Origin of the sequence: Bacillus sp. EB106-08-02-XG196, from assembly GCF_013396335.1 — a bacterium.
Lineage (GTDB): Bacteria > Bacillota > Bacilli > Bacillales > Cytobacillaceae > Neobacillus.
Genome location: NZ_JABWSY010000020.1, coordinates 57,672 through 106,963 on the forward strand (window position 1 = coordinate 57,672; position 49,292 = coordinate 106,963).

At 38.0% G+C, this 49,292-nt stretch carries 46 protein-coding genes, 2 other RNA genes and 1 pseudogene (1 of these 49 only partly in view); 15 read left to right on the forward strand and 34 right to left on the reverse strand.

What is annotated here, in order from left to right:
• Positions 1–432: the 5' portion of a DUF917 domain-containing protein gene (locus tag MLOOGBEN_RS25100; RefSeq protein ID WP_179161014.1), read on the reverse strand. Its footprint begins 675 nt before the window's first position; only the first 432 of its 1,107 coding nucleotides appear in the window; the start codon lies at positions 430–432; its stop codon lies beyond the left edge, outside the window.
• 205 nt (positions 433–637) lie between these two features.
• Positions 638–2,356, reverse strand: a complete 1,719-nt coding sequence (locus MLOOGBEN_RS29635) for a sigma-54 interaction domain-containing protein (protein WP_179161015.1) — start codon at positions 2,354–2,356, stop codon at positions 638–640.
• 201 nt (positions 2,357–2,557) lie between these two features.
• Between MLOOGBEN_RS29635 and MLOOGBEN_RS25110 the strand changes: the two genes are divergently transcribed.
• On the forward strand, positions 2,558–3,646 hold the full coding sequence (locus MLOOGBEN_RS25110) for a hypothetical protein (RefSeq protein WP_179161016.1): 1,089 nt from the start codon (positions 2,558–2,560) through the stop codon (positions 3,644–3,646).
• A 6-nt stretch (positions 3,647–3,652) separates the two neighbouring features.
• Positions 3,653–4,867, forward strand: coding sequence for an amidohydrolase family protein (locus MLOOGBEN_RS25115; protein WP_179161017.1), 1,215 nt, complete (start codon positions 3,653–3,655; stop codon positions 4,865–4,867).
• A 175-nt stretch (positions 4,868–5,042) separates the two neighbouring features.
• On the opposite strand, the gene MLOOGBEN_RS25120 is transcribed toward MLOOGBEN_RS25115, so the two are convergent.
• The 13 genes and pseudogenes from MLOOGBEN_RS25120 to MLOOGBEN_RS25180 all read right to left on the reverse strand — a co-directional run bounded on the left by MLOOGBEN_RS25120 (position 5,043) and on the right by MLOOGBEN_RS25180 (position 21,750).
• On the reverse strand, positions 5,043–6,017 hold the full coding sequence (locus tag MLOOGBEN_RS25120) for an NAD(P)H-dependent flavin oxidoreductase (RefSeq protein WP_179161018.1): 975 nt from the start codon (positions 6,015–6,017) through the stop codon (positions 5,043–5,045).
• 178 nt (positions 6,018–6,195) lie between these two features.
• Positions 6,196–7,214, reverse strand: a pseudogene (gene nadR, locus MLOOGBEN_RS25125) (multifunctional transcriptional regulator/nicotinamide-nucleotide adenylyltransferase/ribosylnicotinamide kinase NadR).
• Positions 7,215–7,910 (reverse strand): nicotinamide riboside transporter PnuC, encoded by a 696-nt coding sequence (gene pnuC / locus MLOOGBEN_RS25130; protein ID WP_179161019.1) that lies wholly within the window; start codon positions 7,908–7,910, stop codon positions 7,215–7,217.
• A 30-nt stretch (positions 7,911–7,940) separates the two neighbouring features.
• Positions 7,941–8,705: an NUDIX domain-containing protein gene (locus tag MLOOGBEN_RS25135; RefSeq protein WP_179161020.1), complete on the reverse strand. Its 765-nt coding sequence runs from the start codon at positions 8,703–8,705 to the stop codon at positions 7,941–7,943.
• A gap of 313 nt (positions 8,706–9,018) precedes the next feature.
• The gene (locus MLOOGBEN_RS25140) at positions 9,019–10,275 is read right to left on the reverse strand and encodes an anaerobic sulfatase maturase (protein ID WP_179161021.1); all 1,257 of its coding nucleotides are present in this window, start codon (positions 10,273–10,275) and stop codon (positions 9,019–9,021) included.
• 82 nt (positions 10,276–10,357) lie between these two features.
• Positions 10,358–12,679 carry an arylsulfatase gene (locus tag MLOOGBEN_RS25145; protein WP_179161022.1) on the reverse strand — a complete coding sequence of 774 codons (2,322 nt, stop codon included), beginning with the start codon at positions 12,677–12,679 and terminating at the stop codon, positions 10,358–10,360.
• Positions 12,680–12,772: 93 nt separating this feature from the next.
• Positions 12,773–14,773 (reverse strand): acetoacetate--CoA ligase, encoded by a 2,001-nt coding sequence (locus MLOOGBEN_RS25150; protein WP_179161023.1) that lies wholly within the window; start codon positions 14,771–14,773, stop codon positions 12,773–12,775.
• Positions 14,774–14,859: 86 nt separating this feature from the next.
• Positions 14,860–15,663, reverse strand: a complete 804-nt coding sequence (locus tag MLOOGBEN_RS25155; RefSeq protein ID WP_179161024.1) for an enoyl-CoA hydratase/isomerase family protein — start codon at positions 15,661–15,663, stop codon at positions 14,860–14,862.
• A 317-nt stretch (positions 15,664–15,980) separates the two neighbouring features.
• Positions 15,981–17,159, reverse strand: a complete 1,179-nt coding sequence (locus MLOOGBEN_RS25160; RefSeq protein WP_179161025.1) for an acetyl-CoA C-acetyltransferase — start codon at positions 17,157–17,159, stop codon at positions 15,981–15,983.
• 142 nt (positions 17,160–17,301) lie between these two features.
• A complete protein-coding gene (locus MLOOGBEN_RS25165; protein WP_179161026.1) occupies positions 17,302–18,186 on the reverse strand; it encodes a VOC family protein in 885 nt (294 codons plus the stop codon).
• 60 nt (positions 18,187–18,246) lie between these two features.
• Positions 18,247–19,836 (reverse strand): bifunctional 3-(3-hydroxy-phenyl)propionate/3-hydroxycinnamic acid hydroxylase MhpA, encoded by a 1,590-nt coding sequence (gene mhpA / locus MLOOGBEN_RS25170; RefSeq protein WP_179161027.1) that lies wholly within the window; start codon positions 19,834–19,836, stop codon positions 18,247–18,249.
• 177 nt (positions 19,837–20,013) lie between these two features.
• Complete coding sequence (locus MLOOGBEN_RS25175; RefSeq protein ID WP_179161028.1) at positions 20,014–20,991, reverse strand: fumarylacetoacetate hydrolase family protein; 978 nt, start codon at positions 20,989–20,991, stop codon at positions 20,014–20,016.
• A 45-nt stretch (positions 20,992–21,036) separates the two neighbouring features.
• Positions 21,037–21,750, reverse strand: coding sequence for a FadR/GntR family transcriptional regulator (locus tag MLOOGBEN_RS25180; protein ID WP_179161029.1), 714 nt, complete (start codon positions 21,748–21,750; stop codon positions 21,037–21,039).
• Between the two features lie 388 nt (positions 21,751–22,138).
• Here MLOOGBEN_RS25180 and MLOOGBEN_RS25185 point away from each other — a divergent pair, with 388 nt between their 5' ends.
• The gene (locus MLOOGBEN_RS25185; RefSeq protein ID WP_179161030.1) at positions 22,139–22,519 is read left to right on the forward strand and encodes a GntR family transcriptional regulator; all 381 of its coding nucleotides are present in this window, start codon (positions 22,139–22,141) and stop codon (positions 22,517–22,519) included.
• 17 nt (positions 22,520–22,536) lie between these two features.
• Positions 22,537–23,628: a DUF1648 domain-containing protein gene (locus tag MLOOGBEN_RS25190; protein WP_179161031.1), complete on the forward strand. Its 1,092-nt coding sequence runs from the start codon at positions 22,537–22,539 to the stop codon at positions 23,626–23,628.
• Positions 23,629–23,954: 326 nt separating this feature from the next.
• Here MLOOGBEN_RS25190 and MLOOGBEN_RS25195 read toward each other — a convergent pair whose 3' ends face one another.
• From MLOOGBEN_RS25195 to MLOOGBEN_RS25205, 3 genes are all read right to left on the reverse strand, one after another.
• The gene (locus MLOOGBEN_RS25195) at positions 23,955–24,614 is read right to left on the reverse strand and encodes an HAD family hydrolase (protein WP_179161032.1); all 660 of its coding nucleotides are present in this window, start codon (positions 24,612–24,614) and stop codon (positions 23,955–23,957) included.
• A 136-nt stretch (positions 24,615–24,750) separates the two neighbouring features.
• Positions 24,751–25,455, reverse strand: coding sequence for a YwaF family protein (locus MLOOGBEN_RS25200; protein ID WP_179161033.1), 705 nt, complete (start codon positions 25,453–25,455; stop codon positions 24,751–24,753).
• Between the two features lie 241 nt (positions 25,456–25,696).
• On the reverse strand, positions 25,697–26,071 hold the full coding sequence (locus MLOOGBEN_RS25205) for a DoxX family protein (protein ID WP_179161034.1): 375 nt from the start codon (positions 26,069–26,071) through the stop codon (positions 25,697–25,699).
• A 197-nt stretch (positions 26,072–26,268) separates the two neighbouring features.
• On the opposite strand from MLOOGBEN_RS25205, the gene rnpB reads away from it, so the two are divergent.
• Together rnpB and ffs are read left to right on the forward strand one after the other, a co-directional pair.
• Positions 26,269–26,651: RNase P RNA component class B (gene rnpB, locus MLOOGBEN_RS25210), an RNA gene on the forward strand.
• Positions 26,652–26,707: 56 nt separating this feature from the next.
• An RNA gene (ffs, locus tag MLOOGBEN_RS25215) (signal recognition particle sRNA large type) lies at positions 26,708–26,973 on the forward strand.
• 131 nt (positions 26,974–27,104) lie between these two features.
• Here ffs and helD read toward each other — a convergent pair.
• Both helD and MLOOGBEN_RS25225 read right to left on the reverse strand, forming a co-directional pair.
• Positions 27,105–29,414: an RNA polymerase recycling motor HelD gene (helD, locus tag MLOOGBEN_RS25220; protein WP_179161035.1), complete on the reverse strand. Its 2,310-nt coding sequence runs from the start codon at positions 29,412–29,414 to the stop codon at positions 27,105–27,107.
• Positions 29,415–29,589: 175 nt separating this feature from the next.
• Entirely contained in the window at positions 29,590–29,775 is a 186-nt protein-coding gene (locus MLOOGBEN_RS25225) for a hypothetical protein (protein WP_179161036.1), read from the reverse strand.
• 222 nt (positions 29,776–29,997) lie between these two features.
• Here MLOOGBEN_RS25225 and MLOOGBEN_RS25230 point away from each other — a divergent pair, with 222 nt between their 5' ends.
• From MLOOGBEN_RS25230 to MLOOGBEN_RS25245, 4 genes are all read left to right on the forward strand, one after another.
• The gene (locus MLOOGBEN_RS25230) at positions 29,998–30,816 is read left to right on the forward strand and encodes an EcsC family protein (RefSeq protein WP_179161062.1); all 819 of its coding nucleotides are present in this window, start codon (positions 29,998–30,000) and stop codon (positions 30,814–30,816) included.
• 131 nt (positions 30,817–30,947) lie between these two features.
• Positions 30,948–32,165, forward strand: coding sequence for an MBL fold metallo-hydrolase (locus tag MLOOGBEN_RS25235; protein WP_179161037.1), 1,218 nt, complete (start codon positions 30,948–30,950; stop codon positions 32,163–32,165).
• 4 nt (positions 32,166–32,169) lie between these two features.
• The gene (locus tag MLOOGBEN_RS25240) at positions 32,170–32,436 is read left to right on the forward strand and encodes a DUF3006 domain-containing protein (RefSeq protein WP_179161038.1); all 267 of its coding nucleotides are present in this window, start codon (positions 32,170–32,172) and stop codon (positions 32,434–32,436) included.
• 166 nt (positions 32,437–32,602) lie between these two features.
• Positions 32,603–33,268, forward strand: a complete 666-nt coding sequence (locus MLOOGBEN_RS25245; protein ID WP_179161039.1) for an HAD family hydrolase — start codon at positions 32,603–32,605, stop codon at positions 33,266–33,268.
• Between the two features lie 153 nt (positions 33,269–33,421).
• Here the strand turns inward: MLOOGBEN_RS25245 and MLOOGBEN_RS25250 are convergent, their stop codons facing one another.
• A complete protein-coding gene (locus MLOOGBEN_RS25250) occupies positions 33,422–33,721 on the reverse strand; it encodes a hypothetical protein (RefSeq protein ID WP_179161040.1) in 300 nt (99 codons plus the stop codon).
• Between the two features lie 205 nt (positions 33,722–33,926).
• Here MLOOGBEN_RS25250 and acpP point away from each other — a divergent pair, with 205 nt between their 5' ends.
• Positions 33,927–34,160, forward strand: a complete 234-nt coding sequence (acpP, locus tag MLOOGBEN_RS25255) for an acyl carrier protein (protein ID WP_179161041.1) — start codon at positions 33,927–33,929, stop codon at positions 34,158–34,160.
• Positions 34,161–34,225: 65 nt separating this feature from the next.
• Here acpP and MLOOGBEN_RS25260 read toward each other — a convergent pair whose 3' ends face one another.
• The gene (locus tag MLOOGBEN_RS25260) at positions 34,226–34,438 is read right to left on the reverse strand and encodes a hypothetical protein (RefSeq protein WP_179161042.1); all 213 of its coding nucleotides are present in this window, start codon (positions 34,436–34,438) and stop codon (positions 34,226–34,228) included.
• A gap of 205 nt (positions 34,439–34,643) precedes the next feature.
• Here MLOOGBEN_RS25260 and MLOOGBEN_RS25265 point away from each other — a divergent pair, with 205 nt between their 5' ends.
• Positions 34,644–35,354 (forward strand): sulfite exporter TauE/SafE family protein, encoded by a 711-nt coding sequence (locus tag MLOOGBEN_RS25265; protein ID WP_368737825.1) that lies wholly within the window; start codon positions 34,644–34,646, stop codon positions 35,352–35,354.
• A gap of 64 nt (positions 35,355–35,418) precedes the next feature.
• Here the strand turns inward: MLOOGBEN_RS25265 and MLOOGBEN_RS25270 are convergent, their stop codons facing one another.
• The 10 genes from MLOOGBEN_RS25270 to MLOOGBEN_RS25315 form a co-directional block, all read right to left on the reverse strand.
• Positions 35,419–35,706 (reverse strand): putative quinol monooxygenase, encoded by a 288-nt coding sequence (locus MLOOGBEN_RS25270; protein WP_179161043.1) that lies wholly within the window; start codon positions 35,704–35,706, stop codon positions 35,419–35,421.
• 386 nt (positions 35,707–36,092) lie between these two features.
• Positions 36,093–36,443 (reverse strand): 2Fe-2S iron-sulfur cluster-binding protein, encoded by a 351-nt coding sequence (locus MLOOGBEN_RS25275; RefSeq protein ID WP_179161044.1) that lies wholly within the window; start codon positions 36,441–36,443, stop codon positions 36,093–36,095.
• A 166-nt stretch (positions 36,444–36,609) separates the two neighbouring features.
• Positions 36,610–37,299: a GntR family transcriptional regulator gene (locus MLOOGBEN_RS25280; protein ID WP_179161045.1), complete on the reverse strand. Its 690-nt coding sequence runs from the start codon at positions 37,297–37,299 to the stop codon at positions 36,610–36,612.
• 38 nt (positions 37,300–37,337) lie between these two features.
• A complete protein-coding gene (locus MLOOGBEN_RS25285; protein ID WP_179161046.1) occupies positions 37,338–37,868 on the reverse strand; it encodes a chromate transporter in 531 nt (176 codons plus the stop codon).
• The gene (locus MLOOGBEN_RS25290; RefSeq protein WP_483296402.1) at positions 37,865–38,473 is read right to left on the reverse strand and encodes a chromate transporter; all 609 of its coding nucleotides are present in this window, start codon (positions 38,471–38,473) and stop codon (positions 37,865–37,867) included. The genes MLOOGBEN_RS25285 and MLOOGBEN_RS25290 overlap by 4 nt, the downstream gene beginning before the upstream one ends.
• A gap of 90 nt (positions 38,474–38,563) precedes the next feature.
• Entirely contained in the window at positions 38,564–39,043 is a 480-nt protein-coding gene (locus MLOOGBEN_RS25295; protein WP_179161048.1) for a GlcG/HbpS family heme-binding protein, read from the reverse strand.
• 27 nt (positions 39,044–39,070) lie between these two features.
• Entirely contained in the window at positions 39,071–40,534 is a 1,464-nt protein-coding gene (locus MLOOGBEN_RS25300) for an aldehyde dehydrogenase family protein (RefSeq protein ID WP_179161049.1), read from the reverse strand.
• Positions 40,535–40,870: 336 nt separating this feature from the next.
• Entirely contained in the window at positions 40,871–41,602 is a 732-nt protein-coding gene (locus tag MLOOGBEN_RS25305; protein ID WP_179161050.1) for an iron-containing redox enzyme family protein, read from the reverse strand.
• 231 nt (positions 41,603–41,833) lie between these two features.
• On the reverse strand, positions 41,834–42,580 hold the full coding sequence (locus tag MLOOGBEN_RS25310; RefSeq protein WP_306430770.1) for a creatininase family protein: 747 nt from the start codon (positions 42,578–42,580) through the stop codon (positions 41,834–41,836).
• Positions 42,581–42,675: 95 nt separating this feature from the next.
• Positions 42,676–43,005, reverse strand: coding sequence for a 2Fe-2S iron-sulfur cluster-binding protein (locus MLOOGBEN_RS25315; RefSeq protein ID WP_095251663.1), 330 nt, complete (start codon positions 43,003–43,005; stop codon positions 42,676–42,678).
• Positions 43,006–43,266: 261 nt separating this feature from the next.
• On the opposite strand from MLOOGBEN_RS25315, the gene MLOOGBEN_RS25320 reads away from it, so the two are divergent.
• Positions 43,267–43,599, forward strand: a complete 333-nt coding sequence (locus tag MLOOGBEN_RS25320; RefSeq protein WP_179161052.1) for a hypothetical protein — start codon at positions 43,267–43,269, stop codon at positions 43,597–43,599.
• A 423-nt stretch (positions 43,600–44,022) separates the two neighbouring features.
• A complete protein-coding gene (locus tag MLOOGBEN_RS25325; protein WP_179161053.1) occupies positions 44,023–45,405 on the forward strand; it encodes a hypothetical protein in 1,383 nt (460 codons plus the stop codon).
• A 56-nt stretch (positions 45,406–45,461) separates the two neighbouring features.
• Here MLOOGBEN_RS25325 and MLOOGBEN_RS25330 read toward each other — a convergent pair whose 3' ends face one another.
• A complete protein-coding gene (locus MLOOGBEN_RS25330; RefSeq protein ID WP_256989273.1) occupies positions 45,462–46,148 on the reverse strand; it encodes an NAD(P)-binding domain-containing protein in 687 nt (228 codons plus the stop codon).
• A 107-nt stretch (positions 46,149–46,255) separates the two neighbouring features.
• Positions 46,256–47,704, reverse strand: a complete 1,449-nt coding sequence (locus MLOOGBEN_RS25335) for a hypothetical protein (RefSeq protein ID WP_179161054.1) — start codon at positions 47,702–47,704, stop codon at positions 46,256–46,258.
• Positions 47,705–48,374: 670 nt separating this feature from the next.
• On the opposite strand from MLOOGBEN_RS25335, the gene nadX reads away from it, so the two are divergent.
• A complete protein-coding gene (nadX, locus tag MLOOGBEN_RS25340; RefSeq protein WP_179161055.1) occupies positions 48,375–49,181 on the forward strand; it encodes an aspartate dehydrogenase in 807 nt (268 codons plus the stop codon).
• Positions 49,182–49,292: the final 111 nt, after the last annotated feature.

Genomic DNA, 49,292 nt, shown 5'->3' on the forward strand with positions numbered 1-49,292 from the left:
CTTATTGAGATGATAGGTTGTCATTGATAATTCTGGAAATGCCTTTCCCATGCCATCTCCATCCACCACTGGCAAATTGTTCTGATAGGCCATCAGTAACGGTTCTAATCCGTTTACTCCCCCGATTTCGACGGGGATGATGGCACCAATCTTTTGTTTTATGATGGACTCATATACCTTTATCGCTCGACTTCCCTGTATACCAGTTGGAATGTTCTCATTATAAAAAATTGTTGAGCCCATCATCCCAGTTCCTACAACCCATTCATCCTCTAAATCAACAATTGTCTTTACTGTGATCGACTCTTCGTCTTTCATTATCGACATTAATAGATTCTGAATGGTTTTTGTATCGCCACCACCTCCACAAGCAATTAATTTTGCCCCCAATGCTACTAATGGAATATCCTGTTTTTTAATTTGCCATGACATATACTGCTCCCCTTTCTTTTTATATTGCAAGTACCGTGCCAAAAAAATAAAACCTCTGAAACCAGAGGATCGAAGGATTTTTAAAATTCAATATTAAAAATTATTAGAATAATCTCGATAATGATAATGGCTATCACAAGCACAAATCATAATTTTTCTCATCTTTACTCATTTTTTCTCATCTTTTCTCAACTTTTATCAATTTCTACTTTATTTTATATTTAGTAATCCTTCGATATAATGTTGGTAAACTTATTTTCAAATGGTTTGCAGCTTTCTTTTTCCCATTCGTATCTCTGCCATATTGATCTAATAGTTCGATAATCATTTCTTTTTCATCTATACGCTTGTTTGTTTTACGTGGCAGAACAGTCTCTGTTTCCATTATGTGATCTTTTTTAGCTGCTACTCCAAAATTATTTGGCATACTTTCAATTGTCACTAAGTCACCAATTTCTAATTGTACAAAATGATGTACAACATTTTGAAGCTCTCTTATATTTCCTGGCCATACATATCTAAGTAACTTTTCGATGACCACTTCTGATAACCTCTTCGGTGAACGCCCTAACTCTATAGAAATCTTATTTAAATAATAATCAATAAGTATGGGAATATCTTCTCGTCGTTCCCTCAAAGGTGGAATCATAATTGGAATAACATTTAGCCGGTAATACAAGTCCTCTCGAAATTCCCTGTTTGCGACAAGTTCTTCTAGATTACGATGAGTTGCCGTTATGATCCGAACATTCACCGACGTGCTCTTTGTATCCCCAACTCTTTCAATCTTTCTTTCCTGGACTACCCTTAGTAATTTAGCCTGTAAAGGAAGTGGAAGGTCACCGATTTCATCTAGAAAAATCGTTCCACCATCGGCAAGCTCAAACCGTCCCGCTTTATCACTGGTTGCACCAGTAAATGCACCTTTTACATGTCCAAATAACTCACTTTCAAGTAAGGATTCTGGAATGGCGGCACAATTAAGAGCAATAAAAGGAGCTTCCCTCCGAGGACTAGCAGAGTGAATAGCTTGGGCAAATACTTCTTTTCCCGTTCCACTCTCTCCTCTTAATAGAACTGTCGTATCACTTGGAGCAATTCTTTTTCCAATATCAATGACATTTTGAATCGACTCACTCGTCCCTTTGACATCATTAAAGTTATAGAGAACCCGTCGCTCATTCACCTTCTTTTTCGACTCCCTAATAGGAGTTAAATGGAGAAGAAAAGAGACAATCTCCCCATTCGCCATTAAAGGATTTACTCTTACTGAAAATTCCTTTTGTTTCCCGCTCGTTAATGGATAAGAAATCCTCCATTCTCGCTGCTTCGCCTTATTTCTCATTTCTAACCAATCAGCTTGAGGGATGATTTCATTTATATTCTCACCCATTAAAACGGTTCTAGCATTATTAAACTTCAAACTCACACTATTGCTGATATTATGAATTGTTCCATCTAAGCCAACGATTAGCAGTGGATCTTCGATTAATGAAAAGACCCCGTTCATTTCTTCTAGAATTGAATGGTTTTCTTTTCTTAATCCTACATTTTCTATTTTATTACTAATCCATTCCCTGCAAACATCTAGCTGCAGATCCATTTTGTTATAGTTATCAACTAACCATTCATCCTGCCCTTTCACTGCCACAGCCAAGAGAACTCCTATGACTTTTCTATCCTGAAATATGGCTTTAATCATAATGTTTTGGGCTTGACCAACTTCTGTTAATAAACATGTTTCACACGTATGCTCTATTCTTTTTGTAACGAAAACATCCATACCTGTCTTTTTAACTTTATTGAGAATAGGACATTTTAGATGTAATTGGTCAAAAAATACTACCTCAATTTTAATGGGATATGGCTCCATAATCTTGGAAATAGTCCATTTCATATCTTTTTTTTCAATTTCTTTATACATATGTACCACCTGATCATCCTAGCTTTTATTGATTTAAATAAAAAGTAATTCCTTCTATTCTAAACAATAAGAATATTAATTTCAAAACTAAAGTAAGATAACACCCTAGATAGATCGATTTACTTTATAAATTCTTTGCCTGACATTCACCTATTTTCCCTCTTAACATAGGATGATTTAAAAATGGCAGGAGGTCGTTTTATGGAGAAGGAACAAGCCTCAATCACAAAGTCCTCTAGGTCAAAATGGCAGACTTTTGAAGTGATTGGCATCTTGTTAGTTTTTGGATCATTGATTCTTCTTTTATTCGCTCCTAATTCATTGTCTAGCCTGTTTGATACGATTATTAAAGAAGTTAAACCAATTGTCGTAGATATATTTCTGACTAGTGAAGTTGGGATTGCGATTATTGTAAGTGTTATTGTCGGACGCCTTTTGGAGCGATTAGGCTTTACGGATGGGTTGATTCGATTATTTGTTCCGATTATGAAGTGGTTTAAAATCAATCCATCGGTGATCATTCCAAGCGTATACAACATCCTTGGTGATATTAACGCTGCTGGAAAAATCTCTGGACCTATACTTGTCAAAGCTAATGCAACCAAGGCTGAGCAAAAAATTGCGGTAGCGACGATGATTCAATCTCCACAATCCTTTGCAACCTTTGTGTTAGGACTCATCGCACTATCAGCGTTTAGTATTAATGCCTTTCCACTCGTAATCTTATCTATTTTTGTCCCAATCATTGTCGTCCCATTTCTGTTATCTAGAACCATTTACCGAGATACAAAAAAAGTGGAGCTTGAGGAACTGCCGCGTTTTACACCTGCTACAAAATTTTTGCAAACGATTTTCTCATCCGCTAAAGAAGGTGTGGAACTGCTGTTTTTAATTATTATTCCAGCCGTTGCAGCTGTCTTTTTCTTTATCGGAGCCTTAAAATTCATAGGTGTTTGGAGTTTTATAGAATCTAGCTTATCCTCAGTTCTTACATTCTTAAGTATCGAACCAGCTACCGGTATTGTGTCCATACTTGCTGCTCCGACACTCGCGGTTGCTCAGCTTGCGGAACTCTCGAGTACCATTGATCCACGTTTAATTGTAGGCTCATTTGTTATAGCTAATTCTGGACTGCCATTGTCGGTCATCTTTGGCCAGGTGCCTGTCACCTGGGCTGAAACATCTAGTTTAATTGAGAGAGAAACGTTAGAGGCAGCGATTATTGGCATGGTTTTAAGATTTATTACGGCATGTGTATTGGGATATTTTTTAACTCCATTTTTGGTGTGATGACTGATGAACTACTTGATCCGAAGTAAAAGGTTAGTAACTGTCAGTCAGTTAGGGACGTTGGAAGATGGCGCAATGGTTATTGAAAATGGAAAAATAGCTGAGATTGGCAGCTGGGATAGTTTGAAGGAGAAATTTCCGGATTCCGTTTTGATTGATTGTTCAAACTATGTAATTACACCTTCATTAGTAGATTGTCATACTCACTTACTAGAATTTGCTCCAACCTCTCTTTATCCGGTGACGCCTGAAACTCATTTTTTGGCTGGAAAAGCGATTCTCTTTCAAGCATTGTCAGCAGGGATCACGGCACTTGGGGAGCAAATCTGCGGTCATCCGCTATGCGATTTTTCAAAGGAAGATTATCAAAAAGCCGTTCAAGATTTACCACTTGATGTTTCCTTTGCAACAACTAGCATTTCGATTGGTTTCGAAAATTTGGCTCATTTTACTTCCATCTCACAATCGCGAGCTGTTACACAATACGATTTATCTGACCCGGTTTTAGTGCAGATGATTGCACTTGAAAGTGACTATCCTGGTGAAAATATCTTTATCAATGCCACACCAGCAAATTTCACCGAAAAAGAAGTACCGCGGGCTGGAGAGATCATCTACACACTCGAGGAGTTAAAAAATATTGTAAAAATCTATAATCGATTAGGAAAACGAATAGGCGCTCACGTTGCAGGTGAGCAAGGTATCAATCTAGCCTTAGAGGCAGGAATCGATGTTTTGCACCATGCACATGGAATAACAGATGAACAAATTGAAAAAGCTGCAAAACAAGGTGCAAAAATCGTTGCCACTCCAATGGGTGGTACACATCTACGGCCAAACTCTCCAGAGGAAATTCTCAAATTGATGCAAAAAGACATTCCGGTATCCATCTCAACTGATTCCTATCTGCCACCATACCCAGGAACTCCATGGCTCCCCTTTCATGACCAAACATTACAAGGCCCTGACGTTCTAATGCTAATCGCGCAGCCAGCGATGCAGCTGTTAAAGAAACATCATTATGATGAAAATATGATTCTAGCTCTATTAACTGACAATCCTGCTAGGCTATTAGGAAAAGATGATCGGTTCGGACGACTAGAAGTAGGTTTAGAAGCAAACTTTTTAGTATCTGAAGGTATTCCTGGACTAGAAATTACAGAGATTGATCAGATAAAAAACGTTTTTTATAAGGGTGTTAAGGTGATAGATCGAAAATAAAAAAACGTGCCAGTAACCTACCAACAAAATTTGATGGTGCCTGGCACGTTTTTCCGTTTGTTGAACCTGTATAGTTTTTTGTAGAAGCTGTACCCTTTTTTGTAGAAACTGTATGGTTTATTACAACAAAAAGTGTCAAGCACCAACCAAATTTGGTGGTACCTGACACTTTTTTTCAAGCAAAAACTTGGCTTGTTTTCATTACTCTCTCTCTTGCAGCAACATACTCTTGATGAAGCTTCACAATGTACTCCGCTGTACTCGTGACTTCATTTATTACTCCAATTCCCTGGCCGCTTCCCCAAATATCCTTCCATGCCTTCGCCGTACCACTACCCCCGAAGTTCATTTTCGATGGATCACTTTCTGGAAGTGCATGAGGATCCAAACCTGCAGACCGGATGGATGGCGCGAGATAATTGCCATGTACACCAGTGAAAAGAGAGCTATTTACAATATCATCTGAGGTACATTCCACAATTGCTTGCTTATATTCCTCCGCTGCCCTTGCTTCGTGGGTTGCAATGAATGGTGAGCCAATATAGGCAAAATCTGCTCCGATTGCCTGCGCTGCAAGAATGGCATTTCCATTTGCAATCGAACCCGACAAAGCTAACGGTCCGCTAAACCACTGGCGGATTTCCTGAATCAATGCGAACGGACTCTTATCACCCGCATGCCCGCCAGCACCTGCAGCAACTGCAATCAACCCATCTGCGCCTTTATTAATGGCTTTGTGTGCGAACTTGTTATTGATCACATCGTGGAACACGATTCCTCCATAGCTGTGTGCAGTTACATTGATTTCTTCACGGGCTCCTAGTGAGGTAATAATGATGGGAACTTTATACTTCACACATAGTTCCATGTCATGCTCAAGCCGGTCATTGGTTTTGTGGACAATTTGATTAATCGCAAATGGTGCAGCCGGACGCTCTGGATTTTGTGCATTATATGCTGCCAGCTCTTCTGTGATTTCCGCCAGCCACTCATCGAGCTGTGAGGCTGGTCTTGCATTTAAAGCTGGCATTGAACCAACGATTCCTGCCTTACATTGTTCAATAACGAGCTTCGGATTACTAATAATAAAAAGTGGTGAACCAATGACTGGAATCCTCAAATTTTTAAAGATTGACGGGATATTTGACATGGACTCTATTCCTCCATTCGAATCTACTAGTAGAATACAATTAATATTTCTATTATACAGAAAAACTGTAATAATATGGTTATATTATTTATAAAAAATCATTATTGATAGTAGCTTGTTCTAAATATATTAAGGGACTTCCTAAGGAGTCCCTTTTTCAAAAGATAGGTATTATCTATTAAGTTAGTAACTCGTCTATCAGTTTGATGGCACCATTAAGCCGATCCAGATAATCTCCGTTCAGGATTTTATAATCGATGTTATGACTTTTTAATAAAGTCTTTAGATGCTGATTATTTTTCACCCTTACCTCGCCCTCTCCATGAACCCGTAGCCCATCATTCACCCACTTCACATCGGGTTCAAGGTATAGCCAAAGATCGTAATCTTGGAGTTTAGCGATTTCATCTAGCACGGTCTGATGCTCATTATTGTAAAGGTTTGAGTAGAATTGGGTCACAATGGCTTCTGTATCAATAAATACTACCTTATTTGCTTTTTCGATTGCCTTTATTTCCTCTATCTTATGACCGTAGCAATTTGCAGGTAATCTTCTTTTACGATAATACCATCACATCCGCCTAATTCTTCGCATACAATCCGACCGTACTCTTCTACATAGGTGGTATTATATATTTTGGCTAGGTTTTTCGTTAAAGTCGATTTCCCACAGCTTTCTGTTCCAACCACCACAACTTTTTTTACAAAATAAGGCTTCACAATATCAGGAATGTACTCCCAATGACGAAAGACACCTTCTTTTCGAATAGCGCTTGCGGAGATGTTCACATGGGTGCGGATAGGATCGATTAGAAAATGCTTTGCTACTGGATATAGTTCCTTAAAGATTTCATTATACTCAGTCTCAGAACTAAACACATAATCTATCGGTTTTCCAATTACCTTTTTGATTAATTGAGCTCCTTCCTTCCAGTCGTAATCATCATTTCCTTGAAAGTCTTCAATCGATACTACTTTTACATGCGGCATATCCTTCGCTAGTTTGGATAGCCAGCGTAAACGTATTTGAGCTGGAATGTACTCCATTTTTGTATCACGACACAATTCTTTATCCCTTTTTTCACTGTTAGACAAAACTAGGTACAGTTCATCCACGATCGATGAAGCCTGAACAATGGCATACACATGACCAAGATGCAGAGGTAGAAACTTACCGCCAAAGAATCCAACACTCATTTAGACCACCTCCTGACTTTGTTTTAGGTAAAGTTTTCGCCAGTTGATATAGCCATAGAGGCTGTTAACGAGGAAGGCCGACCACATAACCAGCATGGAAAAATCATTTCCCCCTTGAGAGAGTAAAGCACTTAGCCAAAGGAAAATCGATAAGACATTTACTGAAATCCATAGAATCCACTGTTCCGCAAATCTTTTCAACATCAATATTTGTGCCGCTATCGATAATACATTTGTTGCTGAATCCGTCCAAACATTGTTCCCGCCTAGGTATTTCAAGAAGAACCCATAGCCGATTGTAAGGATTAAAATGGATACGATTGTATAGAACCAGCCTGTTTTTGTGAGGCTTTTAACTTTGACATCTTCGCCTTTAACATCCTGTTCTGTTTTGTTCTGTTTCCATAAATAGATACCGATAAATTGGACCGGAAAGTAAAACAGCGCGTTGAGCATGACCTCGCCATATAGACCATAACCGTAAGCAATATAGGCATACGTTAACGTTTGAACAATCCCAAAATAATAATTAGAAATTTTCCCTTTTGCAACTAGCACTACGCAAAGCATCCCGCTTATAGATGATATCAAGCCAAGAGTTGAGTCTGACCAAGCAAAGAATAGATATATGTTAACCAGTGTAAAGATGAACAACCACCCTATTTCAAAACGCGTCCAATTCCTAAATATCCCCATTCGTTCTCTCCCCTTCACCATTTTGTTTTTTTATCCTTGAAGTTTGTTTCTGTACACGGAAACTATCGGTTGAAAATCAGTAAACCGATAGAGCTGAGCAGGTGTTTTAGAATAGGCGTTTGATTTTTTTGGTTTTCCATTTTCTGTTACTGGTTCTATAAAAGGCAGTGTTGGTGCTTTTCTAAAAAAGGCTGCATCTGTCGATATCGATGGGTCATCCAAAACTGTCAATAAAACTCCTTGAAGCTCTGAAAGTACAAACTCTTCGGGTAGAAAATGCCTCGCAAGTGTGGTTAGCGCCATATCCTTTTTAATAAACCAAAGTGCATCATCGATGATGTTTCGGTGGTCAAAGGCAAGGTGTAAGGCTAGCGCTTCTTCAATGGTAAACAATTGGATATCTTGTGCGTCATAAGTCGTTTTACGATTCTTTAGGGCAATTTCATTCGCTATCACATAGTGAGCATTCGTAATAATCCATCCTCTTTTGTCTCTGCTGGGGGAATCATAAACGCCAAAATGCTTGATTCGCAGTCCTTCTACTCCTGTTTCCTCCACAAGTTTGCGTTCTGCGGCTTGAAAAGCTGTCTCGCTAGGACGAACAAATCCTCCCGGCAATGCCCACTTGCCTGCTTCTATATTCGGATTCCCTTCATGGTCGAGTTCACTTCGTTTGATCAACATGATTTTCAAGCTTTTTATTGGTGGTTTATACTCGCCACTACTCTCAGATGTGATGGTAAAGACAGCAATATCGCTTGTATATCCATCCGGTGTTGTAAAGTTTATTTTCATTTTAGTCACTCCTTTAATTAACAGTTTGTTAATTGTTAATTAAAATATATTCCAGTATTTGTTTTTAGTCAAGAAATTTCTGAAAAAGTCTTTTGATTATAATTGGTGCTGCGTTTTGGAATGTTGATAACGATTGTTGCTACTGTGGCAATCGTGGCTGAAGACATTAGCACAGTTAAATAAGTTGAACCACACATGAAAAAGCCTAGAGGCCGTTTCCTCTAGGCTATTCGTTGGATGGTGCCTGTCACTTCTTGAAAGGGATCCCCCGTTGAATAAAAGCAGCAATTCACCGAGGGACTGACCCTGTATCCTAGTTTCTTACAATCAAAGGCCCTTTGATGACCTGCATAATATCAGAGGCTGGGAGGCCATGTTCGAGTAATTGGACGATGACTTTCATGTAGCGATGGATATGAGAGAAATATTTTTTATAGCCCGCACATAAATAATTTAAACCTGGCTCTCCATCATCAGAGAGAAGGAATCGATGTTTCGGGCATTCACCATGACATGCAAAGCGTACTTCACAGCTCTGACATTGCTTTGGTAAGGTATCTCTTTTCACGTTTCCAAATTCCTTCTGTTGTGAAGAACTCATCATTTTCTTTAAGGATTCTTTGGAGATATTTCCGAGTTTATATTCTGGGTACATAAAATGATCACATGAGTAAACCTCCCCTGTGTGTTCAATGATCCCTGCATTTCCGCACGTTTCTGAAAATAAACAGATCGGCGAAGGTAGACCCAGCCAAGTAGCAAGTGCCCATTCAAAATTCATCACATGAACTTGCCCGACATCATTGCGAACCCATTCATCAAACACCTCAATCAGAAAATCTCCGTATTGCTCGGAGCCAATGGTCCAAGGTGAAACCGCCTTCTGTACCTCCGATTGAGTCAATGACGGCGGTGTCGCATGGCGAAGCCCTAATTTCAAGGCTTTTGCATCTGGCAATCGTTCCACAATCGGGATAAACTGAAGATATTGAACCCCTTTTTCTTTAAAATATCGATAGATTTCGAGTGCCCGTGGCGCAGATTCCTTTGTCACACAGGTGAGGACATTATAGCTGACATTGTATTTTTGCAAGAGTGATAGACCACGTATCACTTGGTCTGAAGTCGGTTGCCCCCCACGGTTTACCCTATAATAATCATGGATTTCAGGCGGTCCATCGATGCTTAGGCCAACAAGAAAATCATTAGCTGCGAGAAATTCACACCACTTATCATCTAGTAATGTGCCATTTGTCTGTAAAGAGTTGGATATTTTTTTGTCACCGGCATACTTTTTTTGGAATTGGATGACCTTTTTATAAAAATCAAGACCCATTAAGGTTGGTTCTCCCCCTTGCCAAACAAAAGGGATTTCCGGTGCTTTTTGCGATTTTATGTAATTTCGGACAAAATTTTCTAATGTAGCATCAGACATTTTATAGCTTGGTTGTCCCGGAAACAGGGCTTCCTTTTCTGTATAAAAACAATAATGGCAATCCAAATTACATAGTGGACCACTTGGTTTTGCGATTATATGAAAATTATCTTCTCTTTGTTTTAGTAGATTCATAATGTTCCCCCATTTCTTCTTTCCCTAATGGATAAGGTACAAAGACAATCGTCTTTGTACCCTTCAAATTCCTTCTTTGTTTTTATGGAATCGTAACCACGGCTGCTTCCTCAAATGAATAAACGACTTTCTCTATGATTCCAGTATAAGGGAATATCCCTAGGTTTTTGTATTCTGGGCTCACCGGGTACAGCAAATCTTCCCCAATATCTAACCCTTCAAAGGATACCTTGAATGGAAGCATTTTGATATGAGTCTTTCCTACATTTTCGTCGTTGACATAGAGGGTGCCAATACCTTCATTATTAGCTGTTTTATCAAATTGGAACCGCAGTGTCATCTTTCCGTCCGTTAGCTCTTTATCAGATACAATTTTATATCGAGCAAAGCCAGAATGATGTTCATAAATTAAATGATTGTCTTTAACGTAGAAAGTATATCCACTCTTATCATTTCCAAGGGCTAACAGAACCCCTTGATCACCTTGTTTATATTCAAACGGTATCGTAATCTCGTATGAACGATTGATTGTGAAAGGTGCTGCCGATTCACTTAAGTGTGTCATTTCTGGATAAAGAGTGAACGTTTTTCTTGCTCGCGGTGAATCTTCCGGCAGATTCGCTAATGAATTCAGAAAATTTTCGGTAAGTGGAAGGACATTATTTGCCTTCGCTTCCTTCTCCCATGTTTTAATTAGCTTTTCCAATTGCTTTGGTTCTTCGTCTGCAAGATTATTCAGTTCCGAAAAATCTTCATCCACATGATATAGTTCCCAAACATCGTCTTCAAATGGCTGACCTTTTTTATGGTAGGCAATTGCTTTCCATCCCTCATGATAGATCGTTCGATTGCCAGTAATTTCAAAATATTGCGTTTTCTTTTTAGACTTGGCATTGCCATCTTTGAAAGTATAAGCAAAGCTTGTCCCAGTGACCGGCATTTGTTCGACTCCTTTTAGGGTTTTAGGTGATTTGATTCCAAGCACATCATAAACCGTAGCCGTGATATCACTCACATGAGTAAACTGAGACCTTACTTTGCCTTCATCTTCATCTTCGATCACTGCAGGCCAGTGTACAATCATTGGTGTACGAATTCCACCTGCATATGTTGTACTTTTCACCATCTTAAATGGTGTATTGCTCACTTGTGCCCAGCCAGCAGGATAATCTGCATTCGTTGATTCCCCACCGATCTCATCAAGATTGGCTTGCACCGTTTCAAAATCTTCTTGCATCGCGTTGTACGCAATTGCTTGGTTTGTAGCACCATTTTGACCGCCAATTGAGCTGGCACCGTTATCCGATATTAACACAATCATGGTATCATCTATTTCCCCGGTTTTCTCTAATACATCCAACATTTTTCCAACTTGCTCATCTGTATGCGTTAAGAACCCAGCATACGTTTCCATGAAACGTGTATACACTTCCTTCTGATCCTTAGACAGTTCATCCCAAGGCTGAACTCCTTGATTTGGGGGAGCTAGTTCAGCATCCTTAGGAATAAGACCAATTTCCTTTTGTCTTTCAAAACGCTCATTACGTACCTCTTCCCAGCCTTTGTCATAAACCCCATCGTACTGGTCTATGTATTCTTGCGGTACCTGGTGCGGCATATGTTGTGCCCCAAATCCTAGGTACATAAAGAATGGCTTCTCTGGCTGAGTAGAGACATGGTCAATAATATACTGATTGCCCTTTTCTACAATCGCTTTAGAATAATGAAAATCATTATTGATAGGCGTTTCAATATGCGTATTGTCTTCTACGAGCTCTGGACGATATTGATCCGAGGAATCTTCTAGATTTCCATAATAGCGATGGAATCCCTTTCCCAATGGCCAGTTATGATATGGCCCTGCAGGCGTAACTTCTGCTGTTGGAAGGATATGCCACTTCCCAAGTGCGAAGTTCGTAAAGTTGTTTTCAGAGAGCACTTCGGCAACGGTTCCCGCTTCAGGGACAAGTTCTCCTCTTCGATTTGGAAAGCTTGGACCAAAGTCAAAGTTGGAAACATGTCCCATACCAACAGCATGACTGTTTCTTCCAGTTAACAACGAGGCCCTTGTTGGCGAACAAACTGGAGTCACATGGAAGTTATTGTACCGAAGTCCATTTTCAGCTAATCGATCAATGTTCGGAGTCTTAATTTCTGAACCGTAGGCACCTAAATCTGAATAACCCGAGTCATCCAAAACGATGTAGATTACATTTGGCTTTTCCCCTTGTGCCTCTTCCTTCACGCCCTTCTTATTATTGGCTGATTTATCTGAATTTGAATCCGCCTTTACCACACTTTCACCGCTAAAGTTCACCGAGCAGCCAGCCATCATCGATAAAGCAGAACCAAAAACGGTTGCTTTAAAGAGATTTGGAAATTTAGACTTAAAATCACCAATCATAAAATCAAACTCCCTCCCCATATATGCTTCTATCTCTTTTAATCGAACTAACCAGAAGATTATTTTAAAAACGATTACAAAATATGATGTTACTTATTTCAAAAAGACATCGCCTGATTCTATCAATTTCTGAAACTCAATAAAATATTGTAACGCTTGTGGATTTAACAGGGAATCGGAATTAACAGCCTGATTGACGGGTATTCCCATTAGTATTTTCTTAATGGGTACCTCAATTTTTTTACCATTCAATGTTTTAGGAAGTTCCTTAACACTAAAAATTTCATTCGGTACATGTCTAGGAGAAGAGTTTTGTCGAATTGTTTTGTTAATATGAGATTTCAATTCCTCTGAAAATGGGATACCCTCTTTTACAACGATAAATAATGGCATGTAGGATTGCTCACTAGTAATCGGTATGTCCACAATTAAACTATCGTTCACTTCTGGTATACTTTCTAAAGCACTGTATATTTCACTGGTCCCCATCCGAATTCCGCCCCGATTAATGGTCGCATCTGATCGACCATACATGATTCCAGATCCTCTAGGGGTTATCTTAATAAAATCACCATGCCTCCAAATATCAGGGAAAACATCAAAATAACTATTTTCGTAACGTTCCCCATTTTCATCATTCCAAAAATAAATCGGCATGGAGGGCATCGGTTTTGTCACCACAAGTTCCCCAATTTCATCTACTACTTCTTCTCCGGCATCATTATAGGAAGTTACAGCTACTCCTAAAGATCGAGCTTGTAGTTCTCCAGAGTAAACGGGCATTAACAGGCTTCCCCCCAGAAAACCAGAACAAATATCTGTTCCACCTGTAGTAGAATATAGCCAAATATCACTCTTTACTTCTTGATAAATCCATTCAAACCCGCTTTCAGGCAAGGGTGAACCAGTTGAGCCTATGCTTCTTAAGTGTGAAAGATTAAATTCTCTTGGTCTCACATTTGATTTCATATTGGCCACTATAAAGCTTGCACTTGTGCCCATCATGGTCATTTTGGTAGATTCCGCAAACCGCCACAGTGTTTCATCATTCGGATAGCTCGGATTTCCATCATATAAAAGAACCGTTGCACCAGTAAGCAAACTGCCAACACCAATGTTCCACATCATCCAGCCTGTTGTTGTGTACCAAAAGAATCGATCTTCACTTTGTAAATCCATTTGAAGTCCAAGGAATTTCAAGTGTTCAAGCAGAATTCCACCTTGACTTTGAACAATACCCTTTGGTTTTCCTGTGGTTCCGGATGAATATAAAATCCAAAGCGGATGGTCAAACGGAACAGCTGCAAAGGTTAATGGAACATGACTATATTCTTTTATAACCTGATTCCAAAGTACGGAATTCTTCAACCCTGTTATTTCAGGTTGATCTTGCAGGTTAGGTATAATGATGGTTTCTTCCAAAGTAGGTAATTCTGCTTGAATTCTTCCAACTAATTCAAGTCGGTCGTATTTCTTTCCACCGTATTGGTAGCCATCTGTTGTAAACATTACTTTTGGTTCGATTTGTTTAAACCTATCAATCACACTTTGAATGCCAAACTCCGGTGCACAGCTTGACCACACGGCACCAATACTGGCGCATGCCAAAAATGCAGTTACCGTTTCGTGAATATTAGGTGCATATGACACAACCCGGTCACCTGGCTTAACCCCTTTAGACTTTAGATAGCCTGCAATGGCAGCTGTATTATTTTTAAGTTCAGCCCATGAAAGTTCCTGTTGTGAACGTATTTCCGATTGATAAATGATCGCCGCTTTTTCTGCAGTTTCATTCCTAAATATATGTTCTGCGTAGTTTACTGTTGCTCCAGAAAACCAATCGATATTTGGCATTTTGCCTTCAGATAATACTTCATGATAATCACTTTTAGCCATAATCTTATAGTAATCCCAAATGGCAGACCAAAATCCCTCTACGTCTGTAACGGACCATTCCCATAACTGATTGTACTGTTCAACCTTTAGCCCTCGCGTTTCATCCAGCCATGTCATAAATTTCTTTATGTTTGATTTTTCTTGAATTTCACGCGAGGGTTCCCAGAGTAGTTTTCCACTAACATTTGCGGTTTTCAATCTTATCCCCCCTATCAAAATCGATTATAGCTTCCGTTAAGCATTATGGCCTAACTTTGCAGAATTCGTTATAGGTACTTGAAAAATTATTTTGATGTAATGGTCTCTTTTAAGTAATCAGCTTCACGTTTTTCAAGAAAAGCGGAAATCCCTTCTTTTCCCTCCAGGCTGCTAGCCCTCTCAGCAAGGATTAATGACTCCTTACTCATTTGAGACTCAAGTGTTTCTTGCAGCGAGTGATAAAAGAGCTTTTTTGTTTCTCCATATGCACTCATTGGTCCATTTGCAAGGTTCTCTGCTAACTCTATGACAACCTCTAATAATTTCTCATCGGCAACAACGTGGTTGATAATCCCCCACTCACTTGCCTCATTTGCATCCAATGGCCGATTGGTATACATTAACTCAAGTGCACGTTTCATCCCGACAAGACGCGGTAAGAAATAACTTCCTGAACCATCTGGGGTTAATCCAATCTTGTTATACGCCATGACAAATTTAGAATGGTCAGAAGCATAAGCCAAATCACAGGCACAAACGAGACTCATCCCGGCACCTGCTGCGACTCCATTTACAGCTCCGATAAAAGGTTTATTCATTCTAGTAAAATAGGAAATCGCTTGATGCAGGTAAGCGGTAACGTTTTTTAGATGAGAACTGATTTGTTCCCCTTCCTCGGCAAAGCTTCTTAAATCTCCACCGACTGAAAACTTATTTCCAGAACCAGTAATAACCACCGCTCTAATTTCTTTGCTCTCCGAACAAAATAGTGCAACATCCATAAGTTCCTTAGCCATTTCTAAATGAATAGAATTACCAGCTTCTGGACGGTTCAACCTGACAATTCCCACATGATTTTGGATCGTTAACTGAACAAATTTATTTTCCACTTTTAAACCTTCTTTCTTTTTTTATGCTTGATTTTTCTCACGAAGACCCGATGAAGGACTAATCTCACTGAGGAATCTTCTGATTTGTCTTTCATCACGCTTATGAAGGACTAATCTCACTGGGAATTCTCCTGATTTGTCTTTCATCATACTTATGAAGGACTAATCTCACTGGGAACTCTTCTGATTTGTCTTTCATAACACTTATAAAGGACTAATCTCACTGGGAATTCTCCTGATTTGTCTATCATCGACCTTTTATACTGTTGTACTAATAGTCAACAATAAAATTTAACAAAGCATTTTTAATAAAAGCTTTATACCCTTTCTAAAATCATGGCAATGCCTTGACCTCCGCCAATACATAGAGAGGCTAGTCCATACTTTACATTTCGTTTTTTCATTTCAAGTGCTAATGAATATGTAATTCTTGTACCGCTTGCACCAAGAGGATGCCCCAAAGCAATCGCTCCGCCATTGACATTCACTTTTCCCCTATCTACCCCTAACTCTTTTATAACGGCTAGAGATTGTGCAGCAAATGCCTCATTAAACTCAAACAAGTCAATATCACCTAAGGATAATCCAGCATTCTTTAGTGCTTTCATACTGGCTGGAACAGGTCCAATGCCCATAATTTTCGGATCAACCCCTGCTACTCCCCAAGAAACAATTTTAGCTAGTGGTTTTAATCCATGTTCAAGGACATAATCTTCTGAAGCTAGTAAAACGGCTGCTGCACCATCGTTTATACCACTTGCATTTCCAGGTGTTACTGTCCCGTCCTTCTTAAAAGCTGGCTTTAGCTTAGATAAGTTTTCAACGGTCACACCGTCTCTAATATATTCATCGACCTCAATGACTAATTCTTTTCCTTTTCTATCTTTCCTCACAATAGGTACAATCTCTTCCGCGAAACGTCCGTTATCTCTTGCTTTGATCGCCTTTTCCTGCGAATAAACCGAAAATTCATCCTGTTCTTTTCGAGATAAATCATATTTTACCGCAAGATTCTCTGCCGTCATTCCCATTCCACAGCCAACATATTGATCAATGAGTGATTCCCATAGCATATCCACTACTACAGGTGCCTTATTTGGTGAACCAAAGCGTGTACCCTTTAATATTTGAGGAGCTAAACTCATATTTTCAGTTCCACCAGCGGCAACGACTCTTGCCTCTCCTAATGCAATGGACTGTGCACCCGAAACAATCGACTGAAGTCCTGAACCGCATAAACGATTTAAGGTTAGGGCAGCAGATGACTCGAGCATTCCGCTTTTTAAACCAATATGTCTTGCCAAATAAGCAGAAGCCTCTCCCGTTTGGATAACATTTCCGAACACAATTTCATCAATATCTGAAGCTGGAATTCCACTTCTCTTAATCGCTTCCTTTGTTGCTGCGACGCCTAAATCAATGTCGCTTACATTCTTAAAGGATCCTCCAAATGTTCCAAAAGATGTTCTGGCACCATCAATCAAATACGTTGCCATGTTTATTCCCCCTTATAATTATTCAATCTTGCTTTACTATATTTCCATTTTAATATTCTTACTAACCTATAAAAAAAGGGGATTGAAAAGGCAGCATTTTACTACCTTTTTTCCCCTGTCTTCAAAAATTTATTTAAAAAATCTATACTTTAGCCAGATCTAATACAAATTCTGTTCCCCAAGCACTTAGTGATTCCCAAACTTTTGGTTTTAGCGGCAGCTCCTCGTGCCAAGGTCGCGGTTCGAAAATACCAAGTTCAGGAATGAAAATATCCATGTCTGTATACAATTCCACTACATTTTGATCAGGGTCATGATGGTAGGTCGCAATATTATGTCCAGCGGTATGGCGTGATGGGCCCCATAGAACGGGGTGACCTTGCTTAGCCAATACATCCGAACTTGCATATTGATGACTTGCATCCTTTAATTGGAAAGCAATGTGGTGTAACCGGGTCTCATCTGATGCCACAATATTTAGTACATGGTGCTCGGTATTACAAGTTAAGAAATTTGCAAAGCTCTCACCGATTTTATCGGTAAATGAAAAGCCTAATGCATCCCTGTAAAAATGAATGGTTTCATTAAAATTTTTCGCATAAAACGCAACATGTCCTAATTTATGAGGAACAATCCCTGAAGTGCCAAAGCCAACAGTTGTTTGTTCCATATCTGTAAATAATTCAATCGTGTTTCCTGCCGGATCCTGTAACTCTATCAATCGGGAAATACCAGGTTTAACATCAACTTTTATAGTAGAATTAATTCCTAGCACATGCAGCTGTTCCTGTACTTCTTCTAAGCTAAGATTGCCATCTAATTGGTATCCATAGCGGCGAATCCCTTTATTATCTGAAGGCGTAATGACGATATTATGGTGGTCAAGAGCATTGCTTAAATAAGTAACGCCATCCACTTCCTCAGAAATACGATAACCCATAGTATTTGTATAATACTCCACCATGCTATCCGCATTTTTTGAATAAAAATCAACATACGCTAATCTAAAAACTTTTACAGTAGACATATCCCATTCCCCCATTTGATTTAATAATAGATTTTGGAAACCCTAAAAAGAAATCTGATATCAATTATTCAATGCTGGAATCCTGAATCTATCGAATTGTTTAGATAGATCCTCAACTAGTAAAGGCAAATCGGCTAAACTCTCTGTACCACCAAATAGATAGAAATCTGGACGAACCACAACCACTTCAAGCCCAGTTTCTTTAAAATATTGTTTGTATTTTCCATGGATATCAACAGCTTTTTCAGAAAACGACTCATTATCCTCTGATAATTCTGAGATTTCAATAAATTTAACACCGATGTCCTCTAAAAACGCAATCTGTTCTTCATTTAAAACCTTCTTAGGATCATTCACAGGACTTATTATCGTCCACCCACTACCTACAACATCATCAAATAAACCTGATTTCCCTCTATACTCTACCTGACCTTGAAATGAAAGTTTCCCGGTGTATTTATTATTTTTCCCGTCAGCGGATTGGTAGAGTATGCCTTCAGTTAGAAATGGGAATTCCGGAAATTCAGGGACACCACCTGTAAAAAATGCCTCATCTCTTTTTCTAGCTTCTACCGGATCTGTTACGCAAATGACATTTCCTAAAAATAAGGCTGCTTCAACGACCTCTCGATTATGAGGTTTACGCTCAGCTGTATACGTCTCTAAAATAGACTCTGCAGCTTTTCCACTTAGAATAAGGTCTAGCTTCCAGGCTAAATTAATAGAATCTCGAAGACCAGAGCACATACCTTGACCCATGAATGGCGGCGTTAAGTGAGCTGCATCTCCTGCTATAATAAGCCGTCCTTTTTGCCATTCATCCGCCCATAACGCCTTAAATGTATAAACGGCATGCCGTTCTAATACAGCGTTACTAGGAGTTATATTCCAAGGTTCTAGCAAGCGCCAGGCTACATCTTCATTGTTAAGACCTTCTTTTGTCTCACCAGGAAGAGCCATGAATTCCCAGCGTCTTTTCCCAGGTCCGCCTGAGACAACCGTTGTTGGACGGGCAGGATCGCATAGCTGCAAATTCATCGGGTTCCATTCTCTTTCTTCTTTCGTAACGATATCAACAACGAGCCAATCTGCAGCAAATCCAAGGTCCGTAATCGCAGGATCCATATTTTTGCGAACAAAACTATTCGCACCGTCACACCCAACAACATACTTTGCATGAATGGTACGAATTTCCCCATGTAGGTCTTTAACAGTAAGCTCGACATGATTTTCGAATTCCTTTAACTCAATTGCATCATTTCCCATATTCACATTTACGCTAGGCTGATTACGGCAAGCAACATCCATTACTTTTTCAAGTTCAGGCTGATTGAAAAATAAATGTCCCGGCCACCCAGAAATGCCATCTTGAGAAAAATCGAGAGCCAATAGTAATTGCTGTTCAGCATTTCGCCATTCATATAAATCAGGGACTGGTTGTAAAATTCTTTCAATTTCACTTTTGGGAAGGATTGATTGCAGCATTCTCGCAATCTCATCATCCAAATGAACGGCGCGGGGAAGTGGATAGGGTTCAGAGAATCTTTCATATACCCCAACCCTCCATCCTTTTTGACCAAGTAATGCAGCTAAAAGCTTTGATACAGGTCCATAACCAACAATCGCCACGTCAACCATTTCTTGTTTCATTCTCCACACCCCTATACAAATATTCTCAAATTTAATTAAGATCCCGCTTTGTAAACGCATACATTCTTATGAAAAATTAAAACTAATTTTTTCATTTACATGGACTTTAAATATATTTATGTAAGAACTAGAGGTTGCTGGGATCGATAATCCCAGCGTATTGAACAAAATAAAATTTTAAGAAATTGCTACTTTACTAGAAACGACCTTATTTACTTGTTCACCTAGGTCAATTTTCCCGTCTTTACTCTTAATTTGACAACGAATAACATCTCCATCATTCAGATATTTACCGTTATTGATTTGACTTTCAATAAGCAAATCGACCTTCTCCGTGTAAGATACCAGGTGGCTTGATAGTTGTCCTAATATCTCTGGTGTAAGACTTAATGCTACTCCGCCTGTTGTACCTGTAATAACCAAATCACCTTTTGAAAGATCCATAATCTCCGATAGCTCTGTTAGAGTTTCAGCAGGTTTGTATAATAATTGATTCGTATTTGCTGATTGACGTAATTCATCATTTACCCATAAATTTAATTCTAAGTCATGAATGAGTGGAACCTCTTCTTTATCAAGTAAGTAGAAAAATGGTCCAGTAGGTCCAAAAGTACGGTAGCTCTTCCCTTTTAACCATTGCCCCTCAGAGAGTTGTACATCTCTTGCAGAAACATCATCCATAATAACAAGCCCTGCAATATACTGGTGAAGGTTTTCATCTGTGACTTCAACGGATGAAGAAATCTCTGTTCCAATGACCAGCCCCAGCTCAATTTCATAGTCTAATAGCTTAACATGTGACGGGCGAATAATCTCTGTATTAGGACCACAAAGTGTGCTATCTGCTTTACTAAAGAACATATTAAATGGCGGCCGAGCTGCTTCCATTCCAGATTCAGCACGATGAGAGGAGTAATTGGCACCCTGACAGACAATTCTTGCTGGTTTGGTAACAGGGCTTAAAATGGTCACTTCATTTAATGAAAGAAATTCACCTTGTCCTTGTTCTTTTAATTTTCTAGCTTCTTCAATACCCTCTTCTAAAAAATGAGCTAAAGATGAATAGTTTTCTCTTAATATGTAAATACGATTATTTGATACAACTCCCCACTGTTCTTTATTTTCCTTTTCAAATCTTACTACTTGAATTCCCACATTTAACTCCCCCTAATTTGTTTGGTTTGTGAAGGTTCAGAGAAACTAAGAATATATTTTTTCCAATATCCTCTTAACCCGCAGTATTAATTCGATCATTTTATCATGTGCCAATTTTTCATCACGTACCATGATTGCTTCATATATAGAACGGTGTCTTTCTAGTACTTCGTTTGTCGGAGTATCAAATGGAGATTCTGGATAATCCTTAGCTGCGTTTAACGTTTTTTCCCGGCTAAAGACGAGCGCTTTCCGGAGCGTTCTAACCGTATTGATGATTAAATCGTTGTAAGAAGCACATAATATTCTTTCATGAAAATCATAATCCGCAATGGCCCATGCCTTCTCATCACCGATTGATTGCTCGAGTCGATTGAAGGCATCCTTAATGCTTCCCAAATCCTTCTCGGTTGCTCTCTCTGCTGCTAAAGCTGCTGCCATGGGTTCTAGCCCCATTCTAACTTCGGTTAAATGCAGGAGAAAATCACGATTATTCTCATCCTCAAGCACCCAGTTAATGAGTTCTAAATTCCACCATTTCCATTCGGAACGTGGAAGCACGATTGTACCAGCCCTTTGATTCGATCTCACAAGCCCCAAAGTAGATAACGTTTTAAAGGATTCACGGACTACGGTTCGACTTACATTATATATTTCACCTAAATCCTCTACTTTTGGGAGGATTTCTCCTTGTTTTAACTCACCCGTTACTATTTTACGTCCAAGCACGCTAACTAATTGTTCACTTCTATTTTTCATAAAGCGTTAACACCCCTATCCTTACTATGTTTTAACCTTACCACAACAACAATGGTATTCCGACTTTTTGGGATAGAAGGTTAATAATTGGATTCCACTTCAACAATGGAAGCGCAATCATTTATTATTGAAAGTCATTAACACCTCCTTGTGATTAAGAGTCCATCTTGTTGTGAATAAATATTATTTATCTGATTATTATAATAAATAATATTTATTAATTCGTCAACCTATATTTTATAAATTTTCTAAAAACTTCTTGTCTATACTTTTTACTGCCATCGATCCTTCACTTATATGGTGTGAGCCAGGCACTTTTTTTCTATTGTTCTAGATAATGTAGAACAGATTTGTTATAATAAATGTAGAACAGATTGGAGGAAAGAGTATGATGATTAGAATTGAACCCGACTCTGACATACCCATTTATGAGCAAATATCCAATCAAATTGTCGAAGGCATCGCTAGAGGTTTGATTCAGCCAGGAGCTTCGCTTCCTTCTGTGAGGGCTTTTGCATCTGACCTCGGCGTTAATATGCATACCGTTAATAAAAGCTACCACCAATTAGAGTATAAGGGAATTATCACAATTGTTCCGAAGTCGGGAGCGATTATCTCTTCTCCCCAAGATTTCAATGAACTCTCTTTTGATCGACTAAAAGAGGAATATAAGCCACTTATTGCAGAATCCCTGGTGGTTGGAATGTCTAATGAGCAAATTCATGAACTTGTCTCATCTATTATTGAAGACTTTAAGAAAAGCAATTAATTATAGGGGGAACTCATATGACTTTAGCCATTTTTCTATTTATCTCGATTATCCTGCTTGGAATCCAAACAGCTATTCCTTTTTTAGTGAAACGCACCATCATCTTTGGAATTACCGTCCCTGAAAAGCACATAAAAAACGAACAACTAATATCCTACAAAAAAAGATATACCTTATTGGTTTCGCTCCTTTCCCTGGTGGCATTAGGGATTTATGCTTTTTGGGTCCTCGGTACGAACCCAGGCGAAGAACAAACCGTCTTGGTTGGAACGCTTATCCAATTTGGCATTATTCTTTTCAGCCTTTCCCTCTATTTTTTCTTTCATGGAAAAACGCTTCAATTAAAAAGGAAAAATAATTGGATGGAGAATCTAAAACAAATGAAGGTAACTGACTTATCCGTACGGTCTCAGGATGAAATGATTCCTTGGTATCTGTTTTTACTTCCAATGATTGTTACTGTCGGAGTTATCGGATATACCGTTTTCCAATATGACCTACTGCCTGAAAAGATTCCTACTCACTGGGGAATAAATGGTGAAGCCGATGCCTTTACAGAGAAAACACCAATGTCAGCGATCTTAATGCCACTAACGCTTTTAGCGATGCAGGTGATGTATTTAGGAATCCATATTGGAAAAAATAAATCTGGCATTAAATTAAGTGCAACTGGCACAAATGCTTCAAAGTTACGTCAGTTAACGCTACGGAAATATTCAAGCTGGCTGATGTTTTTAGTTAGTTTCTTACTAACAGGTTTGTTTTGTTACTTTCAATTAACCACGATTCACCCAGATTTGTTTGCGGGCACTGCCATGATCGCAGCACCGATGGTTTTCCTAGTTGTTATACTAGCCGCGACCATTGTTTTTGCTGTAAAAGTCGGTCGTTCAGATAAACACTCTGTGGTTGCGTCAGAGGAAGAAATAACGGATTACGATGAAGATTCCTACTGGAAAGGCGGACTCTTTTATTTCAACAGAAATGATCCCTCTATTTTTGTGGAAAAACGCGTCGGTGTTGGCTGGACCCTCAATTTTGCCAACCCACTTGGATACATTATTTTCTTAGTGCCGCTAGTGGTCGTAATCGTATTATCATTATTATAGAATTGATAAAAAAACGAGAGCGAATCCTTTGATTAGGATACACTCTCGTATTTTGTGGTCAACAAAATGCCGTTTTGGTATTGATTTGTAGAAACTGTATGGTTTTCTGTAGAACCTGTACGGTTTTTTGTAGAAACTGTATGCTTTTTTGTAGAAGCTGTACACTTTTTTGTAGAACCTATACGTTTTTTGTAGAACCTGTACACTTAATTGTAGAAGCTGTACACTTTTTTGTAGAACCTATACGTTTTTTTGTAGAAGCTGTACGCTTTTTTGTAGAAACTGTACAGTTTTACCGTATACACTGTACACTTTTACACCAATATTTAAATAATTTCCCATTTCTTATGATTAGCTACTTCTAATAGTCGAGGTTCTGGGTTAACAGCAACGGGATTTCCTACTAATTCAAGAACGTTTAAATCCGTGTAACTATCCCCATATGCAAAGCTATTTTGCCAATCTACTTCTGTATGAGACAGATGGGCATTGATGAAATCACTTTTACGTTCCCCGTATATATATTTTATAGAAGTGGTCTTTGACAATTTTTCATCATGATAGGGAATGCTGCTTCCACTAATACAATCAAAATTTACATTTTTCGTAACGGAGTGCAGGAGCGGCTCATAAGCTCCTGATACAAGCATAGTATAATAGCCTTCCCTTCTATGCTGTTCAAGTCTATGTAACACCGGTTCACTAAGGTTTTGACTCATACTCTCACCAATTTGCGAAAAAAACTGGTCAATCTCCGATTTTGGAGAAGTTCCAAATGCAGCGATATACGACCACATTGAATATTCTTTCATTTTTTGTTCGGGGTAAAGCTTACATTTGTATGCTAGGTATACCGGTAAAAGTCTAAGGAAGAAATTCCGATACTTCTGAAAATGCAGGGGATGATTCTTCAAATGTCCCATCAAAAGTGGAAAAGTCTCATTCGGAAATAAAGTTCCATCAAAATCAAATATTGCAACCTTCATCTCATCAGCAGCCTTTCATTTTAAAACATGTCTTCCATTTTATAACACATAAAGTGCATTATTTCCACACAAAAAAACCACACAGGCATCATGTGAATGCTGTGTGGTCTCTAGAGAAGTTTTCTCCAACTTTATATTAGAGTTTATTTTCCCTTATTTGCAAAATCCCCATTGGTATATATGTAATGATAAATACAATGAGTCCCACTATTTCAAGATTAATATAATACATAATCCCACTGCCGAAAAATGATAATAGGGTTTCTGTTTCCGATGGACTCGCTAAGAAGAAAAAGTTTGTGTCTATCCATAAATTCAGGAAAAATATTGGAACAGCTATGATATTCAAGGTAATAAATCCCGTTAAAATAGCTTTGCGAGGAACTCTGTACCCTTCGAAGAGGATAAAATACAACACGGCTAATGGAATAGCTGAATGATGCAGGAAATATTTTAAGAATCGAAAATGAGGAAATTGATAGACTATATCAGGAGTAACCATACTTAGGATGGGAGGAATTAGACCAATAAAAAATAACAAATTAAACACTTTTTGATTCTTTTTCAAAAATAGGTACAACGATAAAAACGTACTAAGTGAACAAAGCTGTAAAGGTAAATCACCCACTTCCCATTGGTTGGTAAGGATTAGCCACAAGTGGAAGGAAACTTCACAAAGTATCAAAGTGGTAAATAGTGTCCATTTCAAAATGTGCTGGTAGTTCTTAAGCTTCGATCTGAAATACACCAAAAGGAAACAGGTAAGAAAGAAGAGAAGTAACGTAACAACATGGGTCGTTGAAAAAAAGGTAAAAGTCTGCATTCCTGTAACAGAAAACATAATGACAACACCTCTTTTCGCAAGTATTCATTCATCACAAACTTAGAACTTCAAGGTACTAAGAATATATGACATATAGAGTTCGTATTAGACTATTGACCTCAGTGAATACATTATTTTACAAACACCTTAACATTCGTGCATGTCTTGCACTATAAACAAAAAAGTGCCAGGCACTGGACATTGAAATCAAGTGCTGGCACTCACAAAATCTATATTTAGTATAATTTTCAACCTTAATTTACCAAGTCCAATTCGTGATAGACAGTAACATTAATGCAGCTGCCGCTAATGCGATATTCTTTAGGAATTGATTCATTTCGCCAACTTTTGCATTCTGATCTGTTTCCTTCCAGAAATTATGCATGATGAAAGCTGAAAGAACGAGGAATATTACTAACAAATATAGGCCCCATTCAATCCAATATGCCGTAAGGATACTCAATCCCCCGGCTAGGAGCATTAACCCGGTTACCACTACAGATAGTCCTGGTGCTGGTACCCTCTTATAGGATGCATACTGCTTCAAACCTTGAAATTGGATGAAATGATTTAGACCAGAATAAGCAAAATAAAGACCAAATACTGCCCGACCAACCAGCCATAGCCAATCCATTCAGACATCATCCTTTCATTAGGTTAATTACTTTCTCTATACATATATACTCTTATTTGTTAAAATATTCCGTCTCGTTTAGGTTTATTGCATGAATCCACACTCCCTAAATATTCCACCTCTGGGACCATCCTCCTAATGACCATATTCCCTTATTCATGATATATTTTTAACGTAGCCAAGAAACACAAACATGAAATGGTGAGTAATCGCGGCTCATGTTTACATGAGTTGAGGAAAGTCCAGGCTCGCCCGGTGCTGAGATGCCCGGAGTGATCGTGCCATCTGCAAAGGTGGGCAGCAGTTTCTACTGCTGACGGCGGGGAAATTATGCTAAGTCCTTCATGGATATGCTTCGAGTACTCTGAAAGTGCCACAGCGACGAATTCTTCTGGAAACAGGAGAAATGGAACGGGTAAACCCCACGAGCGAGCAACCCAAACTTTGGTAGGGGCACCATCCTGCGGGAAATAAACCAAACGGATGGATCGGTCTTCGTGACTGATAGTCATATGATTACACCTGTTGTGCGAGATTGGCATCGTTTGGAGCACGCAGGAACAGAACCTGGCTTACAGCCATTTCATGCGCCGGATTTATAAAATTACACATAAGCATTAGTCTAGCCTATACATACCGTGCTAGACGGGGAGTTGGCGGTGCCCTGTAACCCGCAATCTGCCATAGCGGGGTTGAATTCCTGCCTTAGGTTTGATCATGTAAGGTCTGCCTTGGGAAAATAGTGTTGACAACTGGGTCCTACGCAATGGAAACCTATGAAACTGGTCAGATCCGGAAGGAAGCAGCCATAAGTAGACATTTCTATGTGCCGGAGGATCGCCTAGTTTGAGCTAGCTTTCACAAGTAACGCTTGGTTGGTCTAATCAAAGGCAGGTGCACGGTTTTACATATACACCATGTGACCATGGGTGACCATGGGGACGGTTCTCATGGTCAAATCTCATTGAGTCATCATAAGAAAATGTGCCAGGTAACTTCCATATATTATAGGAGGTGCCTGGCACTTTTCTTTTCAATTGGCATCAAAATGGTCTGAGGAAGCTTTATTTAATAATAAGTCCGATATCTCACACCCATATAAATACAACCTATGCATCGGTCTTGTCATCGCCACATACAACAATTTAATATCTAATTCCTCTTCAGAATAAGATTCCTCTAAGTTTAGGATCAGCACTGCATCAAATTCTAATCCTTTAGAAAGATACGAAGGTAAGATTACAATGCTTCCCTTTTTCATATCTTGCTTTTCTTCTAATAGCTGAATGGGAAGATTACTATTTTCTAGCATTTTATGTATGCGCAAGCACTCGTTGTCGGTTCTTCCAATGATAGCAATCGAATTAAGTTCTTCCTCTTTGAGTAATAGGATATCGTGTTCAAGTATTTCTCCTACCTGCTGCAAATGGCTAGGATCAATTTTCGTAAAACGTGGTTTGTCCCCATGACGAATGACTGGCTGTACGATTGGCAAGTCTTTGCCCATAATCGATAGAATGTCATTTGCGAGGTGCATAATCTCGACCGTTGTACGATAACTTTTTTGGAGAGCATGATAATTCGCATTTGGGAAGATTTCCGTTACTAATGGCTCCCAGCTGTTTAATCCTCGATAGGAATGAATCCCTTGTGCTAAATCGCCAACGATTGTAAATAGCTCCGTTTCAAAGCCTTCTTTTAATGCTGCAAATTGGAAATAGCTATAGTCCTGAGCCTCATCAATGAAAACACTTTTCATTTTATATTTTTCATCGATTCCTTCAAGTTTTGCCTTCATGTAAAATAACGGAGCCAAATCCTCAAGCTCTAGAGCTTTTTTATCAAAAGTTCTTTGACAATATTGACTCAACTTCTTGCATTCTATTTCAGTAAGAGTACTTGAATACTTTTTTAACAGTTCAGGAGATGTCATCAGTTCCTTGTATAGTGAAAAAATATCTTTTTTTACGAATGGGTCCATATAATTTTTCACTGCTGCCTTCGATTCTTGCTCCACCGTACTTAACCTTTTCTCTTTTAAATCCATAATGGAGACTACTTTTTCTCTCCTCTTATCTGAATCCAGCCTGGTGGTATAAAGTGCCTTTTCTAAAGCTTCATCATATTTACTATTAATTTTGGATAGAATGATCGATTTTTTTATCCTTAAATCATTTGCCAATAGATTTTTTATTTTATCGAGTCTACTATAGATGGGTAAGTATTGAAACTCTGTTAAAAATAGCCGATTAATCTTTTGCCCCCTCATAAGAAGCGATTTTTCAATGATAAAATCCTTTGATGGTGCTAGATTTATTTCAATATCTTTCAAATAGGTATCGATACACTCTTTAAAGTCCAGAGAACCTTTATACCCCGACACCCATTGTAACCATTTTGATTTTCCTTCCCCTTTAAGAAGCTTCATTAATTTGGAGTTAGGAGCAATAAATTTTATTTTCTTCCCCAAACAATTTCTCATAAATTCAACATAAGTGGTTTGTTTAATTTTATTTACCCCTAAATCGGGCAGAACAGCGGAAATATAATCAATAAACAATCTATTTGGTGCAAGAATCATTAATTTTTCTGGAGGAAATCGATATCCAGAAGAGTATAAAAAGTAGGATATGCGATGGAGTGCTATGGTAGTTTTTCCACTTCCCGCAGCTCCTTGTACGATGATGGGGTGTTTAAGAGAAGCTCGAATGACATCATTTTGCTCATTTTGGATGGTTGCAACAATTTCGGTTAACCGATTGTCTGCTTTACCCGATAAGGATTTCTGCAAGAGTTCATCATGCGTGGTTAAATCGATATCTCTAATATCCTTTAATAATCCGTCCTCAATTTCATACTGTCTTTTCAGAGATAAATAACCACTTTGCGTTTCCCCATAGGCGTCATACGTTACGTCCCCTAGCCGCCCATCATAGTAAACATTTGCAATAGGTGACCGCCAGTCAACGATAATGGGAATCTGGTTTACCCGGTCAAATAGTGAAGCTTTCCCGATATACAAAATCTCCTCAATGGTGTCACCGCTGCTGGTAAAATTGATTCTCGAAAAGTACGGTTTGCCTATGACGCTCGCTAACCTTTCCAGTTCACTTTCTGCTAATTCCAGGTACTGAGCATTTGTCAGAAGGGTCATGTAGCTTAAACTGCTATCAGAAGTGTCTAGTTCCGCAAAGGCTTCTTTCAAATTCTCAACAAATTGTTCTTTATTCCCCTTGGATTGTTCCAAAACACTTTTAATGTATTCCTTTGTAAACTCAAGGCGCTCAATTTCTGCTTGATAATCTTTATGCTCACGAACTGATTTTTGTTTTTTTGAACTCATTCTCTTAAACCGTCACCTCTTTCGCTAGTTTCCGTACAACCGAACAGGCACAAAAAGAAACATCTACAATCTTTTTGTAGATGCTTTCATACACAATGGAGATATATTTTACCATTTGGAAATTATTAATACAATCAAATTGCACAAAATAATTAAAAAATAAGGCCGGATTCTTTCACCCTTTTAAATATAGCAATACAATGAGGAAAATAATCAATCCTATTAAAAGGATTGGACCAACACCGGTGCTATACACAATGTGTATTTTAATATGGAGAATCGCATGGACAATAAGAATAATGAGCAGGCAAATAAGCAATAAAATAGCTAATTGGACATTTGTATTTCGATTTCGATTCAATAAATTTGCTCCCTTCTAGAAGCTTTACAGGAACACTACATGTACCACTACTTTCTTTTTATATAAATATTTTACTTCTGCTAAAAATATGACATCCTTAAAGTTTATCTAATCCGATTGCTGCCATTACAATTGTACATAGTAATAATGAAACTTGTTCGTTGATTTACCGTATATACTAACAGACCAATTTTAAAAGATGAAGATGGAGTGGAATGTTTGATGATAGTAGAATCGACTGATTATTTAAAGGACGAATTGATAAAGATTGAAGCATGGGAAAATGAACAGAAGGATTTATGGTTTTGGGAAAAGCTTGGCCGTTTGCCCTTCATGCTGCTTGATAAGCTAACTCCAAAATTTATCCAAGATAAAATCGGCTTGGCGATTGATGAATTAGGGACCTACATCCAGACTGGCGGGCAATATTTAGTCAAAGAAGAAAATGTTCTAAAGAAGTTTGTGCCGCAGGATACATCAGCAGATGAGATTCGCTTAGACATGCTTGAACAGATTCCGATAAGAAAAATGGATGAAATCGCTGAGCAGTTACGAAATTCCAGAACAAAAATAGCGACCGTTCAAGGGGCAACAACGGGGATTGGCGGGTTGTTTACACTGGCGGTTGATATTCCTGTTCTCTTAGGTTTATCCCTTAAAGTTTTACAAGAGATTGCTATATGCTATGGGTACGACCCTAAAGAAAAATCAGAAAGAATTTTTATTGTTAAATGCCTGCAATTTACTTCCTCTGATATTGTCGGAAAAAAGGCAATTTTAGAGGATCTGTCTTCCTTCAATCAAGGCAATCAGAACAATCAAATGATTTCTCAGCTGCAAGGATGGCGGGAAGTGGTTACCACCTATCGGGATTCTTTTGGCTGGAAAAAGCTGTTTCAAATGATTCCAATAGCTGGAATGATTTTTGGAGCATTTATTAATCGCTCTTCTATCGGGGATGTGGCCGATGCAGGAAAAATGTTATACCGAAAACGTAGAATCCTAGAGCGCCTTAATCAAATGGAAAAAATTCAAGGTTAATTCAAATAAGTGTATGGCACCCTCCTACTATTATTGACTAGACTGAAAATCACAAGTTTAAATCATTCAGACTTGAATTGTCTGAAAATGGTTGATTTGTGATAAGCTAGTAGATGAAAAGGGGGAATTGAATGCAAAAACGGTACCTTTTTGCTCTATTTAGTTTCATCATTATTTTTCTATTAAGTGGTTGTGGACAAGAATCACTCGAAACCAAAGACATAGCGCAACGAAAAGAAAACCTAACGGAAAAGTCATTACCAACAGAAAATGATGAAACTCCAAGTACTGAAGAAAATGAAGCTGTACCCACTGATTTAACAGAACTTACGGTCCACTTCATTGATGTCGGTCAAGGTGATTCAACCTTACTTCAATTTTCTGATGATGGTGAGGACTTTACGATTCTTATTGACGCTGGAAACTGGACTGGGGATGAAGTCGTCCAGTATCTTAAGCTGCAGCATGTTTCGCAAATCGATATTGCGGTTGGGACTCATCCAGATGCCGATCATATTGGGCAGTTAGACCAAGTAATTAACACCTTTAACGTGGGTGAGGTCTGGTTATCAGGGAATACAAACCCCTCGCAAACCTTCCAAAGACTTTTAAAAGCAATCGATTCAAAAGTTGTTGATTACTATGAACCAAGAATGGGTGATCAGTTTGAAATCGGCCCGCTAAAGATTGATGTATTATATCCCAAAACGATTAGCGAGCATGATAACGAAGAATCGATTTCGTTAAAACTGACCTATGGTGAAGTTACGTTTATTTTAACAGGAGATGCTACCACAGAAGACGAATTAAATATGCTTCAAAGTGGAATTGATATGAAAGCTGACATTCTGAAGCTTGGTCATCACGGCTCCTCCACTTCAACACATCCCACTTTCTTACGGGAAGTGGACCCAGATGTTGCGATTTACAGTGCTGGCTTGAATAATACCTATGGTCATCCTCATGATGAAGTGATCAATCTTGTTCAAAATTCGAAGATTCAACTTTATGGGACCGATGTTCATGGAACCGTACTGGTAGAAACAGATGGGAAAGATTATCAAATACTGACGAAAAACGCTGGGACGATTACACCCTCTAGCAGCGGAAAAACACCAAAAGAAGAGGCCGAGGTTGAGCCTGCACCTATTGTTGATCAATGTATTGACGTAAATTCTGCTAGCTTGGAACAATTACAAGAAATCATTCACATTGGTGCTGCTCGTGCACAGGATCTAATCAAATTAAGACCTTTCACTTCAGTTGATGATTTAGGAAGAATGAAAGGAATTGGACCGGCTAGAATTGCCGATATTAAATCGCAGGGACTTGCTTGCGCAGGAGGTTAGGACGATGAAAGGATACCTTGACAGAATCGAAGATAATCAATATGCAGTTATTTTAGTTGAGGAAATGAAAAAAGAATTCATCATTCCAAAAGAAGACCTGCCACACGGCAGTAAGGGAAATTCCTTTTTCAAGATTACCATTGAAAATGAAAAAATCACATCCATGGTAGTAGATGAGCAAGCCACTCTTTCCGAACAGGAAAAAGTGGATGACATGATGACAAAGCTTCGTTCCAAGAGTAAAGGCAGCAAATTCAAAAAGAACGAATAACAAACTTTTTGACATAGCTACTAATAGAAACTGCCATTTATCCTTATTGTCTTTATCAAATTGCGTGTTACAATTTTATTAAAAACGAACAAATCATTTAGTTATAAGGATTTAAGAAATACTTTAAAATACTTTGATTGGATATACCGTTTTATGGGAGGATATTATGGCTTTAAAATATAAATGTTTAATCTTAGACCACGATGATACGGGAGTAAAAAGCACACCAGAAATACACTATCCATCATTTGTAGAGGCTCTTAAAGACTTGCGACCACAGGATAAATCTATTACCTTTGAAGATTTTGTTAGATACTGTTTCAATCCAGGTTTTTCTTCTTTATGTAAGGACATCATTAAATTTACAGAGGAAGAACAAAAACATCAGCAAATGGTATGGAAAAAATATACCCAATCAACTGTACCAGACTTCTATGAACTGTTTGCAGAGACAATTAAAGAATTTAAAAAACAAGGTGGAATTGTTACGGTTGTTTCTCATTCGGAGAGAAACCGAATTGAGAGAGATTATTCTATTCATTGTGGATTTGTGCCAGACGCAATCTTTGGTTGGGAACTTCCTGAGCAACAAAGAAAACCACATCCATATCCAATTAGAGAAATTTTAAAACGCTTTAATTTAAAAGAAGATGATGCACTAATGTTGGATGACCTAAAGCCTGGATTGGAGATGGCGAGAAGTTGTAATGTAGATTTTGCCGCTGCTGGCTGGTCTCACAGTATTCCCGAAATAAAGAAACAAATGAAATTAGAATCTAAATATTACTTTGAAACCGTAGAACAATTTAATCAACTTATATTATGTAAATAACAAACGCTTGGGGAACCCAAGCGTTTTTATGTGCTAATTCACTTGTTATTTTCTGAACTACGGAACTTCGGTAATTTACTCTTGGCATTTTTTCACCACAAAAATATAGTATGAAAAGATGCTTTCATTGATGTCATGGTTTATAAAATCTTCTTAATCAAAACGTTCTGTCTCTATTCCATCCAAAATGTCCTCTAATTCTGTAAGAAAATTCAGCTGTACAGGAGCAGGGATTTGCTCCATCCACTTTTTTATTTCAGGTAAATCCTCAGCCTCAGTTATATTACTTGGCTTCGGTTCAAGAGTTGTCCACCATTTCTTCAATTCATCAATAAATTCATAAAAATAGCGTTCAAATCTTTCAGCCCATTCTGCCCCTTCATCACCAGAAGTCTTTTGCATCATACTCCAGGCCTCCATTGCTGTTTCGAAGTACTCATCTATTCTCCTCATGCTGAACTCCTTTCAACATCCTGTTAATACTCTTTATTCTCTCATTATTATGGTAGAATGCAATCGTTTTACGCGATTCATTTACGACTTAATAACAAAATGAACATCGAAACATTCCTTCAAAAACGATGTAATATTATATTAATGTTTTACCTTCGGAAATGTTGATATAATGTTGATATGAACAACTTAGGAGGATAACGAAATGACAACATTTGAAAAGTTAAAGCCTATTATCTCAGACCAACTAGGTGTTAAAATGGAGAATATCACACCTCAAAGCTCATTCAAAGACGATTTCGATGCTGATTCGCTTGATATGGTTGACCTGACGATGGAAATTGAAGATGAATTTGCGATTGAGATTAGTGATAAAGTCGCGGCTACGCTACAAACGGTCGGTGATGTGGTAAACTATATTGAGACCCATCGTAGTTAAATCACTGTGAGACCAACATGAGATATTAGACTAGCCCTTCTCTTTCAGAGAGGGGCTAATCTTATTTATTTTTCTAATTCCTTCACCCAGTCAGTAATGTCTTCGCCATCAACGATCACTTGTTGCAGATCTGCTCCAAAAGGCATTTCCCTTTGAATTTTCTTCCACCAATCAAAAGCAACTTTTTCCTTCGAATTACCATTTAATTGGAAAGAACCACGCCGCATTACATTATTATCCCTTGAAATATAGCTAATTTGTATTAGTACACTTATCATTCTCTACCCCTTCCTTTTCTGGGATATGTTCAATTATATCTTCTACCTTACACTCTAGATCCTACATTGCCTATATACGAATTCAATTATTCCAAAAACTAATCATAGAAAAAAATCCTTTTCTGCTTTAAAATAATAAATGAATTTTAATCAATTGAGGTGAGTCATCATTTTTGAATTATCCTACATCGAATGGGTTATCGTTATTTTAAGTACTGTTTTTATTGGTTTTACAAAAACCGGAGTATCCAGTATGGGTATATTGGTTGCAACCATTTTAATGTACGTATTTCCAGCAAAAGAGTCTATCGGAATCCTATTGCCCATGTTGGTAGTCGGTGATCTCTTCGCCGTTATTTTTTATCGTAGAAGTGTTGTGTGGAAATACCTTATATCACTGGTTCCATGGGTATTAATCGGAATCGTTATCGGATATTTTGTCCTTAATCAAATAAATAGCGATCAATTGAAACCACTGATTGGCGTCATCGTATTAGCACTGATTATCCTGCATATCAGTCGTGAGAGATTAGGAGAAAAGTTTACCAAGTCCCTTCCTAAGTCCATTTGGTTTACCCTTTCTATGGGAATCTTAGCTGGATTTACAACCATGATTGGAAATGCTGCAGGCGGCGTAATGGCCATTTATTTATTAATGAAAGGTTTGCCTAAGAAAGAGTTTGTTGGAACAGGGGCATGGTTTTTCATGTTCGTGAATTTGATTAAAATACCGTTTTATATCAGTTTAGGTTTAATTACAGTTGATTCCATCACATTTAATGCTTGGTTGATTCCTACTATTATAATAGGGGCTATTATCGGAATTAAAGTGGTTCCTCTCATCCCGCAGAAAGCCTTTCAAACTCTTATACTTGGATTTGCCCTCATCGGAGCATTGAGACTAATATTAGTTTAATAGCATTAAAAAAGTAACCATTCAGTCTTGAATGGTTACTTTTTTGGGGGTATACACAGATTGATTATTCTACTTCTTTATAAATGTTGATTTCGGAACTTTCTCGTAGTTCCTTTAGCCCTGGGACAATTCTTTTTACATGCTCCGCTTGACCATGTCGGTTCAATGCCTCTTCATCCACCCATTCCTCTAGCATCGTGACAACAGATGGATCATTGATATCTTGATGAAGAGCGTATGTGATACATCCTTCTTCTTTTCTAGTTTCTGCTACTAATTCCCTAGCCTGAACTAAATAGTCTTCCACAGCTATACCTGGTTTCAATTTGGCTTTTGCAACAACTTTTATCATTTCATTAACCCCTCTCGTTCTCAAAAAACCTACATATCCTATTTTGAACAATCTTCTCACAATTAACAACTTCTTTGAATTAAAAAAAGTAAAGCATTGGATTTGTTTTGATTTCCAAGGCTTTACTTAGATTCTATTAACCTAATTTTTTATGGAAACTGCTCATGTATTGATATTTTGTTGCTTTGTAGGTCTGATGCGTATAATATACTTTTGCTGATGCGGTGTTATCACAAAGCGAACACTTAATTTTAAATGGAGCTTTACGTATATGGGGAATTTCTAATAACGTTAATGCTTCTTTCATATGCGTGTGACAAACCCACATCGTTCTCACCTCAAATGATAGGATTAATTTTTCTTATTTGGTAGATTGTATACCATTTTTATTTATTCGCAGCTACTTCCTGCTTTAGTTTATCAGGTTTTCTCATTTTTACTTGGTTAGTAATTTCCTCATCCCAAGAGATTTCAATATCTCCATTTGTAACAAAGGTCTGGCAGCCTAAGCGATACCCTTTCTCTAGCCATTCCTCTCCCAGCTTCCTTCTTTCCTGTATTTTAACATTGTCAAGGAATTCAGCCCCTTCTTCCGCTTTAAAAACGCAAGTGCCGCAAATTCCTCCTCCACATCGATTTGGAAGCTCTCCATCATAGCGAAGTGACATTCTTAAAATATTCGAATCCTCTGGAACCTCTAACTGTTTATTACTATTAATAAATCGAATGGTTGGCATCTATGAATTCCTCCTCAAAATGTTCCTCTTGGTATACAATATACCATAAATTTAATTTTCAGACAATGTGTAAATTTAAAATTTTCTAATTATTTTTCTTTTATTTTAAGATCCTTCTAAAATAGGATAAAAATAAAACAGGCTGCTTGAAATTTAGCTGCCTGCCTCAACTATTACTTCTAAGAAGCTTCTCTTGTAGACTTCCCATATAGGTGATGTATGCTTTTTTAGAATTTTCAATATGAATCCTCATTAAGTATTCAGCCATTTCCGTCTCTTGATTACGTAATGCTTTCATAATATCAATATGTTCCTTTAAAGATACTTTTCTTCTGCCTGGTGTCTCATAGCCCATATTCGCTGCCATATGGATATAGTCTATTAAACCGGAAAGAATTTCTAGTAATTTTGGACTCTTCGATGCTTTGTTTATTAAATGATTCATTTTAATATGTTCAAAGTTAAAGTTTTCTTCTTCATTCTCTTGAATTTCCATCAATTCTTTTATTTTTTGATCCAAATCATTTTTTGTTTCTTGATCCATTCTTTGCGAAGCTAATTTAACGGCAAGAACTTCTAATGAAGCAAGAATCGTAAAAACCTCAATAACCTCATTTACCGAAATATTGGAAAGGACGACGCCTTTCCTCGGAACGGTTTTCACAAATCCTTGTGATTCCAGCCGGAACAAAGCCTCCCTAATGGGCGTCCTGCTTATTTTCAATTTAGCTGCAAGCTCTCTCTCAATTAGACGGTCGCCAGCTTTAAACTCACCATCGAGGATCATCTTTTTTAAATATAGATAGGCATGTTCTCTAATCGATAATAGATTCTTTTCCTCCCATTTTACTTCCATCCTTTCACCTCCCAACTTAATTAAATATGATTCCTAGATTAAGATAAAAAGATTCCTCCATAAAGGAGTGCTCCAATAATGACAAAAGATGGATGGACCTTTAGTTTGCTCAAGGTGAAAAAGCTGAGTACCGCTAGAAGTACTAGGTGAAATACCCCACTATTTTCAAAGGCTGTTAAAAAGAATTGATAAGCCATTACTGCAAGTAAAATTGCGATAATTGGCTGTACAGACTTTGTCATGAGCTTTACTTTTGGGGAGTCCTTAAATAAATTCACAAACTTAAATAACAAAATAACGGCAATGGCTGATGGAAGAATCGTAGCTGCAAGTGCAACAATCGAACCTAGAATACCACCTACTTCATATCCGATAAAACCTGCCATCTTCGTCGCAATTGGACCAGGTAAGGCATTGGCGATGGCTAACAGGTCGCCGAACTCGGATAGAGTCATCCAGTCTTGTTCATTGACTACTTCGATTTGTATTAATGGGATGGTAGCCGGTCCGCCTCCATATCCCAAAAGATTCGCAATAAGAAACGACCAAAATATTTCCAAATATATCATGAGCTTTTCTCCTTTAGTTCAACCACCTCTTTTGGAGGATTGTTTGCAGCCTTTTCTTTACGGCTAGCAATGAAAAAGGCAGATATTAAAAAAGTGGCGATTAGGATTCCTGGATGAAGTCCGACCAATTCGATCAGGATGAAAGAAATGGCTGAGAATAATAACATCTTCGATAAACCTAAACCTTTTTTGCCATTTTGGAAAAAACGATAAGCCATTTCAGCTAGCATATACCCAATAACAGGCGTAACCCCTTGAACCATGCCACCTACTATAGGTGAACTACTAAATGAATAAAGGACACCTAACAAACCAAGCATGGCAATGACGGAAGGAAGAACGTGGGTCAGAATAGCTACTACAGCCCCTAAGTTCCCTTTCACTTTATAACCGATATAGGCGGCCATTTTTGTAGCGATGGGGCCAGGAAGTGTATTTGCCAGCGCCAAAACCTCGCCAAATTCTTCCTCTGACATCCATTTATATTTTTTCACTGCCTCAAATTCGATTAACGGGATGGTAGAAGGTCCTCCTCCATAGCCAGTAACTCCGGTACGCGCAAATCCAATGGCTAATTCCAAATATTTACTCAATTGATTCTCCATCCTTCCTTTGTAGCTAGCCTTTGAAGTGTTAATCCAATTTAAGGACCTCACATTGTTCCAAGTTGGACAATGGTTGAGGTCCTCATTTTATTATATTTTAATATCTGCTTGTGTTAATACTGAAAGTCCTTCACTTTCAACATGCTTTTGTAAAGCTTCGAGCGCTGCGGTTCCGACGGCTATATCCTGCTCACCGTTTCCTCCACTTACGCCTACTCCTCCGACCACTTCACCATTTACTACAATTGGGAATCCGCCTACAAAAATGGCGAATTTTCCTGGCAGCATCTGTTGAATCCCAAATGCTTCGTTACCTGGTAATGCAGGGCCGTTTGGCTCCTTATTAAATAAATGAGTAGAACGTTTATGACCTGAAGCCGTGTAGGCTTTCGCAATCGCAATTTCAGGGCCAGTTATTCTCGCTCCATTCATTCTTTCAAGAGCAATTAAATTCCCTCCATCATCCACAATGGCGATGGTTTCCAGCACATTGATGTCCTCTGATTTCTTCTTTGCAGCTTCAATCATTAATTTCACTTCTTCTAGTTCTAATTTTAAAATTGTTTTCATTTATTTATTCTCCTCAAACTTTCTAATTTAATATCCGATATATACGGTCTTTAATTGCGTAAAAAATTCCAACCCAACTCTTCCGGATTCACGGAATGTTGAGGTACTTGATTTTTTCAACCCGCCAAATGGTGCATTCATTAAATTACCAGTGGTGGTTCGATTGACCTTTACGGTTCCAGCTTGAATGTCTTTTGTGAATTTATTAGCAATTTTCAGACTGTCAGTAACAATTGCAGCTGACAAACCATACTCTACATCATTTGCAACCTGAATGGCCTCTTCATATGTATCGACTTCAATGACCGCCACTACAGGACCGAAGATCTCTTCCTTTGCAATTCGATGATTAGGTTTTACATTACTAAAGATAGCAGGCTGAACATAATAACCCTGCTGATAATTACCTTCTGTTAGATGGTCACCGCCAAACACCAATGACGCTCCATCTTCTTTCCCATACTCAATATACTTAAGGACATTTTTCAATTGCTTTTCATTTGCCAGAGGTCCAATTTTCACGCCCTCCTCAAAGCCATTTCCAATTTTTAACGCGCTTGTTTTTTCAATTAGTTTTTGAACAAATTGCTCTTTTACATTTTTCAAAACGATTACTCTGCTTGTTCCGGTACATGCCTGCCCAGTTAAGGAGAAACCACCGTTAATCGTTAACGTAGCGGCTAATTCAATATCTGCATCATCCATGACGATTAATGGATTTTTTCCGCCGAGCTCCATTTGTGTCCGAGTGGTAAAAGAGGATTTTTTGTGGATATCTTCCCCTGCAGCTGTCGAACCCGTAAAAGTAATCGCCTTAATGGCAGGATGAGTAACTAAAGCATCGCCTACTTCTGAAGCCTTGCCTGTTACAAAGTTCATAACACCTTTTGGTATACCAGCCTGATGCAGTGCTTCAACAAGACGTAAAGCAATTAGTGGTGTATCTGAAGATGGTTTAAAAACCACCGTATTACCTGTGATTAGTGCTGGTGCAATCTTTCTTGCAGGAATAGAAAGCGGAAAATTCCATGGCGTAATGACACTGATCACCCCAAGTGGCTCTCTTTCAGACGAAACTTTCATCTCCGGATCATCATTTGGATACGTTTCACCTGTTATCGTTTGTCCTTCAACAGCATAAAAGCGGAGAGTTTGTGCAGACCGAATGACTTCATTCTTAGCATCGGTAACATGCTTTCCTTCTTCTCTTGTCAACTCTTCTGCGTATTGATCAGCATTTTCCTCCAAAATACTTGCTGCTTTATTTAAAATAGCTGCACGTTTTGATGGTGATGTCTTTGCCCAGTTTGGAAAAGCAGCTTGGGCTGCTTCTATCGCTGCTAGAACATCCTGTTCATTGGAAGCTTGGAAGGCGCCAACAATTTCTTCTGTATTTGCTGGATTCACACTTACAAACTGTTTTTGGCTGACTGATTCCTGCCATTCACCATTAATATAGTTATTGAACGTTTTCACTTTTGTTGTTAACAAAGTATCACCTTTTTCTTTTTTAATGGCTGTGTTAATTGGGGCTGTTGATTTGTGCTCCAGGCGCTTCGCTTTCCGCAGGCGGTTCGGGAAGCCTCCTCGGCGCTAAAGCGCCTGCGGGGTCTCCCCTGTCCCGTCCTCCTGCAGGAGTCTCGCGCCTTCCGCACAAATCAACAGGTTACAAAATCAACATTCTCCTTTAACACAGCATTTTTAATAGAAAATGGCCGTCATTTAGAACCTCGATTTTTCAAGATTAATATGACGGCCAGGAAAGATAGATTCTATTAGGAGTATAATCCTTAATGAATCCGATCTATTTGTATGAAACTAAGTATTTTAGTTGGTTTGAACTAAAGACCCTAAGTCCTGCTCAAGATACTCTCTCCATAAACCATCCATGTACATACGGCGCATTTTAGCACCCACTCTAACAATTTCAAGACAACGCTGCTGTAATTCTGGTGTATCTGCGTGGTCAAGAACAATCTTGTATCCACGTTCACCATGAATTTCATCTGAAACAATGTGTAAGTCAAAGAATTCAATTTCCTCATCTGTAAATCCATATTGAGCGCGTAATGCCGGTGTTTGCTTTCTATAGATATCTGGTACTTGAGATTCTAAACCAACAACAAGGGCAGCTGTAGCAACAACAAAGTGTTCACGTGACGCTACTGCGAAGCACCAGCTTTGAAGACCTAAAGTTGTCGGTGCCATATTATCAGGGTTAATTACTCGTTCAGCAGTTGTACCGCACGCCTCTGCAAAACGAATCAATAAATCTGTATGACGATCTGCCGCAATCTCTTCTTCATACATGTTTTGTAATGTGAAGTCCTTTGCAGCTGCAAATTTTGGATCAGATGGAGTATTGTGATAGATATACGCAAGGTAATCAGCAAAAGGTCCTACATAGTGGTAATGATTTTCAGCCCATCTTGCAAAGTGCTTTCTTTCTAGTTTTCCTTCAGCCCAAGCGACTGTAAATGGAGCCTTCTGGCTATGATTACCTTTAATTGCTTCTTCTAGTTCTTTACGGAATTCGTCTTTTGATAATAATTCTGTCATTTTAACTCCTCCTGTTTCCTGGGCATTTTTTGCCGTTTTTTTGTATTTGATATTTTGTATACCATAATACTTAAGAAAAATTAGAGTATGTATGTGCTTACTCTCTATCAATTTCGAATTATTGTATTTGGTATACCTTAATGAAAATATTACCCTATTATTTTTTATTTGTAAATACAATTTTTAGAATTTTTTAAAATATCAATTAAATAATTATTTAAAAGCCTAGTTTTAAATATAAACATCCTTATTTATATTTAATAAACTGTAGAGATCTTTAGAGAGATTCTCCAATGCTTCCTCGACAATCTGTTGACCCAATTCGAAGCTTGCTTGTGTGGCATCTCCAATACAGCCATTTTGGGTCATTTCTTCATAAAAATAAAAACCTTGAATCGCCTTTCCTGGACGAAGCTGCTTCCACCTGCCTTGTTCTTGTATATCGCCTTTTTCAAGTTGATTAAGACGTACAAGCTCTGGAGCTAAATACAAAGCTTCGGATACTTCCCTTTCGCAGCTGTGTCCAAACAAAGGTGATGTGATGAAATTACCGATAGTGTTTTTAGCCGAGGCTGTGGTTTTCGCATAGTAAATTTCAACATTCAATTCTTTTGTCAAGGTCATTGATGCAACATTCAAGGTTGTTTGGTTGCCGCCATGTGAATTTAACAATAAGAATTTTTTAATTCCATGGTGACTTAGGGATGAAATCATATCCCTAATGATAGAAATCAGTGTATCAGGCTGAAGTGAAATTGTTCCAGGAAAGTTCATATGGTGTGGTGAGACTCCCATATTAACGGTAGGAGTGACCCATGCATACGGAAACATTTTCTGGCCAAGTTTTTCTGCCATCTTTTCAGCCAATACAGCGTCACAGCTTTCTGCCATATGTGGTCCATGCTGCTCATGCGCTCCAATTGGAATAATTGCAAACGTAACGGTATTTAATGATTCTTTTACTTCCTGCCACGTCATATTTGTTAGATTATAACAATCCAATAATATCCCCTCACTCTATCCTTATTCATCTCGGCATTTTGTATACCAATGTTGTTTTAAAAAATAATCTACTATCTTAGGGTAGCAGATTGCTTCTTTGGCGGTTGAATGGAGATGTTTTCTTGCGAAATTTCTATATCTTGTTCGATTGTTAATTGGCAGGTTAAGCGATATCCTTCCTCCACCTTGTCACCTAACATTTTTATTTCTTTCCAATTCGGTGGTGCAATGGATTCTCCACCACTGATCACGCGGCATGTGCACTTGGTGCATCTACCCATTCCACAGCCATACTTTAATTGAGGAAATTGTCGGATACCTGCTAAAACTACTAGATTTGCGTTATCCTTTACTTGCTGTTCGACTACAGTTCCATCTACATGAAGAATTACTTTTGGCATAAAATATCCCCTTTCAGTATTGAACAAAGAATTTGATGCTTTTAAAGAATTATACAACCTTTTTAAGCAAGATGAAAAGAAGTTTTTATAATTTTTTAAAAAATTAGAATATACCATTGAACATTTTGATAACTTAAGATAAACTACTGGTAAGGTATTTGGTATACAAAATGTCAAAATGAGAGGTGGTCGTTACCTACATATATTTTAGGAAGCTAGTTGGATCAAGAAGTATAAAAATAATTTATAGGAGTGTTTATAATGGGGAACTATATTGTACTAACAAATAAAGATACTTTTCAAACCATTCTTGATAATGCCGGGCTAGAGGTTGTAGAGACCTATAACTTTTATTTTTTTGATAAATTAAAAGCAAAATATACGATTGCGAAAGTAATCGATGAAAATATTAAGATCCAATTATTTGAAGAATTTGAAGGTAAAGAATATGTAAACCAAATTGCTGTGAAGTTTTTCGAAAGATTTAAAACGATTGAAGATGCACGCGAAGAATTGAATGAAATTGTCAAAGCATCAGGGAATAGTGAAGATTCCATTCATTCCAAGCTAGTGAAAGCAACTGAAGTAGCTTAATAAAATAAAAAAAACTTCTATTATTATTTTAACCGGAGCTGACCCACCTCATCTCCGGTTTTTTTGTAATACAGAACGACAAAAAACCGCCACTATGTGACGGATTTTTTCTGTTATTTCCGGAAGGATTTTAAAAATTTAAGGTTTTTCTTAAACGAGCTAACTTCTTTTCAGCTTTTTCCATAGCCTTTTTTGATCCAAAAAGAAAATTAAACATCCCTATTCCCCCTATTTATGTTCCTGTTTTGCTTACCTTTATTGTATTATGGTATTGAAGAAATTACAACTAAATTGTATACCAAATACCAAATAAATAATGTATAATGTGTATAAATGGTGAACAAATCATCGGTTTGGTATACCATACGAATATAGATTACTGGTTTAGGATATGAACCAAATACTAAAAAGCAGGGTGTTGCTATGTTAAGATTCTTATTTTTATTCGTTATTTTTATGTTTTTACTGTCTACTTTGCTGCCTCAACTAGACTTTAGTGTCCTGCTATCCATTCTTTGTTTAATTATTGTCTGTTTCACCTTTTTTCTTGCTAAACGATCCGTTCAAATCTTAGGGGGCGCATTTCTACTCTTGGGTCTCACTCTGCTATGGACTAGCGGAGCACAATGGCATCAATACATATTATCTTTTGGACCTATGCTTGACTTGATTACTTTATTTACCTTAGTCCCGATATTAGGAATCCCCATTAAATTAGGTGGATATAGCGGCGGCATTCAAACCATTATTCAAAAAAAGGTAAACAATTCTGGTCAGTTGTATATTATTACCTCTGGTATTTCCTATTTTTTTAGTATTTTTATGAATCTCGCTACTCTGCCGATGACCTATTATTCGATACGTCCATCATTGAACATGTTCTCAGTTGAGAATAAAGAACGGTTCATGAGTAGAGCTATTACTAGAGGTTTTGCCATGCCCCTATTGTGGGCACCAGTTACCCCTATCGTAGGTATTGTTATTTCTGTAACCGACGTACGCTGGATATCCATTTTACCCTATGTGATTCCACTTAGCATTTTAGGCTTGGGAATGGATTGGTTTATAGGAGCACGCAGATCTAAAAAAATGCATACTTCTGTTCAAGACGTATCTGCTCACGAAACAGCCGCAACTATTGAACAGGGTCAAATCAATTCTCCAGGCAGGATACTGCAAATTTTCTTGGCTATTCTTATTTTTGTTATTGCCATATCTATAGCTGAATCGCTGTTTCATTATTCCTTTTTAATTCTTGTCTCTTTCCTTGTCATTCCATTTGCATTGGTTTGGTCTCTTTTCCTAAAAAAAGGAGCAGAATTTGGAAGTCAATTAATGAAGCATTTCCATTCCTTCTCAATCAGTATGAAGGATCAATTTTTCATTTTTCTATCGGCTGGTTTTTTTATCTCGACCATCACGGTCTCCCATACCAATGAATGGTTGAATGATTGGATTTTGACGTTTATTAACGTGGCTGGTGTGGAAATCTTTATGATTCTACTTCCTTTGGTACCTTTAGCTTTTGCCTTTTTGGGACTTCATCCAGCTGTTTCATTGGCACTGATGACAGGAGGCTTGGACATATCTGCCCTTGGTCTTAATCCACACATTCTAACAGTGGCCATGTTGGCTGGTGCAGTCGCGTCCTTCTTAGTAGGTCCTTATAATGCCACATTAGGCCTAATGTCGAATCTAGTAAAAGATACTTCTTATAAAGTATCAAATTGGAATATTGCCTTTACCTCATTTTATATCATCGTCGTTATGCTTTACTTGGTTCTCTTGCAAGTATTTACAGGCTGACTAGGGAAAAAAAATGAAAAACCAGGAGCTGTCAATATAGCACCTGGTTTTTTCATTTATTCTTTTTCTGACTTAATTTCTTTTAGAATTTCTTTTGCAAAGTGACCAAGAGTTCCGTTACTATAGGCACGGATTACTTCAGGCGCAATGGATGTTAAAGCCCTTTTAGTATATTCAGTTGAATATTGATTTTTTGACATTTCATTCTCAATCGCGACAGCTGTTTTCAAGGCATGGTACGTTGCCAACTTATTTACTTTAATCAAATGGTCCTCTCGGTCTATTTTCACTTGACCTAATGGTAGAAATAATTCCTCTATTTGTTTCGGTAATGCTGTCTCAGTAATAAATAAACCATTGCCATTCTCCAGTAAATCTCTCCATTGCCCCATATATTTGACACCAAAAACATTTAAGGATGGGAAATTATTTTTAATCTCATTTGTATGTATCGCCGTAGCCATATTAACAATATTAATAGAAGAAACTGGTTGCATTTTTATTATTTCATTTGAAATGAATGGGATGATCTCTTTTGCTGGTAGTGCTAATATAAATATATCGATTTCGTTAAATTTACTTGGGGTTAATAGATAGCTATTTTGATAGTGCTGAACAAAATCTTCCGTTTTCGTTAATGAAGGATGATAAACTCCTATTGATATGTTCGTTTTATTCCAGTGTTCCATCAGGGCTTTCCCCAATTTACCAATACCCACTAAACACACTTTTACTTTCTTCAAGATCTTCACCTCTCCTAATCATTGCAAAAATAAAAAACAGGACTATTAGCTTGGTCCGAAAACGACTTCGCCGATAGCCCCCATTTTTCAACTACGTTTGATCTTTTTTACCAAATTAATACAGCTATTAATGTTGCAATGAAAAGCCCAGTCATGACAGGGATGAAGTTCTTTCTGGCGAGCTCAATTGGTGATATTTGCAAGAAGCCTGCCACAGCAACAAGTGAAGACCAAGCAACAATCGTTCCTCCACCCCAAATTGCGCCCATTTGACCTATTGCTGCCATAGTCGAAGGATCAATACTACTTCCGTTCGCTAAAGCTCCAGACAGAGCACCTGTCAATGGAAGCCCTGAGAATCCTGAGCCGTCTAAGCCAGTTACTAATCCAACAATCAAAATACCAAATCCAGCAATAAAGGAGTTTTGAGGAATGAAAGTCTGTCCAGCCTGAATCATATCAAATAGAAATGCTGGCTTCGCAGCTTCTGCGTCAAGCGAAAGAATACTTGGTGTAAAATCTCCACTACCCATGAAGAAGAAACCTGCAATTGGAATAACTGGAGCCATCGCTCTGAATGCAAATACAAAGCCTTCTGTAATATGGTCACTAATTTTATCAAGCGCATGAATGCGGTTAAAAGCAATGGTTGCTAGGATTAGTAGAACGGCAGCCACACCACCAACAAAAGCTGCTCCATCGGTTCCTTCAAAACCAGCACCACCAGAGAATTTGGATTGGAACATATAAATCATGACAGCCAACATGGATAATGGCACTAAGATGGCAAATCTCTTACTCCATTTATTTTTCCTATTTACCATCTCAACACTTTCTTCAGTCGTAGCAGCAAGTTCATCCGCAACATTAAAAAATGCATTATCAGTTGAAAAATTCATATCCGGATCTAAAGTGGAACTTTTTACGATTGATTTTCGATGTGCAAAATAAACCACACCCAATGCACTAATACCAGTTATCAGAGAAAGAATTAATCCTCTATCTGTAACTAAAGTTTTATCTATTCCTGCAGCCTTTGCACTAAGCATAGGAGCAACTTGCATGATATAGTCAGATGATAGTGCCATCCCTTGACCAGCAATAACAACTACCATAGCCGCTGTCATGACTGGCAATCCCGCACGGACTGCAGCCGGTACTAATAACGCACAAATGAGAGGGACCGCTGGTGTTGGCCAGAAAAATAATGAAATAACATAGGTCACAACCATTAATACAAAATAAGAGACATGGCCGTTAACCATTATTTTTTGAATAGGGATAATTAGTTTTTTGTCAGCACCTAAATCTCTTAAAGAATTAAGTAGTGCAATCATCAGGGAAATAATTAAGAAAATGCTGAATAACTCCTTAGCAGCAACGAGGTTTGCATTAAAGACTGCTTGAAATCCTGAAATCAAGTTCCCTTTATATACTACCGCTACTAAAAATGTACCTATAATGACTGGTAATACAACACCTTTTCTAAATAGCATCGTAGTAATGACAGAAACAGTTACAAGAGCGTAAATCCAATGAGCTAATGTTAATTCCATATATTCCCCTCCGACTCTCCGCATTTTTTTGACCCAGGTTCCATTTATGGGTGGCAAGCAATATTAAGTTTGCAAATTTTGATGAGGTAATGATTATGCAGTCTATCAAATTTATGTATTCCCTCATATAAAAATAGGTACATCTTTTCTTGCCAGTTTACCAATCTTGTACATTGTGCATTGTAGATTGTATACCATGGTAATATAAAAAATTTCTCTCTTTTTTAAAAAATTATGATTCCTACTAAATCACGTTGCAAACGAATGATTTCCAAACAACCAAAGATAACGCTTTCATATTCTATTTGACTCGTAACCACCTCCGAGTTTTCACTATTTACACCTTATTAAACATAATAACATCATTACTTTAATCGTGCAAATAATTTTAAATATTTTGATATTTTTGTATTTTAAAATTACTCTATTGCTAATACTCATAGCTTTCGGTAAAATAGAGTGAAAAATCGGTATATCGTATACCGAATGATAAATACAATATTTCCCATTTTTTCCTTTCTATCCTGCAATTTTACTCGCAACCAACTTTTTATTAGATTTACAATAGCATGGATTAATGGTCCATGCTAGGAAGTTGTGAGGGAATCTAACAGAGTTTTACAAAGTTAACGTTATTAATCTATCAAAAATAATATGAGGTGGTTGTATAATGCTAAAAGCTGGGATCATTGGTTATGGAACAATAGGAAAGGGTATTGCCGATTTAATTCAATCACAACAAGCAGGAGACATTGAGCTGCAAAGCGTTCTTGTCAGGAACCCAAATCGAATGGTGGAGCTTTCGCATCCCCCTTTTTCAATCACGAACGATGAAGAGTTTTTTTTCAAGCAAGATCTAGATATTGTAATCGAAGCTGCAGGCCATCAAGCTTTACAATTATATGGAGAAAAAGCTTTGAAAAGCGGGAGTCATTTAGTGGTCATTTCCGTGGGAGCGCTAGCCGACAGTGAGTTTCTGGAAACCCTACATAAAACAGCACAGGAAAATAACAAACAAATTCTAATTCCGTCAGCCGCTATTGGTGGCTTAGATAGAATTGCTGCAGGGGTATTAGGTGAAATTGAAGAGATTACCCTTATTACGAGGAAGCCTGTAAAAAGTTGGTACGGAACGATTGCGGAAGAAAAGGTTAACCTAGAAACGATTTCTGAGCCATATTGTATCTTTGAAGGGAATGCGAGAAATGCTTCAAAATTATTCCCTGAAAATGTCAACGTTTCTGCAACATTAAGTCTAGCAGGAATAGGATTCGAAAAAACGAATGTTCAAGTTTATGTCGATCCTACCATTCAGCGTAATATGCATACCATTAAGGCTAGAGGTTTTTTTGGAAAAATCGAGATATCTGTTCAAAATCAACCCTACCAACAAAATCCTAAATCCAGCCCCATTGTAGCGATGAGTGTTGCAAAGGTGTTAAAAAACTTAACCTCTTCCATTGTTATCGGAGTTTAAACAAATAAAAGAAAGAGCTAGAATTAGCTCTTTCCAGATTGTCGAGAAAGGGTATCTTTCTCGGCAATTTTTTATTTTATCAGAGTCTAACCTACGATTTTTCAAAAAATT

Excerpts from the sequence above, each read along its gene's own strand:
- MLOOGBEN_RS25305 (WP_179161050.1), bottom strand. The coding sequence starts at position 41,602 with ATGACAGAATTATTATCAAAAGACGAATTCCGTAAAGAACTAGAAGAA.
- MLOOGBEN_RS25140 (WP_179161021.1), bottom strand. The coding sequence starts at position 10,275 with ATGAATCTACTAAAACAAAGAGAAGATAATTTTCATATAATCGCAAAA.
- MLOOGBEN_RS25250 (WP_179161040.1), bottom strand. The coding sequence starts at position 33,721 with ATGAGGAGAATAGATGAGTACTTCGAAACAGCAATGGAGGCCTGGAGT.
- MLOOGBEN_RS25270 (WP_179161043.1), bottom strand. The coding sequence starts at position 35,706 with ATGATAAAAGTTGTTGCAAAAGCCAAATTGAAACCAGGTATAGCTGTG.
- MLOOGBEN_RS25165 (WP_179161026.1), bottom strand. The coding sequence starts at position 18,186 with ATGTCTACTGTAAAAGTTTTTAGATTAGCGTATGTTGATTTTTATTCA.
- MLOOGBEN_RS25160 (WP_179161025.1), bottom strand. The coding sequence starts at position 17,159 with ATGGCAACGTATTTGATTGATGGTGCCAGAACATCTTTTGGAACATTT.
- MLOOGBEN_RS25230 (WP_179161062.1), top strand. The coding sequence starts at position 29,998 with ATGATAGTAGAATCGACTGATTATTTAAAGGACGAATTGATAAAGATT.
- MLOOGBEN_RS25310 (WP_306430770.1), bottom strand. The coding sequence starts at position 42,580 with ATGACGTGGCAGGAAGTAAAAGAATCATTAAATACCGTTACGTTTGCA.
- MLOOGBEN_RS25240 (WP_179161038.1), top strand. The coding sequence starts at position 32,170 with ATGAAAGGATACCTTGACAGAATCGAAGATAATCAATATGCAGTTATT.
- MLOOGBEN_RS25205 (WP_179161034.1), bottom strand. The coding sequence starts at position 26,071 with ATGGATTGGCTATGGCTGGTTGGTCGGGCAGTATTTGGTCTTTATTTT.
- MLOOGBEN_RS25135 (WP_179161020.1), bottom strand. The coding sequence starts at position 8,705 with ATGAAAATAAACTTTACAACACCGGATGGATATACAAGCGATATTGCT.
- MLOOGBEN_RS25285 (WP_179161046.1), bottom strand. The coding sequence starts at position 37,868 with ATGATATATTTGGAAATATTTTGGTCGTTTCTTATTGCGAATCTTTTG.
- helD (WP_179161035.1), bottom strand. The coding sequence starts at position 29,414 with ATGAGTTCAAAAAAACAAAAATCAGTTCGTGAGCATAAAGATTATCAA.
- acpP (WP_179161041.1), top strand. The coding sequence starts at position 33,927 with ATGACAACATTTGAAAAGTTAAAGCCTATTATCTCAGACCAACTAGGT.
- MLOOGBEN_RS25190 (WP_179161031.1), top strand. The coding sequence starts at position 22,537 with ATGACTTTAGCCATTTTTCTATTTATCTCGATTATCCTGCTTGGAATC.
- MLOOGBEN_RS25195 (WP_179161032.1), bottom strand. The coding sequence starts at position 24,614 with ATGAAGGTTGCAATATTTGATTTTGATGGAACTTTATTTCCGAATGAG.
- MLOOGBEN_RS25110 (WP_179161016.1), top strand. The coding sequence starts at position 2,558 with ATGGAGAAGGAACAAGCCTCAATCACAAAGTCCTCTAGGTCAAAATGG.
- MLOOGBEN_RS25325 (WP_179161053.1), top strand. The coding sequence starts at position 44,023 with ATGTTAAGATTCTTATTTTTATTCGTTATTTTTATGTTTTTACTGTCT.
- MLOOGBEN_RS25235 (WP_179161037.1), top strand. The coding sequence starts at position 30,948 with ATGCAAAAACGGTACCTTTTTGCTCTATTTAGTTTCATCATTATTTTT.
- MLOOGBEN_RS25315 (WP_095251663.1), bottom strand. The coding sequence starts at position 43,005 with ATGCCAAAAGTAATTCTTCATGTAGATGGAACTGTAGTCGAACAGCAA.
- MLOOGBEN_RS25320 (WP_179161052.1), top strand. The coding sequence starts at position 43,267 with ATGGGGAACTATATTGTACTAACAAATAAAGATACTTTTCAAACCATT.
- MLOOGBEN_RS25185 (WP_179161030.1), top strand. The coding sequence starts at position 22,139 with ATGATGATTAGAATTGAACCCGACTCTGACATACCCATTTATGAGCAA.
- MLOOGBEN_RS25200 (WP_179161033.1), bottom strand. The coding sequence starts at position 25,455 with ATGTTTTCTGTTACAGGAATGCAGACTTTTACCTTTTTTTCAACGACC.
- pnuC (WP_179161019.1), bottom strand. The coding sequence starts at position 7,910 with ATGGGGATATTTAGGAATTGGACGCGTTTTGAAATAGGGTGGTTGTTC.
- MLOOGBEN_RS25280 (WP_179161045.1), bottom strand. The coding sequence starts at position 37,299 with ATGGAAGTAAAATGGGAGGAAAAGAATCTATTATCGATTAGAGAACAT.
- MLOOGBEN_RS25335 (WP_179161054.1), bottom strand. The coding sequence starts at position 47,704 with ATGGAATTAACATTAGCTCATTGGATTTACGCTCTTGTAACTGTTTCT.
- MLOOGBEN_RS29635 (WP_179161015.1), bottom strand. The coding sequence starts at position 2,356 with ATGTATAAAGAAATTGAAAAAAAAGATATGAAATGGACTATTTCCAAG.
- MLOOGBEN_RS25295 (WP_179161048.1), bottom strand. The coding sequence starts at position 39,043 with ATGAAAACAATTTTAAAATTAGAACTAGAAGAAGTGAAATTAATGATT.
- MLOOGBEN_RS25275 (WP_179161044.1), bottom strand. The coding sequence starts at position 36,443 with ATGCCAACCATTCGATTTATTAATAGTAATAAACAGTTAGAGGTTCCA.
- MLOOGBEN_RS25260 (WP_179161042.1), bottom strand. The coding sequence starts at position 34,438 with ATGATAAGTGTACTAATACAAATTAGCTATATTTCAAGGGATAATAAT.
- MLOOGBEN_RS25290 (WP_483296402.1), bottom strand. The coding sequence starts at position 38,473 with ATGGAGAATCAATTGAGTAAATATTTGGAATTAGCCATTGGATTTGCG.
- nadX (WP_179161055.1), top strand. The coding sequence starts at position 48,375 with ATGCTAAAAGCTGGGATCATTGGTTATGGAACAATAGGAAAGGGTATT.
- MLOOGBEN_RS25120 (WP_179161018.1), bottom strand. The coding sequence starts at position 6,017 with ATGTCAAATATCCCGTCAATCTTTAAAAATTTGAGGATTCCAGTCATT.
- MLOOGBEN_RS25115 (WP_179161017.1), top strand. The coding sequence starts at position 3,653 with ATGAACTACTTGATCCGAAGTAAAAGGTTAGTAACTGTCAGTCAGTTA.
- MLOOGBEN_RS25180 (WP_179161029.1), bottom strand. The coding sequence starts at position 21,750 with ATGAAAAATAGAAGTGAACAATTAGTTAGCGTGCTTGGACGTAAAATA.
- MLOOGBEN_RS25245 (WP_179161039.1), top strand. The coding sequence starts at position 32,603 with ATGGCTTTAAAATATAAATGTTTAATCTTAGACCACGATGATACGGGA.
- mhpA (WP_179161027.1), bottom strand. The coding sequence starts at position 19,836 with ATGAAACAAGAAATGGTTGACGTGGCGATTGTTGGTTATGGACCTGTA.
- MLOOGBEN_RS25145 (WP_179161022.1), bottom strand. The coding sequence starts at position 12,679 with ATGATTGGTGATTTTAAGTCTAAATTTCCAAATCTCTTTAAAGCAACC.